Genomic DNA, 57671 nt, shown 5'->3' on the forward strand with positions numbered 1-57671 from the left:
TGGTGCTACCCCATATATAACAGCCTATATATCATGCAAAAAAGAGGATACTATGTCCTCTTCTAATTATATAAAATGAATACAACTTTCTATTAAGTTGATAATCTTACTGCACAAGGCTTCACAATATTAAAGTGTCTGTCCATTATCAATTGTAAATATCTGTCCTGTAATAGATTCCTGAGTCAATTGAAAAAGAATCGCCTCCGCAATATCATCTGGTGTTGAAATTCTTTGAAGTGGTAAGTTCCCCGCAAGTTGGTACATCTTATCCTCATTACCTAACCACCATCTCGTATGAACTGCACCAGGAGAAATACTATTTACTCTGATGTCAGGTGCCAATGCAATAGCGAGCGACTTTGTCATTGTATGAATTGCTGATTTTGTTGCTGCATACGGTATAGATGATCCTAATCCAGTTATCCCTGCAACACTCCCCATATTCACAATGGCGCCCAATTTTTTCTCCTTCATATAAGGAACAACAGCTTTTATACAATGAAACATTCCTTTCACGTTTACGCTAAAAAGCGAATTCCAAACTTCATCAGTTACAGACTCTAAGTCATCCATTTGTATTTGGGCTGTTATACTCGCATTGTTCACCAAACAATCTACTGTTCCAAAAAAGTTAACAGTTTGAGATACCATCGCCTCTACTTCTTCTTTTTGTGCTACATTAGCTTTAACAGCGATTGCCGTACCTCCTTGCTGCTGAATTTCATCAACTGTTTCTAACGCTTCTGTTTCTGAACAACTATAATTAATCACAACTTTTGCTCCTACACTAACTAACTTCAAAGCAGTAGCCCTTCCGATACCCGTACAGCCACCTGTTATAATAACTACTTTATCTTTTATGTCCATTTTAAAATCTCCCCACTGTATCTGATTCCATTTCATTTTATCTTCGTTCATTTGAGGAGTATAATACTGAATAATGAAGCCGATATCATTTTAAATGATACCTAGTGGAGGGATCTATTCTTGGAAAGCCATGACTTATGGATTTTTAAACATGTTGCAGAACTACAATCAATATCTAGAGCTGCTGAGAAATTAGGATATGTACAACCGAATATAAGCCAGCGCATTAAAAATTTAGAAGATGAATTAGGCGTTAAAATATTTAAGCGTAATAACAGGGGTGTCACATTAACTGAACAAGGAAAAGTTTTATTAGATTATACAAATCAAATTATGTTTTTAATGAATGAAGCGAAATCAAAAATAAATCCCAAAAAGTGGAGAGAATCTTTAACACTTGGAGCATCTCAAACCATTTCTGCGGTGAAAGTTCCTCAGCTATTCTCCTTTTTTTTGGCATGCTATAAAAATATGGATGTGAAAATAAAAACTACTAATAACGCAAAGTTACAAGAAATGCTTTTGTATGGAGAACTTGATGGAATTTTTTTAAATGGTGCATATAATGAATCACAACTGGATACTGTGTACAGTTATTTTGAAAATATGATTCTCATTTCACCAAAAGATACTCTGCTCGAAAATCAAACTTTACTTGTGAACAGTGATTCAAATTGTATCTATAGAAAGACATTATTAGATTATTGTCATATGAATAGTTTTGATCAAAAAACGATACTGGAATTTGATTCACTTGAGTCTATTATGCAAGCTGCTCATGCTGGACTTGGAATTACGATCATACCTGCTAATGTTGCGTATAGCCGGACAAGGGCAGAAACAATTCATTATGAAGAAATACCTGAAACGGTCAAAATTGATTTTGTAATTAAACGTAGAAAACAACAACCGCAAGGCTTAAAGAAATTTATTCGCTTTTTAAGAGAGTTATAAGTGTAAAACAAAGCCCCTTTCAATTTCGAAAGGGGCTTTTCGAATTCTGCACTCTTTATTTATAACAATGATTCAATTAATTTTAGCAGTTGCTTTTTTGTCTGACTTAAATAATTTCTTTTTTTAGAAGAAATACATAATCCTATCGGCATTTGAGGATCAAATCCTTTAACCTTAAACAATATATTTCCTTCTTTTAAATTAGTCCCCTTAGGAATAATACCTATCATCTCTCCAAAAATCGTTTGTGGAATGAGATGTAGTGCACTACAATTATAGACCTTTTTAAAGGATACGTTATTTTCCGATAAAAAAGCATTCACAGATTGATAATAATAGCAACTATTCTCTCCTATTAAAATAGGATAATCAATGATATCTGATATTTCCACTGACTCTTTTTGTAATAACGGATGATGAGGATTATTAACAATAAATTGTATTTGTTCCTTACAAAGTGGGGTGAAGTTCACATTAGAAATATTTTTATTGTTTCCGCAAACTGCAAAATCAATTTTATTTTGGTCTACCATTTGTGATAAAAGTGCTGTATTCCCTACAACAAAATCACAATGTATATATGGTTTCTCCGCATTTAAATATTTTAATAGTGGAGGAATCAATTTTTCTGCAATCGAGTCTAATAGACCAATTCTTACCGTTCCCTTCTCCTCATTGCTTATACGCTGCGCCTGAGATATTGAATACTCCCAATGCATTAGCAAATGATCCACTTCTTCTGCAAATAATGCTCCTTCATCCGTTAACCTGGCATCCCACCCTCGCTCGAACAAAAGAAAACCAAGTTCCTTCTCTAGCTTTTTTATATGTGTTGTTACAGTTGACTGAGCATAGTTTAACTTTTTGGCTGCAAGTGAGAAAGTCCCTTCCTGAGTAATCATTTTGAACGTTTTCAACTCTTTTATTTCCATTTTTACACCTGATCTCTATCGGCATTATTGATAATTATATGATAATTTTTCAATTATCAAAATTAAAATTGTAGGAGTAAAATAAATCCATACGAAAGGGAGTGAAGAAGAAATGCCGTTTGTTACTGTTTATTATCCAGAAAATCAATTGAATAAAGAAAAGTTTAAAAAAGTAAGTAATGGTATTCACCTTGCATTAATGGAACATTTTCAGATTCCAAAAGATGATTACTTTCACATGTTTTTACCCTATCCATCTCATCAATTTTTTTACAATCCATATTATCTCTTAGAGGAGGAGAAAAAAAGAACAGATACAATGATACATGTTTCTATTACATGTGGACCAGGAAGAACAATACAGCAAAAAAGAAATTTGTATCAATCAATCTCAGAAGCTTTTTATAACCATTTAAACATCTCTACAACTAATATTTTTATTACACTAAACGAGACATCTGCTGAAAACTGGTCATTTGGTCAAGGAATAGCTCAAATGGTTACAATGAAGGAGGCAAAAGAATCATGAATGACCGTATCGAACTCAATGTTTCACAGAAAATGAGAGATACTGCTCCCGATTTTGTTGATTATAGTGAAAACGTATTATTCGAAAAAGTATGGAGAGACCCTACTTTAACATCAAAAGAAAGAAGTTTCATTACACTTTCTGCTTTAATTAGTATTGGTAATACAGAACAGCTGCCATTTCATCTACAATTAGCCGAAAAAAACGGAATGACTCAGCAAGAAATTGTTGCTTTAATCACACATCTAGCCTTTTATGTTGGATGGCCGAAAGCAGCTGCAGCACTAAATGTAATACTCAACTAAAATCGAATACAAAACTCAAAAAATACTGTAAAATAATATGGTATATTTTTCAAAAGGTGGGGGATAACCAATGAATTACCATATTAGAGTAAGAGCTGGAGCAGTTATTATCGAAAATGATTCAATCCTCTTAATTGAATTTCATGACGAAAATGGCCTTCATTATAATTTACCAGCAGGTGGAGTTGGACCAAATGAAACAGTTATAGACGCTGTACAAAGGGAAGCAAAAGAAGAAGCATCAATTGATGTAGAAGTCGGTTCATTGGCATTTGCTTATGAATATGCGCCACATCTAAACGATAATAAATATGGCCCGACTCATTCTTTACATCTCATGTTTGAATGTAAAATAAAGAATGGTTCTACCCCAAAAATGCCTGCTAATCCCGATCCAAATCAAATGGATGTAAAATGGGTACCGCTATCTGATTTACATAATATTATTCTATATCCAAATATAAGAGATCATATTATTCATTATGCAAAACATAAAAGAAATATAGATATGATTGAAGAGCATGCCCTAGAAGAGTATCCTACAGCTATTAACTGAAGGGAATGACATACATGAAAATTAGAAATTCAGTTAAAGCCATACTTATACACGAAGATACATTATTAGTAACGACTTATGAAGATGAAGACGGCACATATCACCTGCTCCCTGGTGGTGGGCAAGAGATTGGTGAAACGCTAGATAAAACTTTGAAAAGAGAATGTCTTGAAGAAACGAGGATTGAAGTAAAAGAAGGTGACCTCTTATTTATAAGAGAATGTTTTATGGATCCTGAAGTACACAGAGTTGAATTTATGTATTCATGTACACCTGTCTCCTTTACAAATGTAAATTCCAAAACCCTACATATGGACAGCAAACAAACAGGTATTTCCTGGTTACCAATAGATGACTTGCTACGTTATCCTCTGTTTCCTATTGGCATCAGGAAGCTTATTCAAGACTTTCATGCTGGTAATCAGTCAAGTCCTGTTTATATTGGTGAGATCGAATAAATGCTTTCATCTAAAGAATTTCTAAAGATTATTTTTATCCTACACCAATGAAAGTAGCTGAAGGGATATTAGACTAGAAAAAGATTTCATGGCTCTTAGATGAAAAGAATTATGGATTAGATGAGATTATCCCTCACATTTTACCTAAAATTCTCGATAGCTCTAAAAATTTTATCAGCGCAAAATCAAATATATCAGCGATTTTTTGAATATATCAGCGTTTCGACAAAGGATATCGCCCCTCCGACAAGCAACGACAAAAAAACAGGAGCTACCAAGCTCCTGTTTCATTATTGCGCAATTAATTCCGTCTCATCTACTTTTTCCAAATAAGACAACACATGCTTTACAGCCGCCTCCCCTTGATCAATACAATCAGGAAGACCGGATCCAGCATAAGAGCTACCAGCTAAATAAACACCTGGCAATTCTTTATCCATAAATGTTGTTAACTTCTTCATTCGCTCTTTATGCCCCACTGTATATTGCGGCATTGCATCTTTCCAGCGGCTTACAACAGTAAAGTCTGGATCTGCCTTAATATCCATTGTTTTTTGCAAATCTTCTAATATAAATTGAACAATTTCTTCATCTGTTTGCTCTACGATTGCTTCATCACCAGGACGCCCAACGTAACAACGAAGAAGAACTTTTCCTTCTGGTGTTGTATGCGGCCACTTCTTATGTGTCCACGTACATGCTGTAATAGAAAAATCACTATTTCGAGATACAACGAAGCCCGTACCATTAATATCACGCTTGATTGCTTCTTTCGGAAAAGCGAGTGCAACATTCGCAACCGATGTTGATGGAATATTGCGGAAGAAGCGGAACTCTTTATACTGTGCAAACATAGATGGCAATACTTTATGAGACGCAGCAACAACGATGGAATCCGCCTCAATTTCTTTTCCATTACTTAATGTAATATGATAACCATCACCCATTTTTGCAACTTTTTCAATGCGAGTACCCTTCACAACAGTTCCATCTTCTAGCTGCTCTTCTATTTTTTCTACAATGGATTGTAAGCCTGTTTTTAATGTTAAAAAGATCCCTTTCGGCTTTACATCTTTTATTTTCTTCGGAGCCAACGTACGCATACCTAGTGAAATACTACGATATTTTTGCTCCACTTGATAAAATTGTGGGAACGTGGCCATTAAACTCATTTGATCAATATCCCCCGCATAAATTCCAGATAACAATGGTTCGATTAAGTTTTCAACCACTTCATTTCCTAGACGACGACGGAAAAATTGACCAAGTGATTGATCGGAAACAGGTTTTGAACGTGGCAATACAAAATCAAAACCTGCTCTTACTTTACCAATCGGAGAGAACAATCCTGAAAATAGAAACGGGGTAACTTGCGTTGGAATTCCCATCATAGATCCGCGCGGCATCTTATGTAATCGATTGTTCACGAGAACAAATGATTGACCAGTTGCATTGTTTACAAGCTCATCTCCAAGTTCGAGTTCTCTTGCTAGTCTAGCTGCACTCTCTTTTCTTTCTAAGAAAGAATCTGGACCACGCTCAATTGTAAATCCACCTTTTCGAACGGTTTGAATTTTCCCTCCAAGTTTACCCGATGCTTCTATTAACAATGTATCAATCGGCAATCCTTTTTCGCGAATTTCTTTTTGTAAGTAATACGCTGTTGTTAAACCTGTAATTCCACCACCGATGATAACAACTTTCTTCTTCAAAACGGCCCCTCCTTTCCCAAGGTATTACGAAACATCCATTTGTTTCTTTAACACTACATCTGCTAAACAAGAAATAAATGAATCTGATGCATTTGGCATTTCTGGACGATAATACTTTGCTCCAATTTCTTCTGTAACGATTTTGCATTCAATATCATTGTCATATAACACTTCTAAATGTTCAGCTACAAATCCAACCGGTGCATATACAAATGAAGTGTAGTTATACTTTTCATGTAGCTCTCTCGTTAAATCTTGTACATCTGGCCCAATCCATGGGTCCGGTGTATTTCCCGCACTTTGCCAGCCGACCGCATAATTCGGAACCTCTGCACCGCGTGCGATATAATCAGCTGTTTCGTTTAACTGTTCTGGATAAGGATCACCTAAAGCGATGATTTTTTCTGGCAAACTATGCGCAGATACAATTAAAACCGCCTTTTCACGTTCTTCTTCTGTCATACTGCTATATACTTTTTTCACTTCATCTACCCAGTACTGGATAAACTTCGGCTCTTTATACCAGCTATCGATACCATGAATTGTTAAGTTTCCAAGCTTATTTGCTTCTTCTTGCGCTCGGCCGACATATGATTTTACGCTGAACGTAGAATAGTGCGGAGCAAGAACAAGGGCAATTGCCTCTTCAATCCCATCGTTATGCATAGCTTGTACAGCATCCTCAATGAAAGGTTCAATATGTTTTAAACCAAGATACATGTGGAATTCTACGTTATCCTGCATTTCGTTTAAACGTTTTTCTAACTTTTTCGCTTGTTCTAATGTAATAGTAGCTAAAGGAGAAATACCACCAATTGCACAGTAACGTTCTGTTAGATCCTCTAACATTTCCGGACTTGGCTTTCTGCCTCTACGAATATGTGTATAGTAACGTTCAATATCTTCTTCTTTATACGGTGTTCCGTATGCCATTACAAGCAAACCAATTTTCTTTTTCATACACGTATTCTCCTTTACTTCGCTAACTGTGCTTTCGAATAATCATGAATAAACGTCGTCAAGCGTTTTAATGTATCTGGATTTACTTCTGGGAATACACCGTGACCTAAGTTAAATACATAACCAGGCTGCTTCATTCCTTGATCTAAAATTGTTTTTACATGCTCCTCGATAACGTCCCATGGTGCAAGTAAGAATGAAGGATCCATATTGCCTTGTACTGCTTTATGAATGCCGCGCCCGCGCGCTTCTTCAATTGACAGGCGCCAATCAAGTCCGACTACATCAAGAGATAAGTCATTCCATTCATTTGCTAAATGTCCTGCTCCAACGCCGTGCATAATCATCGGAACGCCCATCGTGCGAACTTCCGTGAAAATACGCTCCATTGCAGGTTTAATAAACAAACGATAATCTGCTACATTCACTGTTCCAACCCAAGAATCAAAGACTTGTACTGCTTTTGCCCCTGCTTTGATCTGTGCCTTCAAATATGTAACTACCATATCTGCAAGCTTATCCATTAAAGCAAACCAAGCTTTCGGTTCTGCATACATAAACGCCTTCGTTTTGTGGTAATTACGAGAAGGTCCGCCTTCGATCATATAACTTGCTAATGTAAATGGCGCCCCTGAAAAGCCAATTAGCGGAACATCTAACATCTCGTTTGTTAATAAACGAATTGTATCTAATATGTATGGAACATCCTCTTCCGGATGAATTTCACCAAGTTTTTCTACGTCCTGTAAAGAACGAATTGGGTTATCAATAACCGGTCCAATCCCAGATTTAATTTCAACATCAACGCCGATTGCTGGAAGTGGTGACATAATATCTTTATAAAGAATCGCTGCGTCTACATTATATTGATCAACTGGAAGCTTTGTAACATATGCACATAACTCCGGATTGTGTGTAATTTCAAATAAAGAATACTTCTCTTTTATCTTTCTATACTCAGGTTGTGAACGCCCTGCTTGTCGCATATACCATGCTGGTATATATTCTGTTTGTTCCCCCATACATGCTTTTAAAAATGTCTCATTTATATTTCTTACCAAGACCCTTGCTCCCTTCCTTACCTATACGAACCCTATCCTATTATTTATCTTTTTTTACTATACAGCTTGTAAAAACAAAATGCATAGCATTATGTACGTTGTTCATGAAATTGACACAAACGTTCGTAAAACCGCTTACTATTTTCACAACATTCTTATTATATCACAAGCAAAAATTACGGTTTAGCTACTTTTGTCTTTTCTCCTTCTCGATTTGTTTGTGGATTGTACGGAACTACATAAAAGCTTGGTTTAGAGAATATGTTAATAAACTTTTCCTCATACTCACCAATCCCTTTTACCGTTCCAACGTGAATATGCTTCCCTTGTTCTACTTTATAGATTCTATATACAACCCGTTTATCGGGAAGTGGAGTCCAGTGTAATTTTGCAGTAAACAAGCTAAATGGACTAAAAGATAACTGTGCTTCCACGTTCTCAATTTTACTTAGGCGGATTGGTTTTCCAATTGTTTCGACATCTTTTGGCCGCTTGAAATTTGAATTATCTTGTACATTTGCCTTCGTTAAAATCTTTTTAAATAATTCTGTTGCAGATAGCTTTCCATCATAAAGTTGGTGTTCTTTATCCGTACGATCATACCCAATCCATACCGCGCCTACTAAACTTGGAGTATATCCAACAAACCAAATATCCCTAGCGCCTTCACTTTGATTAGGAAGTGACGTTGTACCCGTTTTCCCAGCTAATGCACCGTTATATACTCCTGCTCTCGCTGTCCCCTCCTTTACAACCCCTTCTAACATTTTTGTCATATACCATGCTGTTTGTTTTGAAAAAACTTTCGTTTCGTTTTTAGGTGATTCTCCAATCACCTTTCCGTGTCGATCGAGTACCTGTTCAATAACATGCGGCTCAATAATTTTTCCATTCGCTAAGAACGCACGGTACATCTTTACAAGTTCAAATGGAGAGACCCCTTCTTTAAGTCCGCCAAGTGCCGTACTTAAACCAGATTCTGCAATATGAATATTTCCCTTCTCTAAATATTGCTTCCCTTGCTCTACACCCATTTCATGTAATAAAGATACAGCCGGTACATTCCCCGATTCTAAGAGTGCATCATACATCGTTACTTCTTTTGAATACCTATGATTATAATTTCGTGGTTCATACCCTTCAAAAGATGTTTGCTCATTTGTTAATAAAGAATACGGATTATATTTTTTCGTTTCCAGCGCTGGTGCATACACAATGAGCGGCTTTAAAACAGACCCTGGCTGTCTTTTCGCAAACACTCTATTAAATCCTCTTGGGACATACTCTCTTCCACCAATTGCGGCTTTAATTCCTCCAGTTGCATTATCCATTAATAAAAAAGCACCTTGTGCCCCGTTTTCTTTACCTGGAAAATTTCGTGCATCTTGAAATTGATCATAAGCTACTTTTTGAATTTTTTCATCCATAGATACAATAAATGTATATCCTCCGCGAAGCACTTCTTGATGTGACAAACCATATAAGCGTGCTGCTTCATCTACAACCATATCCACATACGGTATATAAGCAAGTTCTCGCTCATCTAAACTTTTATAAAGAGCAATTGTCTTTCCTTGGTAACGAACACTCTCCTCAGCTGATAAGTATCCTTGTTTATGCATAAGAGATAAAACTAAATCACGGCGCTCTTTGTTCTTTTCTGGATATAAAAAGGGAGAATATCCATTCGGTGCTTTCGGAAGACCTGCAAGCATCGCCCCTTCTTCAACTGTTAATTTTTCTACATCTTTATTAAAATACAATTTCGCCGCTGCTTGAATCCCGTAAGCACCATGACCAAAATAAATATGATTCATATACATTTCAAGAAGCTGTTGCTTCGTATATTTATGTTCCAATTGAAGAGCGATTGCCACTTCTTTTAATTTACGTGTAAATGTTTTTTCATGAGTTAAAAAAACATTTTTAACTAACTGCTGCGTAATTGTACTACCGCCTTCCACTTTCTCTCCTGCTAAAATGTCTTTATACAACGCGCGAAAAACAGAAGGATAATCGATTCCATAATGTTCATAAAATCTAGCATCTTCTACAGCTATAAACGCCTCTGCTACATGTTTAGGAATTCGCTCAATTGGTACAAGTTCTCTATTTTCTACATATAACTTCGTAATTTCTTTTCCTCGCTGATCAACGATACGTGATGAAGAGTGGAAAACAAGCCGTTTTTCATCCATTATATAACCACCAGCTAACACAATCAGTTTATAGAATACAATCGCAACTACAAACACTGCTACGCCGCCCATTAGGCTCCACTTTATTTTCTTCATACATCGTCCTTCTTTCCAAATGATGGTATGTTTATTATTTGAAAAACGACTATCTTTATGTATATAATCTTCGAAGTTTTTTGTAAGAGTTGCTATAATGAAATTAAACTCATAAAGGGGGCATTACAATGAAAGCAATTATTTCATACGCAACACCTCTAGAACAACCACATTTCACTGCAAAGAATGATGAGAAAGATATGTTTTATAAAGAAAATACCGAAGAAACTGTAGAAGGATCACTTCAATATGACGTGCTAGATGCTGTCGGGGAATTTAAAGGACAACCTGGCTATATTGTGTGTAACAACATTTCTGTTACGGATGAAGGCCGTCCTGTTTTTGAAAATCGTTTTAAAAACCGTGCAGGCCTTATTGAAAACGAACCTGGTTTCCAAGCAATCCGCGTTCTTCGCCCATTAAGTAACGATACATATGTCATTATGACAATGTGGGAAAATGAACAAAACTTTAAAGATTGGACAGAGTCACGTTCTTTCGAAAATGCACATAAAAAACGCCCTGCACAAACAAATGCAGAGCCGCAAAAGAGCATTTTTTCAAGACCTTCTTTTGTGACTACTTTTGATGTGTTAGCTTAAACAAAAAAGCTGTAACTCCGATTGAGGAGAAGCTACAGCTTTTTTCTCTGTCTTCCACGAACTCATCGCCCTTTTATCTTGAAATACTTTCCACTTCATTTCTACCACAGTAACTACATTGACCTCGTCTACGATAATAATAAGCGATAGAAGCAAGACCTAGCGCTATCCCCCAGAGAATCCATAAAAGCATTGGCCCTATTGAACCCCAAATGTGACTCAGCAACATATTATCTGTAGACACGAGGTGAAGTGTAACCGCGATAAAAGCGAAAGTAAAGGTGAAGCCAGCAGCGGTTACAGCAATCGCTACACACGATGCTGGAATCACCGCCAGCAGGATTGGCACCCTTTTACCGTTAACGAATGGGAACCATCGCGGGAAGGTTTCACCCCATTTCTGGATCAAACCCAGCGTAAGAATACTACCGGCGATACATATTGATCCGAAAGCCCATTCAGTAATATGATGCGCTGGGTTAACATTTGAAAATTCCTGCAAAAACTTCGCGTCAATTCCTAGCGGGATTTTCAATGCCCAAGCATAGCGCGTAATTGCGTATGGAATAGGAGCAAGAGCCGCAAGATAGGTAATCCATCGACTCCATCGCATGAGAAGAGATGTTTTCCCGTCCGCTTTCCTTCCGCAATATTCACATGCATGGCGTATTTTTCTTCGATAAGCTACAGCGAAAAACCCCCAAGATATTCCTCCTAGAACACATATAATTTGATTGAGCATCAGCCAGTCAAATTTAAATTTTAATAAAAAAGCATAAGCCATGGCCGCAATCAGACTGGCATCCGGTACAAAGAGGAGTAAAGCAGCCGCCCACCCCCAGGCATAAATGAGGATAAGCCGCTGTTGGAAAGTCTTTTCCACTGGCTTCCTCATTGAAAATCCAACCAATATACCTATCAGACAAAGAACAACAAATATGATACCTCCAACCTGGGACGGAAGATAAGTAACCTTTCCAGCAAACAAATCCATACCATCTTCATTCTTAAAAGGATACCCCTCTCCTCCAAGCAACCAGTAAAGATGCATCGATCCATAAAGAGCTGACCAAGCAATGGCTATATACCCAATCCAAGATGGCCATCGCTTTAGGCTCATTCCTTCTCTTTTCTTTGGTGAAGGCAATGCAGAATTTGTATCCATGTTAGATTTGTCAATGGAAGTCTTTGAATCCACTCAAAAAACACCCTTTCCTATTATTTTCTTGAGACTGATCTACCCCGTTTTTTTGTATACACATGCATCCAAATTTGACACTAACCTGCTCACAGCCCATTTCTTTTTTAACTCTCATAAAAAATCACCTCGATATCCATTGTATTGAGCGAATGGAAAATCGAGGTGACCTCAGGTTTAAATCTAGTTTAATTTTTGCCTTAAATAATGCCATGTACCTTGCGGAGAACTGGATACCTCCCAAAAAACATCCATTTCCCTGGTCATGAGCGAAACGATGGATAGCCCGATGCCCGCTCCTTTTGCTTCTGAGTGGTGCTCCATTCCCCGCCCTTTATCTCTGATGACCATAAATAAGTCGCCGTCACGATCAATTGTTTCTACACAAATATATCCGCCAGACCTGGCATGCCTAATGACATTTTGAAACAGGTTATCGAATATACTGCGCAGCCAGAGAGGATCCACCTGCCAAATCAATGAACAGTCAGCCAAATGGACATTCACTTCAAAACCTTCTTTCTCAAAAACCGGATACCACTCGGCGACAGCATTACGTAACTCTTCAATCACATCTATGTTTGTCTTCTCTAATGGATACTTTCCAGCTGAAAGTAATGTGTAAGTAAGAAGATTTTCAAGTAATTTTCCAACATCATTTAGTTTGTTGACGATAATTTGTACCGATGCGGTTGCTTTTAAGGATGAGGGGTTATTCTGAATAGAGTAGGCATGCTGTCTAATAACGGTTAAAGGCGTCCGTAAATCGTGAGAGATATTCGCAATCAATTGTTTTCGTAGATACTCTTCTTCCTTCTCGCGCTTCCGGCTGTCTTTTAACTGATCGATCATCCTGTTAAAGGCTTTTTCCAATTGTCCAATCTCATCACTGTTATTGACTGTAACCTTATCAGGTATTCCATCATTTACGGTATCTGACATTGCGCTTTGAAGTTGTACAAGTCTTTTGCGAATACCTAAAAAAAATAGCAAAGATACCACTACAATCGAAACACCTACGACAAAAATAATAAGGATTAAAAAGAGATCTCCATTTACTGGCTGAATCGCAAGCGTCGTAATAGATTTTTGGATATGAAATACCATAAATCCTTGTTCACCATCTTTACCAATCGTAGCTGTCACAGTGAATATATCTTGTTGCTTTTTCCTATCGAGATAGTTGATGAGGTTCAAAGGTGTCCATTGATCAGGAATCTCTACGATACGCTGATTGATCACATGGGTTTTCCCCGCCTTGTCGACCCAAAACAGCTCAGCTTTCGGATAATGTCCTTGTATCTTACCGAGCTTTTCATTGATTGTATTCTCATTAGCTTCATTTAGTTGTTCAGCTTCATGTTCCCACATTTTTTCTATTTCCAGTGGCTCATGTATCGTATCTTGTTTAAGCAAAATGTCAGGTAAATAATAGATTGCTGGCAAAATAGGCCACATGAATAAAGAGGCAAGGATCAATAATAAATATTTGGTAACGAGCGATCTTCGAATATTCATAACTTCAACCGATACCCGATGCCGCGAATCGTCTCGATAATCTGAGGATGACTGGGATCAATCTCTATTTTTTCACGCAAATGACGAATGTGGACCATAAGAGTCCGATCCCCTTTTATATAGGAATCTTCCCACACAGCTTCATATATTTGCTTTTGAGTCAAAATCTGATTTGGATGATTGAAGAGAAACATAAAGATATGAAACTGTTTACCAGTTAAGACAATCTCTTTATTCGTTTGTGAACTCAAAATACGGTTGGCTTTCCGATCAATACTTAAATGGTTCAACTGTATATGATCCAGAGAAACCACACCGAATCGCCTTAAGAGAACATGAATGCGGGCCTCAAGTTCATCAGGATGGTACGGCTTCGTCATATAATCATCTGCAAAAGCAAGCCCTTGCAGTTTATCTTCTATTGAAGCTCTCGCTGTGAGCATCATAATTGGTATTTCAGGGAACTTTTGCTTCATTCGCTGTCCAACCGTATAACCATCAAGCCCCGGAAGCATAATGTCCATAATAACAACGTCCGTTTGTTCCATGTATTCAAATGCATGATGGCCAGACTTCAACCAAATCACTTTATATCCCCGTTCAGTAAAAAACTCACTTACCCATAATCCAATTTCTTTATCATCTTCTATATGTAAAATTGTTAATCCCATCACATTTCTCTCCTCTACAATAAATCTTCACACATTTATTGAGGTTCCCTAACCACAACATATGCTTATAAGTGTCTATTTTTAACTAGATAACGTGAAACTTTAATCAGTGAGGGGCTTCTTTACGGGCAGTTAATGCAAGGGAAAAGAGGTGCTGTTTTCTATCATTTATATTCATCTAATTTGGTTGTCTCTAATTATAATCGCCTGCACTGAACTTCTAATTTCCACCTATCTCTTCCCCCTTTTACAATACTTGCGTCAAAAGCACTTCTATCTTAAAAATGACCATAAAATACATGCAATAACATACAAGAAACCCGAATAATAGAATTTTTGAATTATCCACTACCCGGGTTATATATCTAACTTTCTTTTTTATTTTTACTTATACCATTCATGAATACGGGCTACATCCTCTTCACGCACATGCTTTAATTCATAATGACGTCCCGCAGCACTGCAGGCTACTGCTACAATATACGTATACAACCTATCTTTCCGCTGAAAATACGATTGTTTTTTTGTCATTGCTTGTACATGTCTTCTTTTCACGAATCCTGTATACTTTGCAATGCCCCTGTACACAAGCGTTAACTGATCAGATTTTATCGCATATCCACCAGTTTTATACTTTCCATATCCAAGAATTATAAATGATAAAAATAATGGTACTAATACAAATAAAGCACTATATTGCTGAAAATATACACTCGCTCCTATGATTGGTACCAATGTAATCACAAAAGTAATCCAGCTCATAATCAAGTAGCGACGCAGCGCTGCTTTTGGCAAATGGACAAATTCCTCTTCCATTTCATATGGTAATTGTAAATATGTCAGCAATTGCTGCACATCCTTTTTCTTCATGAGCGGATGCAATATGACATTCATATTATCAGTTTCAATACTTTGAATAACTTCCACTTCAATGGAACAATACCCAAACGGTTGACGAAGGATTCCTTCTTTCATTGTCAATGCCTGAATCCGGTGCAGTTTTAACACAATCTCTTTCTTTTCCAGTAGCCCTTGTGAAATACGAATTTCATTTCCACTTCTCTGCACTGTAAAGTTCGCATGTTTTAAAGCATAGCCAATTGTAGAAATGACCCATGAGATTACAATTAAAATAGCGCCCATATATAACCAATCATATACTCCATTGTCTTTCACATACGTTTCTACTTTTTCTATGAACCATTTTGGAAGAACGTTATCAAACTGTGTATAAAGGACAAACAATCCTGAAAATAACAAGCCAAACTGACCAGATGTAATAGCTGCTAGCAAAATTTCTTTTGGCGTTAACTGATAGACTGTTGTATTTGTTTCTGGTAGCAAGCTTTCCTCTTCTTTTAAAGGTTTCTCGTCTTTTACTTTATTTAATAAGGCGATTAATTCTTTCGCTTGCTCTTCCTTAATGCCAGCTAACGTCACCTCCGGATCCTTTCCGCCACCAGCCGTTTCAATTTTGAGCTTCGTTAACCCAAATAACTGATAGATGATATTGGAAGCTGTACTAATTGTTTGCACACGCTCTTTATTTAAATAGCTTTCTTTTTTGACAAATACCCCGTGTTTTATATGTAAAATATTATTTTCAATCCAATGCACTTTAAAGTACCATTTCACAAACGAAAATATGGCCAAAATCAACAAGAAGCCTAAAATGAAAATGGGAAATAAGTACCAAGGCTCTACTTCATCTTTAGGACCAAATAAAACAATGATAATAAGGGGAAATAAACTAGAAATCCTTATATCAAATAATATAGTAATCGGATGTTGCCTCTTATACATCCTTATCACTCACTTTCGCAAGTTCCCCAATTTGTCGTTTCAACTGTTCTGCCTCTCTCTTTGTTAGTCCTGGAATACTATGAGAAGTCGCTGCCGTTGAAATTTGTAATTCTGCTAGTTCATATTTTCTCATAATCGGCCCTTGTTCAATCGTCACATGCTGAACGCGAATCATTGGAACTAACACACGCTTTACAACGAACATTCCTTTTTGAATTTCAATCTCTTCTTCATCTAATCGATAGCTATAATAACACTGACGTAGTTTCGGAAAGATAAAATAGTCTAGTGGCGTATATATAATCGTGGCAACGACCAATATACCGAACAACCAACCCCACCAATTAAACTTGATCATAAAAAAGAGATACGCAAGAACAATACTTACAAGTACTCCCGCACCAATCAAAGCATGGATCTTCCACACTTTGACCATATTAGGATGAATTTCATTTTCTAACGGCTGCATTTTATCACTCCAAATATACAATTCTATTAAATATATATACTTTGCAATATGCCATAATCATACAATACAAAACAAGGTAAAATAAACATTTTTTGTGAAAATAAAGCTTGTTATTTTCTGAATATGTAGAATACAACCAACAATAGATTTTACGTATTTTACTTTTCCAGTCATTGAAAATTCCCCTGGATTTGAGTCAATATATTTATGATAGGACTGAACCTTTTAACAACGTTAACTTTGAAAATTTAAGTTCTGTTTTTGGGATTATACAAGAAATAATTAGCGAAAATAATGAATAACAATTAAATTTATACCTAACATTCAAAACAACAAATGAGATATTTAATACAAGATAACTCATTTGTTGTTTACTAAAAAATGAAAGTAAACTTTTAAAAATAGATAAAAATAATTTGTTATCCATATCATCCGTAAACATAAAGTGAAACTTGAATCAGTGGGGGTTTTCTTCATCCCACACTGATTATTAGCCTTCACCAATCGGGCTTTTACGGGCAGTTTATCTCCCACCTAACTTCTTTGTTTTCACCGAATTTTGAGGTGGGAGTATTACTGCCCGCGAATAGCGGGATAAATAAAGAGATTAGAGCATCCGTGAACAAAAAAAGAGAAGAAAACAACGTTCCCTCTCTATAGCTTTCTTTATTAGTGTCAGTAATTTAATTGATTCTAATAAAATGCAGTTTACTACTCCTTAATATAAAAATCCTTTGTTTTTACAAATAATACTCAAACATTTTTGCAACCTTTTCTTTCATTTTTTCTTTTATAGATAATTGATTGACGTCAGAGGATGTTACTCGCTTTGAATTTTGTAAGTCTACATTAATGACTGGCTTTATTTTAGAAATATAGACAGGGTCATGGATATAACAGTTCATTTCTTCATTTAAATGAAACGAGCGCGAATCAAAATTCACGGTCCCAACCATCAATACGTTTTCATCAATCAAGAATGCTTTACCGTGTAACACTCCCTTTTTATAACCATATACTTCTATTCCCTGTTTTAATGCTTTTCGGATATATGGATACGCTGCTTCTTTAACTAACAGTGCATCCGAATGAGGTGAGAACAGAATTTTCACACGAACTCCCCTCTTTCTTGCATCTACTAATGCGTTCCAAATAGTTCTGTCTTTTGGTATAAAATAAGGTGTTACTATAATGATGGACTCTTTTGCTTGTTGAAACAGCATTGCATAATCTTGTCCAAGTTTTTCTCCGCTGTAATATGCAGTAAATCGATGCGAGGTTGTTCCCTTTTCCTTTGTCGCACTGTGTATCGGAATCGGTTTCTCTGAGTTTTTTTTCCAGTCTAACACAAATTGGTGTTCTAGATCTTGAACTCCTTCTCCTCGTATTTGAAGGTGATAATCTCTCCAGTGACCGAGTTTTGCTTTTTCTCCTAAATACTTCTTGCCAATATTAAATCCGCCAATGTACCCAATCCTTCCATCAATAACTGAAATACGGCGATGATTCCGATGATCCAAAGAAGCAGAAAGATAAGGAAAAGCGGGCTTATTGTAATACGTAAAATGCACTCCTTTTTTAACTAATAATTCTCTTTCCTTTTTCTTTAGTAAAATTCCTCCTAGCCTATCCACTGCATAATATACTTCTACACCTTCCTGACTTTTTTGCCTCAATAAATCTAGAAACTGATGACTTACTTTATCATCGGCAATAGAGAAGAAGCTAATATGCACGTAATGTTTTGCTTTCTTTATATCTGAGAATAATTGATTGTTTAACTGTTTCCCATCTGTATACATAGTAATATCACTTTGACGAATAGGGTATTGGCTAGGCTGCTGGTCAAATCTCCCACTTTTTTCAGCTGCTGTTCTGTCAATTTCATCCCAAACAAACAAAACAAAACATACGCCGATAAATACAAAGAGGAGCACTCGGAAAATTTTCCCTATCTTTTTCAGCATATCTAATCTCCTTTATATATTATCGTTTTTTTCTGTTAGTTTTTGTTATCAGGACAAAATTATTCCATAGCCATCCATGAAGCTAGTCTTTACCATAGAACATGTAAGTAAATTACGTTCTTACATGTTAGATTTTCTTATGAATTTTCTATTCACGTCAAGTTAACATACCCCCACTTATTGGTATTCAATTAAAACAAATACTACTCAACCGTCTATAATTCCCATATAATTGAAATACCCTATGTATAGAGGTGAAATTATGGATTCTTCTTCGTTTTACTCTATTGTGATCATAATTGCTGCGTTGGTCTTATGGCGTAGAATTAGGGCAATGCATCGTCCGATTAAAGGAAACGGAACCCGTCTCCTCTTGCCCATACTATTTTTGTTATTACCCTGCATTCCCATCATCTTAAATCCAAAAGCACATGCCACTGGCTGGGAATGGATTTGTGCAGTTATCTTTGGGTTCCTTTTGTCAATTCCACTTATTTGGACTACTAACTATGAACTCCGATCCGATCTGCATATTTATGCTGTAAGAAACAAGAGCTTTATCATTACCTTTCTCACCATACTTATTATCCGATTTTTACTTCGTGATTATTTAAAATGGCTAGGTCCAGAAACAGAAGCGGCACTATTTATGACTGTAGCGCTGGGATATATCTTACCTTGGAGAATTATCTCTTTCATCAAATTTCGTCAACTATACAAAAGTCGAATCCAAACTAGCGACAACATTGACTTCCGATAACACCACTTATCAGCAGTCAATGTATCTCGAAACCTATAAACCCATAAACCCATAAACCTATAAACCTATAAACCTATAAACCTATAAACCTATAAACCTATAAACCTATAAACCTATAAACCTATAAACCTATAAACCTATAAAGATTCTACTCTTACAAACACAATTAACACAGTTCAAACAAATTGAACTGCGCTACTAAAGTTGTTTAATATTGTTTAACCTAATCCCATTTTGAACAATCGAATTACAGCATTTTATATATTTCAATTAAGTTATCGTCAGGGTCACGAAAATGTGCAACACGCGCTCGCCATTCCTCACGATCATGCGGTTCATTAACAAATTCAATTCCTTTTTCTTTGAAACGGTTATAAGTCTGATCGACATCTTCAACTTCAAATTGAAGCAAGAATTTTGATTGAGACTCAGCTTCTAACGGCTTATTTCCTTCTTCGACCAATTCGGCCATCACGTTTCGAGATACAAGCTCAATTTTCGTTTCTCCATTATTGAAAAGCGCATATTCCATGTCTTCCTCATACCAACTCACTGGAAATTCCAATAGATCTCTGTAAAACACGGCACTTTTCTTAAAATTTTTGACCAAAAGTCTTATTTGCAACAACTTCAAATCAATCATCTCCTGAAAAATATTATCGAAAAGCTAACACCATCGTCATCCATTGAACATTTCGTTACTGATTCGAATATTCCTTCCTGTTTCATGTAACTATCCTGCTGTGTTATCTGTATAACAAATGAAACAACATTATTATCATTCAACACTTTCTATCGTGATACAGAAAGAATATTCTCTATATGGTTAAGTTTTGAGATTAAAGCTTTAGAAAATAAAATAAGGAAGCATTCTTCATCAATTAAAGTTGCTTCCTCCCCTCCAATGTACCATCAAATGCAGTTGCCTAGAAGTACAGTATATATTAGTTATGATTGTACTTCTTAAGTGCAGCCCCAATAGCCGCTACTATCGTGAAAATTGAATCACTATATATTCTATGTTTAGCTAGTTTTATTGATATATAATATCGAATATTTATTTTGGTTTTGCAACGCCCTCTACGTGAATACATGTACTTTTTCATACAGATATTACTCACCTTTATAGGTTCATCATATCCGTATGTCTAAGCAAGTGTATTAAAGTTTTTGTACCAAAAGATACAGTTTAACGTTTGATGACTTTTAAAATGTCCTGGTATTTCCATGATTTTGAGCTACCTGACTGGATTTTATTTGCTAATTCATTAGTGTAATTTGTTGTTGCTGCCGCAAATTTATTACGATCCCACTGATGATCTCTAGCGATTTGTTCATCAGACAAATTATAGTATGAATACATTACTCGTCCTTGCACATCTGGAATTGGATCATCAAAAGTTGTATCAAGATGGTACCATTTCCCTTCAATTTTCACTTGATTCCAAGCATGTGGTTGTCCATTTCCAGTTCCTGTTACAATATGATTTTCTATTCCAGCCTCTTTTAACAATTGGTACGTTAATAATGCATATCCTTGACAAACAGCAGAACGGTTTGCTAAAGCTTCATACGCTGTATAAGCTTGGAAAGAAGTATCATAAGAGACATGTTTTACAACATAATCATGAATTGCTTTTACTTTTTCGTGTTCATCCATACCAGCTTGAACAATGGAATTGATAATTGATTTCGCTTGTGTCTTTACATAGTTCGTTTGTTCTTTGGATTCACGGTATGTAATCTTTAATGTAAACGTGTAATTTCCTGGAATACCACGGATAGAGTATTGTGTATTTGCGATATTATAACTTAAGTATTCGTTAGATTCGACTGCCTTGTCGTATTCTTTAACAAGTGTATCCATAACTTCATTAATATTAGAGTTTTTGGATGTGTATGTCATTGTTATATTTTCTTCTTGATTATTAATATGCTTTTTTATTTCATTTTGAAATGCGTCTAATAGTTGCCCGTCAGGTCGTGAAACGTTATTTGCATTTGCAGCGTTTGGATTCCAAACACCATTACTTTCAAAGTAATACTTTTTCCCATTATCTTGGATCCAGCCTGTTTGCATTACTCCACTTCCACCAAAGTAGTACCATGCTCCGTTAATTGACTGCCAACCTGTTTGCATCGCTCCGCTTCCACCAAAGTAGTACCATGCTCCATTAATTGACTGCCAACCTGTTTGCATTGTTCCACTTCCGTTGAAATAGTACCATGCTCCATTAATTGACTGCCAATTTGTTTGCATTGCTCCACTTCCGTTGAAGTAGTACCATGCTCCATTAATTGACTGCCAATTTGTTTGCATTGCTCCACTTCCGTTGAAGTAGTACCATGCTCCATTAATTGACTGCCAATCTGTTTGCATTGCTCCACTTCCGTTGAAGTAGTACCATGCTCCATTAATTGACTGCCAACCTGTTTGCATTGTTCCACTTCCGTTGAAATAGTACCATGCTCCATTAATTGACTGCCAACCTGTTTGCTTCATGCCGTTTACATTGTAGTAATTCCATAACGATCCAGTTTGTTTCCATCCTGTATCAGCACTTGCATAAGTAGCTACTGTTGACCCCATAACTGTTAGACCAACTGCCATAGCTAACATTTTGATGTTTTGTTTCATAAATTCATATTCCCCTTCTGTTGACCTATTTATCTATCAAGCATTAACAGTGAGGGCGTTGCAAAACTAAAATAAATATTCAATATTATAAGTTTTTCATTTTCATAGACAATATTAGCGACTAAACAACAAGATTTGAAGTGTACAATTATAATATTATAACAAAAATTCCAATCATTTTTCATGCGATATTGCATAAAAACGATTGGAAAGAAGATAGAGATTGCCATTCATTGAATATTTCATTACTGATTCCAATATTCCTTCATGTTTCATGTAACTATCCTGCTGTGTTATTCGCATAACAAATGAAACAACATGATTATCATTCAACACTTTCTATCCTAATACAGAAAGAATAGTATTTTTTCGTTTTTTGGGTAATGATTTGCCTTAACTTGATGAGCCCCTTTTTTACATATAATTCGCTGCTATGAAAAACAATATGAACTTGCACTCGTTTTCTCTCTCTGGTTTCACTTGGCATGGAGAAAAAAAGAGCTGACCGCTTCTATCCATGATCGAATCCTCTCTCCTACCCAAAAAGAATGGTTTTCTATCAGTTTTTCATTTTATATAATTTTGATTTCCAACATACAAATTACGGCTATGAAAACAAAAGCAGATCTCCACTCATTTTCTCCTTTTGTTTTCACTTGGCATGGGGCTAAAAAAGGATCTGACCGCTTCTACGCATGGCCAGATCCTCTATTCCCCCTCTAAAAAGAAAAGGTTTGTCTTTTTTCTATTTAGGTTTCTACTTATTCTTATACCAATCTAACATACACTCTGCATCTTCTAAACGCGTATGCTCTAATTTATAATTTGTGGATGCACTAGAGAAAGTCTGCGAACATAAATGCGCTCCACGCTGAAAATAAGATTGCGTTTTCTCGATTGATTGTACATGTCTTCTTCTTACTAAACCTGTGTATTTAGCAATGTTACGATACACCATCGTTAATTGCTCGCCTTCTACTCTATAGCCACCTGCACGAAATGTCGCATATCCAAGTGACATAAGTAATCCAAACAGAGGTAACAGCGCCCAAATTACAAAATATTTTTCAAAGTATATGCTTACACCTGTAATCGGAACTGCTAATATACAAAAGAAAATAAAACTCCCTAACAAATAGCGGCGCAGTGCCGTTTTTGGCAAAGCTGTAATATTAGAGTTTAGTTCATATGGCAACTGTAAATGAGCGAGCAATTCTGCAACGCGGTCTTTCCGAATGACCGGATGGAGTGTAACATTCTCCTCACCTTTTTCATGATTTTGAATGACTTCTACATGCACAGAGCAGTAACCAAATGGTTGACGGAATATCCCTTCTTTTATCGTAATTCCTTGAATACGATGTAGCTTTAACACAAGTTCTTTTCTCTCAAGAAGCCCTTGTGAAATACGAATTTCATCATTTTCCCGATGCACTGTAAAATTCGCATGCTTTAAGGCGTAACCAAATGTGGATACAATCCAAGAAACAACAAGTAAGACCGCAACCATATAAATCCAACCGTACACATCATGATTCATCACATATGTTTCTACTCTTTCTTTCATCCATTTCGGGATATATTCATCTACTTGGGAGTAAATAAAGAATAATAAAGAGAACAACAAACCAAATTGACCAGATGTAACGGATGCTAATAAAATCTCTTTCCACGTCAACTTATATTCCGTCCGATTTTCTTCTGTCAAACTAGCATTTACCGTATCCTCTTCTATTTCTGTATGTTTCTCTGTCGATTCAGTTAACATTGTAATTAATGTTTTTGCTTCGTCAGCTGTAATACCAGCTAAGCTAACCTCAGGCTCACCACCACCGCCAGCTGTTTCAATTTTGAGCTTCGTTAAACCTAATATTTGATATAACATACTTGAACTTGTATTAATCGTCTGTACGCGCTCTTTATTCAAGTAACTTTCTTTTTTCACAAATAGTCCTTGTTTAATGTGTAGTACATTATTTTCTATCCAGTATACTTTATAGTACCATTCAACAATAATCGAGACGACTGAAATCACTAAGAAGCCGATCGGTACTAAATACCAAAATGGAAATTTTCCTTTTAAACTAAACAGAAAAACAATGAATGGTATAAAGTCTGTTATTTTTAATTCCAATAACATCGTGATTGGATGCTGCCTCTTATACATCCTCATCACTCACTTTCGCAAGTTCTCCAATTTGGCGCTTCAGCTGTTCCGCTTCTCTCATCTTTAACCCTGGAATACTATGAGAAGTAGCGGCAGTTGAAATTTGTAATTCTGCTAAATCATATTTTCTCATAATTGGACCTTGCTCAATTGTAACGTGTTGCACACGAATCATCGGAACTAATACACGCTTAACCGTAAACATTCCGTGCTGAATTTCTAATTCTTCTTCATTTAACCGATAGCTGTAATAACGCTGACGTAATTTCGGAAATAGAAAGTAGTCAAACGGTGTATACACAACCGTCAACCCAATAAGTACATAAAACAGCCAAGCCCACCAATTAAATTTAATCATGAAAAAGAGATAAGCAAGGATGACTAACACACTTATGCCTAGTTCAATTAAAACACGAGCTTTCCAAACTCTGACCATATCAGGATGAATTTCATTTTCCAATGGCTGCATCTAATCACTCCAAATTTAGTAATCTAATATATGAATTCTCTCATTTTACTATTTTACAGAAAATTACATGGAAATAGAAATGTTTTTATTATAATTCTTTCTTTTCATCATCTTTCTTCTCCGGAATGAAATACCCGAACCAAATGAACCAAATGAGCCCAATCAATGCTGTCCAATCCTTGTCACCTTGAAACGCATCAATTACATTCGGCAATTTATAAACACCAATAAACCCAAGGAGGCCTAGCCACCAGTCTTTTCGAAACTTCATACTCTCTGCTCCTCTCTACCGATTAACCGATTCTATCTATTTTCGATTCCAAATATCCACATCTTGGCTATGAAAACAAAAGAAGACCTGCACTCATTTTCTCTTTTTATTTTCACTTGTTGTAAAGTAAAATATAGTCCCATTTTTATTTGATTGTAACGTATATTTTATATCGAGCATTCTAGATATATCCTGAATGATTTTTAATCCTAGCCCCGCACTTTTACGATTCATATCGAAACCAATTCCATTATCCTTAATAGAAACAACATGATTTTCAATGGTTATCTCAAGTTTTTTAGCTTTTGAATGTTTTAACGTGTTCTGGAAAATGTTATCAAATAACCTTTGAATCCACAAATCGTTACTCGTCCATATTAAATCTTTATTTATTGGATTATATATTAATTGAATATCATGAATACTATACAAATAGTCCCACTTTTTAACCATATCTTCCAATAAATCGTGTATATTCACCTCATGATTTAAAACATAAGAGCTTTCTAATGTATCAGTGGATTGTAAGTTAAATTCATTGGTTAATTCAGCAATATATTGTATTTGTTGATATAACGATTCTAATATTGGTGCTTGATCATTATATTGACCTTCTAAATAGAATAATTGTAACCTAACAGCTGTTAAAGGAGTATTAATATCATGTCTTAATTTATTTAAAAGTTCCTTTTTTATTTCCTCTTGCTGTTTAAGTTCTAATTCTCGATATGTAGTTCTTTCAATTAATAAATTTACCGACCTAATGAGTTCCCCTATTTCATCGTCGTTTTTAACATCTAATTTATTCGGGATCTTTTCATCACTAGCTAAATTTCGAATAGTTTTATTTAATATATTTATTTTATTTAATAGTGAATTAATGGATTTCGAAAATAAAAAGGCTAACAATAATAACGATAAAAAAAAGACGCCTAGCATAGTAGGATATGCAAAAGATTCATGAAATGGAATATTATTATTTTTCGTTTTAAAGGCAATATTATAAATGACTGACATAGAGATACTAATCAATAGTAATAAAAATGGTACGCTTATAACAGCAGAAAACAACAATAACTGGTATTTTTTCTTTAATTTCATTTCTTTATATAGGTATTTAATCTATACCCTTCTCCATATATATTTTGAATAATTTCACCCGTGTTATCATTGATTTTTGTTCTTACTTTTTTTATGTGCACATTCACGATATTTTGATTTCTATCTTCGAGTTGCCATAAATAATCAAAGAAATGTTCTTTCGTTAAAATACGATTCCTATTTTCATATAAATAGAAGAATATTTTACGCTCAATCGCAGTAAACTCAATTTCATTATGTAAGTTATGATTGAAAACTTTTTTATGCTCAGCATCAATATATAAATGTTTGATTTGTGTAAAAGTACCATATCGATTATCTAGCATTTTCTGCATTCTTAGTAATAGTTCTCTAGGATCAAAAGGCTTTATCATATAATCCTCTCCGATTGTTAAACCTTGGAGTTTGCTGTCCATATCACTTCGAGCAGATAGAAAAATAATTGGAATATTTAATCCTAGATTTTTTATTTTCTTTGTAATTTGATAGCCATCTTCACCTGGCAACATAATATCCATTATGACTAAATCTATCTCGTGGATGATATCAATAACTTCTTTTCCTTCTTTCTTCCAACATACATAATACCCTTCGCGTTGCAAAATCTTTTGTAATAAATCTCCAATCATTAAATCGTCTTCAACAATTAAAATTTTATATCCCTTCATCACATAGACCTTCCATTTTCAAAATAAGAATCTCTTACTATTTTTCTACTTTTTTATTGATAAAATTCATGGCAAGATTATATATCTCATCAGGCTCATATAAATAAATGCTGTGCGTACCTTGAATTTTTATTACATCTGCTATCAATAGTTGCTCTGCAAACTCCTCATAATCTTTGTTTTTTTGTTTTGTATATTTCGAATTTTTATTTTGTTTAGCGATCGCATCTAAAAATAAAATAGGTGTTTCTTTTGGTATCGGTAGGTTAACTGATTTTTTACCATTATTGTAACTCTGTAAAAGCTCTTGCTCCATATCATTATTAAAAAATTGTTTATATGATAGTGCTTTATACATTTCTTTTTCATGTTCAGTTAAAAAAGATTGCCGGATCACCTCGGGATTATACGTAACAGAAGGAAAAAGACGATGTACACCCATTTTCGTTAACAGATTGAATCCTCTTACTTTTAATGAATCCACTAGGTTCATTTTATGAGTTACGTATTGCTTCGGTAAACCAATATCTAAAGCAATAATTCCCTTCACTTCATTTGGATACTTTTGTGCCCAGTAAATTGCTTCGATACCTGAGATAGAGTGTGGTACTAATACATACGGCGGTTTATTTCCACTTTGTATGAGCGCTTCTCTACTTTGTTCTAACATCGTATCAATATCTCTATCATCGTGAAAAGCCTCACTGTATCCATAACCAGCTCTTTCAATAACCGCAATCTTGTTTTCTTTTGAAAACTTGCTATATAGTCCTTTCAGTTCATAAACAGGAGCAGCTATCCCAGATCCAGACATAAATACATATGTATCCTCACCGCTCCCTTCCTTGTATACATTGATTTTTTTATTATTAAAATTAACTAATGTTCCCTCACTTTTGATTAATGACGATTCTTTACTTAATTGATAATTATGGTATATAAAAACAGATAGTAACACCAGTAAGATAACCGCAATCGACACAATACATATATTCTTTAATACTTTAAATAATTTTCTCATAGAATTCTCCTTTCAAATTATATTGAAAGGATACAATATAAAAATAAATTTCTAATAAATTTTCCTCTGTGTTTCTAGATAGAAGTCATTTGTTCAGCTCGAATGGTTGAAATTATATTTGTTTAAACTAGAGTTTTATCCACTTTTCAACTTCAGATGTTCTTCTTTTAGACATAAAAACCCCCTTTGGTAAGCATAACCAAAGGGGGGATACTTCTGGATTTCATTTCAAAGCCACATATTAAATTGATATTCCCTTCCGCTGAAGCAACCGCAAACGATAACAATTCATCGTCACTTCTCCAAGCCGTTGCAATAATTGATAATTTGCATACGCTCCGACCGGGGCACCAATAACCGGAACAAGCTGCAGCATCTTCGCTAAATCGATATAATCGCGATATTCTTGCTGAAATTTCTCCCAGTCAATATGATTTTCTTTTTGTGTGTCCCACGTTTCAATTACTTTCCATATTTCCTTGCGATGATCATCACTTGAAAAAGCTAATTGAAACACATGGAGAATAAAGAAACGCTCTTCTTCTTTGCTCGTATCAAATCCATACATAGTCGCTGCATCAAATAAAAATTTCATTTTAATGCTGAGTAAAAGCGGGAAATCTGCCAGGCCTAAGAGAAAACCACCCGCTCCCGTTCCTGCACCTTCTGCGGCCGCAACCTTTTTATACTCATCCATTTTCTTTAAAACCTCTGCATCTCTTCTTTCGAGCGACCAGTCTGTTTCTCTTAGCTTCGGTTTTATAAAATTCGATCCGACGCTAATACCTTGCACCATCTTTTTAATTGTTTCCGTTAATACATTCTGCACTTTTTCCGGAATAAGCTGTTGCACTTTCGTTTGTACCTTTTTCGAAAACCGGGTCATCATAGAAGAATTTTTCATGATTGTATGTTTCCACTGCTGCAACTCTTTTATGACCTTCCCTTCATATTCAGTCATAAGTTCATTCCTTTCAGTTTAAACGCTCAATGCGCTTTGCACCGTATTGATAGACAAAACCAATACTAAAAGCTATGCTAGCGGCGAATAAAATACAGGTCATGATGATATCTTTTGTTGCCAAAGCAAATATGATTGTAAATACGATACTGCCTATACATAAAATTGCATTTAACAGACAAAGAAAATCCTTTTTCTTTTCTTCTACGGTCACTGGATATAAATCAAGCCAAAGTTTTAAACGATGATGTTTCCAAAGGCTTAATAGTTGATAACCAATTAAGTATAGAAATACGATACTCACAATGAAACGCCCATATAAAAACGGTATAAAGTAAAGAATTACACCACCAATAGCAAGTAAGCGCATATATAAACCAAAGTAGTTGCCTGATCTTAAAAATGTACGTGTATACAAATATAAATATGTACGTTTTTCACCAATCATGGAAAGTACAAAATCAAGCCATTTCCGGCGTGACACTCGTTCTTTTAATGCTGGTACATCGACAAACATGTTGGCAATGCGGTACAGGCGCATCATTTTCTTTCCTTCTTCTGCAATTAAGTATTCCCAGTTTAACGGTTTTCCTTTTACTTTTTGATGCATGAAGGCAAGATATATAACCATTACAAAGAGAATCGCTCCTATATAAATTACTGAGATACGCTCGACAAGGAAATACACAAATAATCCGTTACATATAAAGCGAACGAACCAATCTGCACGCTGCATGCCTTGATCTGTTAAAAATGATTTTTCCCACGCTACAAATAAATTCCAAGCTTTGACTAAAACAAGCGCTACTACAACCCATATGTAAACCGCTCCTGTTTGCTTCATTTGTTGGAAATATAACGGAGCAAGCGCGGCCGCTACAATTGCTATCACATATAGCTGAATCATAAACGTAAAGAGAAATGCTTTTGTAAAGTATGGTTTTAATTTTTCTTCAACTGGAAGTAAATACACAAGATCCGCTTCTTTTAATAACGTTTGAATAGATCCTGCTGTTAATACAAACCCAAGTAAAACCGCCATAACAAGCGCGGCCGGAAATGAAGGGGTCAATGTTTGTAGCCATTGCTGATAATAATAGGCACCAGCACCGATGATAAATACGAAAATAAATTTTAAATGATCGTTAAAAACATATTTACTATATGTACGAACTTCTTTTAAAAAATGCCTGAATCGCTCTTTCCACAATGCTCTGCTATTCATAATCTTCTTCCTTTGTTAATGCAATATAAATATCATCTAGCGTCGCACCCGGCATGTTAAATTGTGATTGCAACTCAGATAACGTTCCTTTCGCACGAATTTCACCTTGATGTAAAATAATAAAGGAATCGCAGTAACGTTCTGCTGTCGCTAAAATATGGGTACTCATTAAAATACCAGCACCGCTCTTTTTCATCTTGTCCATTATTTGGAGTAATGATTGAATCGCTAATGGATCGAGTCCAACGAAAGGTTCATCGACAATATAAAGTGACGGTTCAACAAGAAAAGCACTCATAATCATCACTTTCTGCTTCATACCTTTTGAAAAATGAGCTGGGAACCATTTTAAACGATTCGTCATTCGAAATTCTTTTAATAATTGTTGTGCGCGTTCTTCATATTGCTTCTCATCTATACCATATGCCATCGCTGTTAACTTTAAATGTTCTTCCAATGTTAACTCGTCATATAATACAGGTGTTTCAGGAATAAAAGAAAAACTAGATCGATACGCTGTCATATCTTCTCGAATTGTTTTTCCGTTAATTGTTACCGTACCTTTTTTCGGTTCCATTAAACCGATAATATGTTTAATCGTTGTACTTTTACCAGCACCATTTAAACCGATTAAACCAACAAGCTCACCTTTATTAACAGAAAATGAAACGTTTTGCAGCACCGGCCGCTTCGTATATCCTCCTGTGACATTTTCCACACGTAATAACTGTCCCATATGACACCACTTTCTTATTCATTCACTTGTGCAAGCGTATTTTTTATAGAATGTATATATCCATCTTACCAAAAAACAAAAGATACTACATAGTACCGAATTTCTTCAAAAGAAATTTAATTTCTTTGCATACCTTTTCCGAAACGGGACATCATAATTAGTGAAGAAGGAACACATTGAAAAAGCAGCCACCAAGTTGATGAACATAGCTTAGCGAAATCATCATGAAATGGGGTGTCCATAATGGACAAAGAAAATTTACACGAAACCAGATAATTTGTTTCATTTTAGAAACGGGGTGTCTCGAGGAGAGTATATACTGTTTTATAAAATAAACAAGTTCATTTCATAAAGGATTATCATTTCATTGTAAATGGGGTGTCTAAGGCAGAATACGAGCCGAATTGTCACATATTTCCTAAATAAATGAGGTGTCTGCGAACGGTAGATTAAATTAAAATGCTTTTTCAATCCCTCTTCAGAAAACAGGAAGCTGAGTCAGCTTCCTGTTTTTCGTGTTTGTTCTCCTATGTAAATATGGTAAAATACGGCTAAGACTACTTGAAAGGATGAGAATAATGAATCATACAGCGGATAATTGTATTTTTTGTAAAATTATTGAAGGACAAATCCCTTGCTCAAAAGTATATGAAGATGAACATGTGCTTGCATTTTTAGATATTAGCCAAGTGACAAAAGGGCATACACTTGTCATTCCAAAGGTACATAAACAAGACATTTTTGCTTTAACGCCAGAAATTGCATCACATATTTTTTCTGTCGTTCCTAAAATCTCAAATGCGATTAAATCTGAATTTAACTCAGTCGGCTTTAACCTTTTGAATAACAACGGTGAAAAAGCTGGACAAACTGTATTCCACTTCCACCTTCACTTAATTCCACGCTACGGTGAAAACGATGGTTTTGGCGCCGTTTGGAAATCACACCAAAATGAATATACGACGGAAACTTTACAAAACATCGCAAGTACCATTGCAAATAGTGTAAAATAAGGGTAAGAATTCTCTCTATTTTGTACGAATTGTAAACCGTACTACAGAAACATATAAAATACGATTGTACATAACAAGCCTATTCCTCCAAAAGAAATGTACTGCATGGCTTGTTTCTTAACCCAAAATGCTGGAGGATACGATCTTTTTTGCTTTATAAATAACAATAAATGCATAGCACGTACAAGAAAGAAAAGACTTACGATAAAACAAATTGTTGTTACAAGTTTCACTTTTCTCCCCCCTTGTCTTAAGCATATGCATTGTTTTATACATCATGAATATGAACAAAAAATAAGGAGGTTTCCTTTTATGTCAAAAGCTAAATCCTTTGTAACAGGTATCATTTGTGGCGGAGCTGTCGCTGGACTAGCCGTTCTTTTTTCTACTCCTTCTTCTGGTAAAGATATGCGCAATAAACTAAAAGAAAAAGGAAATGGTATTAAAAAAACGCTGGCTGATATTACTGCTGATACAAAATTATTAAAACGTCAAATTGTTGAAACAGCTTCAGAAGGTAAAGAAGTTTTTCAAGAATTGAAAGACGATATGCAGGATACGTTTTCCACATGGAAACAAGATATTTCCCAAAACAAGCTTCATATTGAACAAGAGATTTTAGACATTCAAAAATCAATTGAAAAACTGCAACAAGCAGTTCCAGAAAAAGCGTAAACGATGTTTCATTCTTAGTTTTTGCATATAACAAATATTTTTTATAACTATTTCTCTTCCCGCGACATATCACATAGATATGTCGTGTTTTTATGCATTTACAATATATGTTATCCTCTATTACGTGAAGATAACACATATAGTTATGACACCTAAAACGCTTCCACAGTTATGCATGATTCGTACAAGAATATAATTTTTCCTAAAAATTTTCACAATTCTCACAAAAAGACTTTATTAATTTTTATTTTACTGGCATAATAGATACTAATGAATAAGAATGTAAAAGTGGGTGAGTAAATGAAAAGTGGAGAAAAAGATTATTCGGTAAAAGAAGCCATGATTTTCAGTCAACGCATTGCTCAATTATCGAAGGCATTATGGAAATGCGTAGAAAAAGATTGGCAACAGTGGATTAAACCATATGATTTAAACATTAACGAACATCATATTTTATCCATTGCTTATCATTTAAAAGGGGCCTCTATTTCTGAGATTGCAAAGTTTGGCGTTATGCATGTATCAACTGCATTTAACTTTTCCAAAAAACTTGAAGAGCGCGGCTATCTTGTATTTTCAAAAAAAGAAGATGATAAGCGAAATACGTATATTGAAATTACAGAAAAAGGGGAAACATTGCTGCTGCAATTAATGGAGGAGTATGACCCTGAAAATAATTCGGTCTTTAATGGCGCTCTTGCACTTCGCAATTTTTATGGTAAGTTCCCAGAAAATATCGAGTTAATCGCGATTTTAAGAAATATTTATGGACAAGATTTTATCGATATTTTTGAGAAATCACTAGAAAATATTGAGGAAAATTTTACGGAACACGATCAAAAATTAATTAAAAAATAATATTGATTATTTTTTCGCTGTCATGCGTAAAAATTCTTGCATAATTGGCTGAAATAAGCCCTGTCTATGTAGCGCTTCTGCAGTCTCGTTTACTTCGAGCTGATGTGGAAGCGCTTTTTCAAACTGCTCCAAAAGAGCATCAAACAAAAGTAAGCCTTCTTGTTTCTCTACTATGTATTGTTCGTTCAATTGTTCACAAAGATTCAGTATACGTTCAATATCTTTTTTACGAGCTTTATTCTTTATAATTAAAGAATAAAATGGACACTTATCTTCATCGATCATTTGGAAAAGAAGTTCTACATAATATTCAGCTTGCTCTAGTCGTTTTACAACGTCCATTTTCCCCCTCACTTTCTAACACAAGGTCTTCTATTTCTGAATTTTATAACACGAACAAAATATCGTATGATACAATATATAAAAGTATATGTATTTTGGCCAAAAGGAGGTATCTCCTCGTGACTCTTATAGAAATTGTTTTTGTCACATTTGCACTTATTGTTCTATTCTACACGAATTTCCTGACACATACACTGTGTGTACGGAAACAACTATCCGAGAGCCGACAAACGAGCGCTTTTCGGGTTATTAATATATGTATTACCATTCTATTAATTTCTAGTTATATAGAAATTATATTTCATGCAAAGTGAGGAAGGAAAGCCCCTTCCTCATTTTTTCCTCTATAAGCAAATTATACCTATAATGACTAATAAAATAAACAGTACAACCAATAAAATAAGTGATGAATTCATTCACCCATCCCCTCTCCTCTTTCCTATATATGCTACACGCGCCCAATATGGTACTCATTCCCAATCTGACAATCTTTATAAACAAATGGGTAATTTTTCTTTATCAATAGGAAAAGACGTCGAAATATGGTATATTAAATTTTGTACATATTGCTTATACTATAGAATAAAATTACCTTCAGCTAGATTTTATCCTCAGCCTCGGTAAGCCCTGTTAAGCAGGCTTTTAACTTTATAAGAAAGCGAAACCAGTGAGACTTAATCGGGCTCTTTTGGACAAGCATCATCTGAAATGAGGACGCTTGCCATTTGTGCGGGATAAATTAAAAATACATAATAGTAGGAGTGTTTATTGAATGAAGAAAGCTATGCTTGCCTTAGCAGCAACAAGTTTGATTGCCTTATCAGCATGTGGATCATCTGACAAAATCGTTACATCTAAAGCGGGTGACATTTCAAAAGAAGACCTTTACAACAAAATGAAAGACAGAGCTGGTAAACAAATTTTACGTGGTATGGTACTTGAGAAAGTACTTGTTAAAAACCATAAAGTCGACGATAAAGAAGTTGACAAAAAAGTTGATGAATACAAAAAGCAACTTGGCGATCAATTTGACGCAGCTTTAAAACAACAAGGCTTTACAAAAGACTCATTTAAAGAAAGCGTTCGCGCTGAATTAGCGATGGACAAAGCTATTGAAAGCAGTATCACTGACAAAGAATTAAAAGAGAATTATAAACCTGAAATTAAAGCAAGTCACATCCTTGTAAAAGATGAAGCAACTGCGAAAAAAGTAAAAGAAGAACTTGGACAAGGTAAATCTTTTGAAGAACTTGCAAAACAATACTCAGAAGATAAAGGTTCTGCTGAAAAAGGCGGCGACTTAGGCTACTTCGGACCTGGTAAAATGGTAAAAGAATTTACAGATGCTGCATATAAATTGAAAAAAGATGAAGTAAGTGAACCTGTAAAATCACAATTCGGTTACCATATCATCAAAGTAACTGATATTAAAGAACAAAAACCATTTGAAGAAGAAAAAGCAAACATTAAAAAAGACCTAGTTGAGAAGAAAAAACAAGATCCTCAATTCATGGCTGAGCTTCAAGACAAAGAACTTAAAAAAGCTGATGTGAAGGTTGAAGATAAAGATTTAAAAGATACCTTTGAGACTCCAAAAGCTGAAAAAGAGAAGAAATAATTTAATTACAATAAGCTGTCAGGCGTCCCTGACAGCTTATTTTGCATTCATTGTGCTCCCATCCTGTCTAGGAAACGAGCTAAAAAAGCATCTAGCAAAAAGCTAGATGCAGATAAAAACACAAGGGAAGATAAAAATCTTCCCTTAACCCGTATGCTATTATAACCAAAAATCATGAAAAAGCATAAAAAGTATTGTTTTTATTTCAACTAACATTGCAATTAGGAAAGTAAGGTTTATTTTTCAAACCTCACCAATGTTTTTTCAGGAATAGTAATCTTGTCTATATCAAAGCTATTAAGTTTAAGAGTGATCTCACCTTCTTCCCCAATCCAACAACTATACAGTTCAAAATAATCCACTTATTCCAGATATTCATTCATTATTGCACATAGTCTGTTTAGCTTCTCCTTTGATTCCGTGCAAATCCTTTGGTACGTATATTTCGAAATCTCAATTCCCCAACCAGTTGACACCTCATAAAGTGAAACTTTATGAGGTGGGAGTGTTACTGTCCGTTAATGCGAGATAACTTGCTAAACTCATTCTTCTCCCTCCTTACTATCTTCTCTTCCTACTTTCTCCGAATAAGTAATATTTCCATTCTTTCATGCGAAATTAAAGCTCATTCGCGTTGAAAGTGATTTATCACAGGATAAAATGGCTGAAATTATTGGTTTATCAAAGAAAACATTAGTGGAAATCGAAAAAGGTAGACGCACGCTCACATGGTCAGGTGCAGTTTGTGTTGTAACGCTTTTTGAACATAGTGAGACGATCCAAATGACATTTGGTGATGATGTGAACGAAATTATTAAAATGATTGCTTTTTCACATTACGATATGAGTTTCCCGAAGACTTTAGGAGGAAAAGTATGGTGGCGACAAATAAAGGAGTTAAACGGTTATAAAATACAACAAAATATTCTTTCACAGCATTATAGAATTTTAGACGCTGAAGACTGTAGAGTATGTAGTTCATTTGAGTTAGATGAAATTGAAAAAAGATTTACAGAAGTGACAAAACTGTCGCAGTAAAAAAGATGAAATTGATATGAAACAATGAAAGGAATTGAATGATATGAAAAAAATTATGATTGCAACATTATCCATTGGTATCGTAATGGGGTTATCAACGATTGCATTTGCAAATACAGGTACAAAAACTGAAATCTATAAAGAAGAGCTAGCACATTTCAAAACAATCAATCCCGATATTACAATACTAGAAGTTGATTTAGTGATGAAACAAAGAAAACAATTAGATGAATTATATGAACAACTAGAGAAATTAGAACTGAATTATGGAATTCGTGTTGATAACACAAAAGATCCAAATAAGGAACCAAAACACCTAGATGATTTAACAACAACGCAGCGTGAAAATTGCCTTCAGCTAAATATCAAAATTTGGGATGAAGAGCTTCAGTTTTTAGATGTTCAATATAAAGCTGGTCTCATAAAAGAAGATATGTATAGAACTGAAAAGAAAAACTTTACATATTTTAAAGACGAAAACGTAAAAGAAAAAAATCAATTACACACTAATTAACGCTATAACAGAAACTACTTACATATAAAATAAATCAAATGTTGGAGAGGTATTCAATTGAAAAAAGCAAACACGATTACTATTATAAATACTTTAATGATTAGCATGCTCGTACTAAATTTATTTATTTTCACATCACGAGTTGCAGCTTTACCATGGTTCATTGAGGATGGCTGGGGATATTCAGGATTAGTACTTACCTCTGTTGTTTTCTTATTCATCTTTTTTAAATCTTACCAGCTTCACAAAAATGGAAAAGTAACTACTTTACAGAAGTTCATTCCACTTGTTGCTGCACTATTTTCACTCTTCGTTATGTTAAGTTACTCAACGGATTTTATGACTATATTTGCTCTTATCGTCAATACGAGTATATTAATCATTTATATTTGGAAAATGTAAATAATGCGAGAGAAAAAGAGGTGTTCCATCGAACAACTCTTTTTCTTTCTATTCTACGTATAATAAACACTTACGCAAGAGCTGCCGCTTGCTCTTGCTGATCTACAGGCACGACAGCGTCTCTTAATGCTTTCTCTAATTCAGCTGTATATTTCATTTGTTCTTCTTTACTCCAGCCTAATTTCGCTGCCATATATGCAACGACTGCTTCTTTCCACTCATATACCCAGTGAATGTTAAAGAATACAGCTCCTCTGCGGCGTACGAAGAAGTCGACTGGTTTTGCTGTCATTTCATAGTCCATTGCGTATACAAGCGGTACAAGCACGTCTAACGGCATGTTATATTCTTTTGCTTCTGCTTTATGTTGTTTTGCTAAGTTAAAGAGAATATCTACGTTAGATCCATAGAATTTCGCAAACTCTTCTGCTTGCTTTGCTGTTAAACCATATTTTGTTCCCTCTTGTACTTTTTTCGCAACGAATGTTGGGAATTGTTTTGATCCACTTACATGTCCACCAGAGATTGGCATATGCTTCGTTTCACTTTTCGGATACGCACTATGTCCTTCTTTTTGTAATAATGACGTTACATAATCTACTACCATTTCAGCCATTTTACGATACCCTGTTAATTTTCCGCCCGCAATTGTGATTAAACCAGATTCAGAAGTCCAAATTTCATCTTTACGAGAAATTTCAGATGCGCTCTTACCTTCTTCATAAATTAATGGGCGAACACCAGCCCAGCTTGATTCAATATCTTTTTCTGTAATTTTTACGCTCGGGAACATATAGTTAATCGCATTAATGATATATGTGCGATCTTCTGTTGTCATTTGTGGTACTGCTGCGTCTTTATCATAGAACGTATCAGTTGTACCTACATATGTTTTCCCGCCACGTGGAATTGCGAAGACCATACGCTTGTCTGGTGTATCAAAGTAGATCGCTTGCCCTAGTGGGAAACGTTTTTGATCGATTACTAAGTGAACACCTTTAGATAATTGCAATACTTTTCCTCTTTTTGAATTATCTTTTTCACGTAATGTATCTACCCAAGGTCCAGCTGCGTTTACAATTTTCTTACCGTATACTTCATACACTTCTCCATCTAATAAATCGACGACACGTACACCACATACTTTTCCATCTTTATATAAGAAACCGTCTACTTTTGCATAGTTGACTGCTTTTGCACCATGTTCAATTGCTTCTTTCATAACTTCGATTGTTAAACGAGCATCATCTGTACGATACTCTACGTAATAACCGCCGCCTTTTAGTCCTTCTTGTTTCACAAGCGGTTCTTTTTTCATTGTTTCTTCGCGGCTAAACATCTTCCTACGCTCGCTTCGTTTTACACCTGCTAGGAAGTCGTATACACGAAGACCGATTGATGTACTGAATGAACCGAATGTACCGCCTTTATGGAACGGAAGTAACATCCACTCTGGTGTTGTTACATGGGGACCATTCTCATATACGATCGCACGCTCTTTCCCAACTTCTGCTACCATTTTCACTTCAAGTTGTTTCAAATAACGTAAACCACCGTGTACAAGCTTCGTTGAACGACTTGATGTACCTGCTGCAAAGTCTTGCATTTCAAACACAATTGTTGATAAACCGCGTGTTGCTCCATCTAATGCAATACCAGAACCAGTAATACCTCCACCAATTACGATCACATCTAACTCTTGTTTATTTACTCCGTTTAATACGTCTTTACGTTGTTCACTTGAAAATTTCATGGTAATTCCTCCCTTTGATAACGAAAAAAGAGACCACAAACTCCGCTATAGAATTCGCTTCTATAGCGTGTTGTGGTCTCTCCAAATCTCCTACCGAATTATTAACTTATCATCATTATAACACTGTTTATAATTATTTAAAAGCTTTTGTTGCTTCAATTGCCTTTTTCCAACCAGCATATAGCTCTTCACTTGTTTCCGCTTCCATTGCTGGTGCAAAGCGCTTGTCCATATTCCACTGCGCCTTAATTTCGTCTTGGTTTTCCCAATATCCAACTGCAAGACCTGCTAAATATGCTGCACCTAAAGCCGTTGTTTCATTCACTTCTGGACGCTCTACTGGAACATCTAACATATCACTTTGGAATTGCATTAAGAAGTTATTCTTAACCGCTCCTCCATCAACGCGTAATGTTTTCAGTTCAATACCTGAATCTGCTTCCATTGCACACAATACATCTTTTGTTTGGTATGCTAATGATTCTAGCGTTGCACGGATAAAGTGTTCTTTCGTTGTTCCGCGCGTTACGCCAAATACTGCTCCTCGTACTTCACTATCCCAGTACGGTGTTCCTAGTCCTACGAATGCTGGAACAACATATACACCGTCAGTAGATTCAACGCGAGATGCGTATTCTTCGCTATCACTTGCATCTTTAAACATACGCATGCCATCACGTAACCATTGAATTGCAGAACCTGCTACGAAAATACTTCCTTCTAATGCATATTCAACTTTACCATTTAAACCCCATGCAATCGTTGTTAATAGGCCATGCTCAGACGCAACTGCTTTTTCACCTGTATTCATTAACATGAAGCAACCAGTTCCGTATGTATTCTTCGCCATACCTTCACCGAAGCAAGCTTGTCCAAATAACGCTGCTTGTTGGTCACCTGCGATACCTGCGATTGGTATATTTTGGTTAAAGAAATGATAATCAACTGTATGGGCATATACTTCAGAAGATTGACGTACTTCTGGAAGCATGCTTTTCGGCACTTCTAACATGTCTAGAAGCTCATCATCCCACTGCAGGTCGTGAATATTAAACATTAATGTACGTGATGCGTTTGAATAGTCTGTTACGTGCGCTTTACCACCAGACAATTTCCATACAAGCCATGTATCAATTGTACCGAATAATAATTCGCCGCGTTCTGCTTTTTCTCTTGCACCTTCAACGTTATCTAAAATCCATTTTACTTTCGTACCAGAGAAGTACGCATCAATTAAAAGACCTGTTTTTTCACGAACCATTTCGCTATAACCTTTTTCTTTTAACTCTTCACAAATTTCAGCTGTTTGACGAGATTGCCATACGATTGCGTTATAGATTGGTTTACCAGTTTCTTTATCCCAAACAACCGCTGTTTCACGTTGGTTTGTAATCCCGATACCAGCAATTTGCTCTGGCTTTACGTCCACTTCACTTAAACAAGTTGCAATAACCGCTAAAATTGATCCCCAAATTTCTTGTGCATTATGCTCTACCCAACCTGGCTTTGGAAAATGTTGTGTAAATTCTTTTTGAGCTGAATGAACAATTTTACCTTCTTTATTAAAAAGGATTGCACGTGAGCTTGTTGTTCCTTGGTCTAATGAAAGAATGTATTTTTTCATAATCGGTTCCCCCTTATGCTACTTTTCTACTATTTGTATTATTTTGGCTCTTTTTACTTGTCATATAAGAGATTGCTAGTACAATCACAGTTGCAATTATCACATAAATAAGTGCTGCATTTTGTTTTCCTTCAAATACAACTTGATGGAATAAACCTGCAAGTGATCCACCTAAAATCGGTCCTACTACCGGAATCCATGCATATTTCCAGTTTGATCCACCTTTACCCGGAATCGGTAAGAAGAAGTGTGCAATACGAGGTCCTAAATCACGAGCTGGGTTAATCGCATAACCTGTTGTTCCACCTAATGATAAACCAATACTTACAATTAAGAAACCTACGATGAATGGATTTAAACCATCCGCAAATTTATTTGCACCAATTGCTAATATACCAAATACTAAAACGAATGTTCCAATCATTTCACTTAAAAGGTTTGCAAATGTATTCGGAATTGCTGGTCCTGTTGCAAAAACGCCTAATTTTGTACCTGGGTCTTCTGTTTCTTTCCAATGAGGTAAGTAATGTAAATATACGATAATTGCACCGATGATTGCCCCAATCATTTGCGCTGCGATATAACCTGGTACATCATTCCATGGAAGCGCTCCTTTAAAAGCAAGTCCAAGTGTTACTGCCGGATTTAAATGCGCCCCGCTAATTGATCCTACTGCATATGCTGCGATGGCAACCGCTAAGCCCCAGCCCATCGTAATAACAATCCAACCAGAATCCTTAGCAAACGACTTCTTTAAACTTACGCCTGCACAAACGCCGCCACCAAGAACGATTAACAACGCTGTCCCTATTAACTCCCCTAAAAATGCTGACATAAAATCCCTCCACAATCAATTTAAATGATTCCAATGTGATAGAGGTAAAATGAATGGCCATTCGTTTTTTTTCAAAAGAAAAAGATCCACACCTGGCATGCTTCTATATAAAAAATATAGAAACAATGAAATGTGGATCTCTTCTTTTCTCCGTCACGTTTATTAACTTATCTATAATGTTAACCTCAAATGAAAGCGGTGTCAATACATTTTTTTCACATTTTCGACACTTTTTATTTTTCTCAACATACAAGCCACTGTTACGAGAAAAAGCGGTCTTTCACTCACTTTCTCCCTTTGTTTGTACAAAGCATAAGGCGAAATTAGGTACTGACCGCTTCTATGCTCAAACGGATCCTCTCTCCCGCCTAAAAGAAAGCTTTTTCTATTTTTGGTAATGTTTCCAGAGTTCTTTTTTCGACGTTGTAATCGCCGTCGCACCAGCGGATAACGCTCTTTCTACATCATCAACCGTACGAATAAATCCGCCTGCTAAAATCGGTACGCCCGTCCGTTCTTTCACCTCAGCAATCACACCTGTTAAAGCTCCGGGAAGCACCTCAATATAATCTGGTTTTGTTTTTTCTAACAGGTTACAACTCTTTTCCATCGCACTCGAATCAATTAAAAAGATACGTTGAATCGAGACAACACCCTTTTGCTTCGCCTTCATAATTACACTTGCCTTTGTCGACAATAGTCCATATGGCTTATACTCTTGGCATAAAAACTCTGTCGCATGGCCATCGCTTTGCAAACCGTGAATTAAATCGACATGTAAAAATACCTTTTTACAATGCTGCTTCGCCAGTTTCACAACACTTTTCAATTGACCGATATGAATGTCTAAAATAACAATATACTCATAAGAACTATATAGTAACTTTTCTAAGTCTTTTATTTGCCGAACAGCTGGCAAAATATTTTGTTCATGAAATTCCATTCAAAAATTCCCCTTCTTTACGTCATCCTACCTTTTATAGTACACAATTTAAGCGAAAAGAAAAGATGGTAGGAGAAACTTTTAGGTCTCTTGCTGCCAGATTTTGTCGAACGGTCGATATCCTATGTCGAAGCGCCGATATATGAAGAGAAACGATCGATATATTTTAAAAATCGCCAATATAATGATGGCGCAAAAAAAGAGTGAATAACCGATTAGTTACTCACTCTTTACTAGGATTAAAGCAATACAGAATCCTTATCACTCTCTTGATTACGTCGCTCTCGTTCTTCCTCTAAGCGCTTCATATATACTTCGCCTTCTTTTTCAATAAACTCATTATCCATCTCTTGCTCTTTTTTTGAAGTATATAAAACCATGTAGCCACTTACGACAATCCCGATAATAACAAGATAGATCCACCATGGTAAAGTTTCCACTTGATTTCCTTCCCTTCCTAAGACAAGCCTTGTTAGTTTCACTGTATGAGGGTAGGACAAGAGTTATGACAATTTCTTTTTCAAACAAGTAAAGCAGTACTCCCATCTACAATCACCGTAGATAGAAGTACTGTCTTTAAAATTCTATCGATGAATCCAAACTGCACCTGCAGACTTGTCTTCTGCTTGGCCTACTACTTCAAACTTTAATCCTAGTTTCGGCAACTTACGTCCTGCATCTGGAATCATGCTGTTGATATACTGCTTAGAATCATCGAATTTCGCAACGCCTGGTAATCCTTTATAATCAAAGATACCGCGAGCTGGTGAATCTACTTTCCATGCTGGCGTTTGATCAAATGAGAATGCAGCATCTGCAATTTGATAACGCGTACTGCTTTTCACAGTCGGTTGTCCGTTTAATGTACCTACGATTGCCTCTGGATGAGAATCTACTACGCCTAAGAATCCTTCACCTGGATGAACGCCTACCCAGTTATCTGTAAAGCTTTGATCCGCATACCATACAACCATTCCTGTATTAAATACTGGGCCACGCGCATGTTGTAACGCCATGTCAGAACCAGCGTAATTTCTCCACTCTACATAATAGTTATGTTTTTTCTGTTCAAATCCGTTAGACACAGTAAATCCTTTTAACGTCATTGCTGGTTGTCCTTCTGCATCATCAGAAAAAGCAACTTTACCATCGACAGTTAAGCTTGCATTGTCTAAAGCAAATCCTTTATAAGCTACTGCAATATCTGTTAAATATTCAAACTGTAATTTTACTTTTTTCCCTTTGAATTGGCTTAAATCGTATGATTTATCAACCCACTTACCATCAGTTGTATCCATACCGCCTTTTACATCTTTTTCACCCATTCTATCAATGCGTGTCTTCGTTCCATCTTCTGCAATAGCGTACACGTCAAGGAAATCATACTTCGCTTCAAGCTCATAGAATGCCTTATAATCAAACTTAGCATTCGTTGCATTTGTTAAATCAAATACTGGTGTCTCAAGTGTTGTATAAATGTCATTTCCTTTTGTACTGTAATAAAACTTCTTGCCAAATGCCGATTCGATATTTTTTATATCTTTGTCCGGCAAATTAACGCGAACGATTCCTGGTCGGTTTGATTTCGTAACACTTTGGTCTAAATATGTTGCAGCACCGATTCCCGTGCGAAGTTTATCATAATCTACCTCAACGATATTCGCCCAGTTACCCTTCATATTCTTTTGGAAAAACTCTTTATTTTGTGGTGAAAAACTTGTTGGCTCTGTTCCTGCAATCTTTCCAGCCCAGCTGCCGCCGCTCATAATAGACCAAGATTCAACTGGTTCACCTTGTCCAGTGTACTTTGTATCGTACTCATCCGGTAAACCTAAATCATGACCGTACTCATGGGCAAACACACCAACCGCTCCATCTTCAGGCTCGATTGTATAATCGTATGCAGCCATCTTTCCGCCCCAATTCGGAACAGAAGCTTTTGTTCCATCAATTGCATATGGTTTTGATCCAAGTTTTGAACGGTGAGACCAAATCGCATCGTCTTTCAATTTACCGCCACCAGCTTCTTGTCCTACTCCCGCATGAACAACCATTAAATGATCAATAATGCCGTCTGACTCATTTTTATTTCCGTCACCATCTTGATCGTACTGATCAAACTGGTCAAAATCAGCTAAATTTATCCCTTTTTCTACTGCTGCTTTTAATGCTTCCTTCACAAAATCACGCGGCCCTAAAGGCCCTTTATTATCATGACCAGTTCCAGCATCTGCACCATAATCAGAAGCTTTTCCTGGAACAGTAAGCCACTCCGTTACAGTTCCATCAACTGTGTAGCTACCACCTGATTGCTCTTCATAATATTGCTTGAATGTATTAATTTTTGACCCATCAAATAGCGTAAATGGCTCATCACCAAATAACATTTTTTGATAATGCTCACGATTAAAGTCCTTAGCATACATATATCCTGGCGCTTGATCAATATTATTATGTTTAAAATCGCTAAATTCTACGAGTAAAACAAGCACTTTATCTTTTCGAACAGTTCCATTGTACTCTTCTTGCTTCGCTGGTGTAGTAGGTACTTTTCCATTTAATTTCCTAGGATTCAATCCTGCATCTTGTCCAGCTACTGGTCCTGCTGTTGGCTGCTGCGCCTGTTCATTTTCCTTCATTTTTGCATCTTTTACTTTTTTCATAAAATCAGAAGCTTCTTGCGTAAGACTATCCCCTGCAATTACTTCTTTCCCAGGGTTTTCCCCTTTCTTTTTCTCAACATACTTTTCAACAGCCTTTGATGTCTCAGCTTGTGATGCAGATTGATCAATTACTCCCCGTTGTTTTAGCGCTTCTGCCAAACGCTCCTCCGGTATTAAATGCTCATCTATTGGTAGAGATGATGTTGGTGTCTCAGCATACGCTGCATGACTTCCAAAAGCAAAAGTACTACTTAGCACTGCCGCTGTTGCTAATACTGACAAGGGTTTTAACTTCTTATTCTTTTTCAATGCATTTCCTCCCCGATGTTTGCGAATTATCGTTTTTTTTGTCGATAACAATATAATATTCGTATTATGATGAATATTCAATATTTTTCAATAAATAAAATGTTGAGAAATATTTTTTTATGCAGGGTGAAATACATAAGATAGCAAAATAAAAAAGTTCTGCCCTAAATAGCAGAACTTTCGTTCGAATCATCTTCTTAATTATGAAAGAAGGAACGGGTTTATAATTATAAAATTCTATTCATTGATAGATACAGCATGCTCTTCAAAAAAAGCTTGGACATATTTCATAAACTCTTCCGGCTCTTGACGGAACGGAGCATGATAACCTTTTTCAATAATATGGAATGTACTATTTTTAAATAGTTGATGATACGTTTCACCATTTTTCCACGGAACGCTTTTATCATTTCTACCCCAAATAATTAACGTCGGCACCTTAATCTCATCTGCATCCATCGCAATGCGGCGCTCCCTCATTTTCGTCAGTTCACTATAATGTTCTTTATCATCCCGTCTATTTTTCACTTCATTTTTATCATAATCCGTAATGGTAGATACCGTATTTACATCAACTGATAACTTTGGCTTTTGGAAACCTTCTTTTTGCTGGAAAGATTCTATCCCTGTCGAGTCCGCTAAAATAAGGTGCGTAATCGCCTCAGGATATAAGTACGTTAAATTAAGAGAAATCTCTCCCCCATGGAATGACCGAGCAGCGCAAACTTATCATAGCCTAGTTTTTTCATTAACTTATAATATAAATTTGCTTGTGCAGGAAATGAATACTGGAAATCCATCGGCTTAGAAGAACGTCCAAACCCTAAAATATCCACTGCAATAATCGTATGATCTTTCGCTAATTCTGGATAAATATCACCAAATCCATCAGAAGAACCCCCAAACCCATGAAGCATGAGCAGCGGTGGTTTCCCTTCACCAATTTGTTTAAAATATATCGTTTGTCCATCTATTTCTGCCATTTTTTCTTTTGTGTTTAATTTTGTTGCAACAGTATTTTTTACTTCTTCTACTTTCGCTGTCGGTTTCTCAACGATATTACAAACCATTAATAATACAAGTGAAAGACCACTAATTATATAGAACTTTAATTGTTTCAAGTTAATTGTCTCCTTTCTGTTACTGTAACTATGAACAAATACACTTACAATAAGCTTTCACTTTTTGTCATTATTTTATAGCCGACACAGTTGTAACCATTTTAGTTACAACTGTGTTAAAAAAATATACTTTCCCTCTAAGTAAGCATTGGGATATTTCTTGTATTTGATTATTTTCGTACTGTTCAACCCTCTTGTAATCATTATAGTTACAAATAAAAAGTAGGTCAATCATTTTTCAAAATTTTTATATACTTATAGAAATGAAGAATAAAGAAAAAAATAAAAGAAGAACGTCCTGTTAGTTAGTTCAGGAAAACGTTCTTCTGTTTTTGCTGTAAATTTACTTAAATTTCTTTTGGTGCTGAAAAATCTGCGTGGCTATTAGAAGGTGCTCCTCCCGTGTCCCCTTTGTTTAAAGCCACATTGTTAAAATCACTAAATCCAGCTGTAATAGATAACGTAAATGCAAAACCTACTGCTGTTAAGATAATTTTTTTCATCATTTTAACGCTCCTTTTTTTATTTGTTTTTTTCTTGCTTCTTTACTCATGTGATAATATTTGCTTGCTTTTTCATGATTGTTTTCATTGTAGAATTTATCAGCTAAACGCTCTGCATACTCTTCAATACAATCAAATAATTCTTCTTTTTCAAAGTACATAATTCCTTTTAAAACAGCCTTTTCGAATGCATTTATATTAGTATTCATTTCTTTTAAAATCATAAAACGATATTGATACTCCTGATTTTTAAATTGATTACAAATATGCAATCCTTTTTCTATTAATGATTCAGCAATATCTGAACGATTTAATTTCAAATTTTCATCAGCTTCTAAATACAATGCTCGGAAATGATTTGGAGATTTCTTTGTTACTTCTGATAAGTGACGAATTGCGGATTCGGATACATTTTGATTTGCATACAGTAAACCTAAGTTATTGCGTACCATGAGGATATATTTTTCATGATTTGTTTTTTGGAATACATCTAATGTAGCGTTCAATGTTTCTTCAGCTAACTCAAATTGTTTTAAATCAATACAACATAGTCCGTATATATTTTCACATAATGCAAGATTGATTTCATATCCTGATTGCTTAGAAAATTCCTCTTTTGCTTTTTGAATGAAATCAATTGCTTTTACTTGTTGGTATGAGTGATAATAAAATTCTCCTAACCTATAGTTAAATTCAGCCTTTTCGAATGGATTTGTAATGTATTGTAATAGTTTTTCAGCTTGATCAAACTGCTCTTTTGCTTCTGTATAGTTTGTGATAAGTCTCAAATGAAAGCCTTTAAAAAAATGATAATAATATGCTAGAAGCCCTTCTGTCGGAATTTCAAAAGATTCTACTCTATCAAAACTATCTTCTTTAACCGCAACCCAGTCAGTCAGGACATTGTATCTGAAATTTAATAATGCATAATACAATAATACATCCTGATTTGCTTCTACCTGATTCAGGTTATTATCAATTTCTTCTTTACATCGTGTCGCTTTTTCCACTTGTTGTTGCAACATTACTTGATACCAAGTGTCTAGTGAATGTTTCATTTGTTCTTTCGTTACTACATGTGTGCTCACAACAATTCATCCCCTTCATTTTCATCTACAATAAACTGAATGTTAACACAATTCCACAAATTGTATACAGAATCCCTTTTTTAAGTTGATTGAGAAATAATTGTTAGAATATTCAACTCGAAAGACACAATTAAAACCTACCTCATAAATAAAAAGCATTATACCGATTGGTGTAATGCTTTTTATTGGGGTGAAAAATTTACTTTAGGAAGAATATGCTTTTGTAAACTGTTGCTACTAAATGCACTTACTGTTTGTGTGTTTGGATCAAATTGCAATCCTAATGCTTTAAATATAACCTCTGTTTGTACAGGGGATACACTAAATGATACTGTGTCATTATCTAGGTAAATATTTAATTCAATGCTCTCAATCATTATCTTTCATCTCCAATTTTTTGATTCATTCTTGGCTATTTTTTGTTTTGGAATAGCTTTTTGTTTTTCTCTTAAAACCTCAATGGAATTTAAAGGTTTATCTTCTTCGTAATAACTTAATAATATTTGTCGTTTTGTATCGTTCCCTTTCATCATAATGTTAAGATTTACGATATAAACGCCATTTTGCTTTTTCTTGATGAAGTTGTTTGCTTGTAGCTTTCTCATTAACTTTGCAATAGTAGGCTCAAAAACCCCGACATCACTAAAAAACAAATTAATTAAAAAGTTAAGCATCTAAAATCCCCAAAACCATTGATATAACTGGGTTTTCCCTACTTTTTTGTTTAATTTACTCTCTTCTATAACCAAAGAGGCTTTTCATAAAATACCTTTTACTCTATATGTTTATGACACTAGAAGGGGCTAGCCCCCCGCTTCGATTCACTTCAGCCACTGCGCTCACATCCAAAAACAAAGGGTAATACTTTTATGTTTGATATCCGCCTTATTAAAAATATTTTCCGTATAGGAAGTGAATAAGCTTCCTATACGGAAAATATTACATATTAATACTTTAGGAAATTTTAAAAGTAAAGAGGTGGTTTTTAAATGTATAATGGGTCAATATATTTTCCTTATATAAATTATAATCAATACTTCGATCGTCAATTCCCTGTTCCTCAGATTCCAAGTATACCGGGAATGCCAAGTTTTCCGAGTGCACCAGGTTTTCCGGGAATGCCAAGTTTTCCGGGTGCACCAGGTTCCCCAGGGACACCAGGTTTTCCGGGTGCACCAGGACAGCAAAGTTCACAAGCTCCAACATCTCCTCCTCCATCATTTATTCCTCAACAATCAACTGCTTCACCATTTGCTGTTGATCCAGGAGCAATTTCATTCTGTTTATTTCGAAATACCTATATATGGCTTAGTAATGGTGAACAGTTTTGGTATTATCCGATTTTTGTAGGACCGAGGTCTGTTGCTGGTTTTAGATGGAACGGTAGGTTTTGGGTTATTTTTGGAATTGATACGAGAAGGATTATTTCATTTACATGTTTTTAAAAATTATAGAGTAACGATAAAAGTTTAACTATATAAACAAAAGAGGTATTAGAATGAAAAACTTTCAATCATTTGATGGTACAATCACTATGATTAACGATTTTGTAACAGGATCAAATGAAGAAATAGGATGTAATAAATTAATATCCGTAGATAATGGTTATGGGACTCTAGTAAATTTTGTAGTGAAACCAAATACTTATTTTATTGACTACGCAGCGGTAGTAGTAGGAGATAAAGTAACTGGATTTTACGATGCTAACGTCCCTGTTCCTCTCATTTTCCCACCACAATTTCAAGCAATTGTTATAGCGAAATATATACCCTCTCAAAATGTAAAAGTAGATAATTTTAATGAACAGTTAGAGAGTAGTGATGGAAAATTAAAATTAAATATTTCTCCTTCTACTCAAATTTTATTAACAAATGGCCAATTTTTTACAGGGAATCTTGCGAATCGAAATTTAATAGTTATTTATGGTCTTACAACAATGAGTATACCAGCTCAAACTACACCATATAAAATCATTGTTTTGTGTCAAAAGTGATTTTTATTTTAAAGGGTCTCTCGGTTTATTTGAGAGGCTTTTTTTGTTGCATGTTCAGCTAGTTTTTTCGGTTCATAACATTGCATATTTATTTTAGTTTTGCAACACCCTCGATATAGTTTGTATATACAGTATGCTTGCACTTTTTCGATTCTATCAGGTTATAAAAAATACGAAAAAGTGTTGTTTTTTAAGGAATATTTAAGGTTATATATGTATAATAAAAATAGATATGAAGATTGAGAGTATAATGTTTTTACTGATGCGAGGTGAAACAAAGAAACGAAAAGAGGGAATAAATTGCATTTGGATTTTGTAGCTCAGAAACAAAGAAGAAATGAATTGCGTTTTAATTTTTCTGTTCAGCAAGCAAGAAGGAACCCATTACTTTCTTTCATTATTAGCGGAATGTGGACCATTTTTTTAGAAATGTTGTTTTTTATCACGCTAGGCTATTTCGAATTAGAGAAGACTAAGCTATTTTTTAATGAGGGAATCACATTAAGTATAGTTACTATAATTTTATGGAGTATACTATTTTTTATTGTTTATTTGAATAAAGGGATAACCAATAGACTTAGACCATCTATAAGAATTCATATTTTATTGTTTTTAATAGCTCATTTAATAGCTTGGCTTTATATATTCATACAAGAAAATATGAATTATTCACTTGTGAATAATTGGATTTATTTGCAGTATGCACAGTACCTATTCAGCTTGGTATTCATTTATATGGTGTATATTTTAGTTTATAATTTATTTGGTAAAATTTTACCAAGTGTAATATTAACTAGTTGTTCTTTAATTATTTTAGCGATTGTTAATTATTTCAAAATTATGTTCAGAGGAGAGCCGCTTTATCCGTCTGACTTTACACAAATCGGGCATATGCAGTCCGTTATACCGATGGTTATGGATTATTTTAGTTTGAAAAATATATTGATAGTAATCATTAGTATAGCTTTATTTATATTTGTAGTTTTTTATATTCGAAAACACATTAACTCTATAAAAATCCATATTAGTATGAGGATTGTTTTAATATGTGCATCCGTGTTTATGGTATATTCGTTTAGTAATTACCCTAATACATTTGTGAATAAGTTATTTGCAAATGGGGGGATATACTTCCCTTTGTGGAATCAAAATATGAACTATGGTCAAAATGGTTTGGTTTTGGGGTTTTTAAGTAACTTAGATACAACGGTCATCCAGGAACCAGAAGAATATTCAAAAGAAAATATGCTTCAAATTGCAGAGAATATAAAGAAACAATATGGCGATAATGTGGGAGAACAAAAAAAAGCAGAGAAACCGAATATTATATTTCTTATGAGCGAGGCTTTTTGGGATCCTACAAAACTAACGAACCTTTCATTTAGTGAAGATCCGGTGGCGAATTTACATCATTATATTGAGAGTTTTCCAGGTGGACAAACAATAGCTCCTACATTTGGGGGAAATACAGCGAATACAGAATTTGAAGCGTTAACGAGTTATTCAATGAGTTTGTTAATGCCTGGTTCTATACCATATCAACAAGCTGTTACAGGTCAGAAAGAAATTCCATCCATCGCAAGTGAATTGAAAAAGCAAGGGTACTATGCGAGTGCAATTCATGCTTTTAATCGAGCGTTTTATAAACGGGACGATGTATATAATACATTTGGATTTGATAACTTTAATGCAGAAGATACGATGAAAAATAAAGAATTAGCTGGAGACAATATTAGTGATTTATCTATGAGTAAAGAAATAATAGATGAATTGAATAAGAGAAAACAGCCTACATTTATTCATGCGGTGACGATGCAAAATCATTTTCCATATAATCCAGAGCGGTTTGAAGAAAATAAAATAGAAGTTAGTGGATTAACAAATGAAGAATCAAAAGCAGAATTAGAAATCTATACGGAAGGTGTAAGGCGTTCCGATGAAGCTCTACAATATTTAATAGAACAGCTTAATGGGTTAGAAAGACCTACTTTATTAGTCTTCTTTGGGGACCACTTGCCAGTGTTAGGAACGAATAAGGCTATTTATAAAGAGGCTGGATATATAGAAAATGAAGAAACTTTAAGTGAAAAATTAACTATGTCAGAAACGCCATTACTAATGTATGCAAACTTTGATTTGCCAAATGATAACTTAGGCTTAGTAAGTCCGATTTATTTTTCAAATCTTGTTCTTGATTATGCTGGATTAAATAAATCACCATTCTATCAGTTTTTATCGGAACTACACAAAGAAATACCAGTGCTTAAAGATGATTTAAAGGTCGATAAAAATGGAGAAGAAATAAAAGATTTAACGCATAAACAAAAAGAAATGTTAGAGCAATATAAACTTATTCAATATGACTTACTTGCTGGAAAGCAATATAGTAAGGACATATTATTCAAATAAGCGAAAAAAAGAACTTGTATACGATACAAGTTCTTTTTTTATAGTATTTAACGGGGTAACCAGACAAGCTGGGTTAATTAGGGAGTATTACCTGTACATTTAGTATAAATTAAAATGTAATCGTTTTATTGAAATGAATCTTTAAGCTCAGGTGAATCAGAATAGAATTTCGCTTTTGATGGTTGAACACTGCAAATAAATAGTGTAATAGATACCAAAAACATTATAAATGCTCCTGAAACTACAACAAATCGTATAGATATAAGCTCGGAAGAAATACCAAAGATTGCAGTAACGGTAATAATTAAAAAAGCCTCAATAAACCCGTAAATACTTACAACTCTCCCCATCACATCAACAGGTATATTGTTTTGATAAAATGTGTAAAAACCAGTATTAGAAAAGGCAGTAGCAAATGACAAAACAAAAGCTCCTATAGATGCTATAAAAAAGGTATTAGAGGATGTAAAAACCACATAACCTACTGCAGTTATTAAGGAACCCATACCAATAAGCCATGAGGTAGGTATTTTTTCAATAATTATTGCATTGGATAAAGAACCTGCTAATACTCCTGCTCCAGCAATGCTGACTAAGACTCCATATTCACCTTCAGATAAGGAAAGTATCCTAGTTGCAAAAGCAGCTTCCAGCGAATCTGTAGCTGTCATCATGACTATCATCGCACTAAACAAAAGATAAATCATCATGATATATAGATACTTACGACTAAATCCAATAACAAGCTTCCAATCATCTATTAATAGCTTAAGAGATAATTTTGTTGTATCTGATGTTTTTTCTAATTGTGCAGCGGATTCTACATTAGGCATTCCTACTGTAATTAATGCAGATAAAAATAAAGCTACAGCATTGATATAAATAGCCATATTAGGTGTACCAATTGTAAACATCATTCCTGCTATTGCTGGTCCAGTCAAAAAAGCTCCGGAATCAAGTAGGCTACGCAAAGAATTGAAACGTTTTCTTTGCCCTGTTGGTATTAACTTCGTGATATAAGTTACCGATGTTGAGTGGTACATAGAACTCGCTATTGTAATTAGAAAGACCATAGTATATATAAGCCCTAAAGAAGAGAAGAAAGGTAATAATGCAATTAGAACAGTCTGAAAGACATCTAGTGCTATCATGAGATATTTTTTATTTAAACGATCTACAAGACTTCCTGACCAAATATTAGTAAACAACGTTGATAAAGCCCTAATAATATATAAACCAGAGACAGCAATAGCCGACTCTGTTATGTTAAGGACGATAAGGTTTAGAGCGATAAAGTAAACCCAACTTCCAACACTTGAAACACCAATGCTAAACAATAAGATAGATGGATACCGCCAAGTTTCCAATGTTTTTTTAAAACTCAATTGAATTCCTCCTAAAATATAATCAGATAGAATGCAACACTTAAAACAAAATAAAAAAATCCCACCCCCAAGACTTAAGTGTCTTGAGGACGAGATTTTAGATCGCGGTACCACCCCAGTTTATTAATATGTCACCATATTAACCTTATCAGGTACAACAAAAATACTTATACCCTAGCTCTATAACGGGAGCGCCCGTCACACTATCCCCCTATAGCGGGTTCCAATGTGCTGCTCTGAGCCTTGCTTCAATAAAGAAATTCTAACCCTTTTTCAGCTACCAGGGTTCTCTGTATAGAATTCACTTTATTTACTCTTCTCTTCATTGCATTTAATTTCATATACAATAACATTATTGGATATATATTGTAAATGTTTTTTTATATCTCATATACAAACTTAGTTAACATAACCCTACTTATTGGTAGTAGCCGAAACGATAAAAATGAACTTCATTGCTATAACAGATACCAAATTTTCGTTTAGGGGGTACTTCAAAATCTTAGCTTGATGGCGATGCCACTTTTAAAAATAAAAAGGGCAAGCAACCCCAGCTATACGCTAAAATCACTTGCCTCATAAGTATTATTTAGTTATGAAAAGTAGGCTTATAAAACGAACGATTATCAAGCGCAAAGACACGTTCTGTGTATTCACCTGGTTTCGTGCGTCCAAGCGCACGGTCCATCATGTTCATCTTCGCATCTAAATTATCGATGTAATGCAGAATTTCCGCTTCTTTTACTAATGGCGGTTTTGGGCTACCCCATTCAGCTTTGCCGTGATGAGATAAAACGATGTGCTGAAGAATTAATACTTCTTCTCCTTCAATTTTCAGTTCATCGGCTGCTTTTCCAATTTCGTTTACCATGATGGAGATGTGACCTAGTAGGTTTCCTTCCAATGTATACGTTGTTGAAATTGGACCAGACAATTCAATTACTTTACCAAGGTCATGTAAAATAACACCTGCATACAGTAAATCTTTATCTAAAGATGGATATAGCGTAGCAATGGCTTTCGCTAAATCAAGCATCGATACAACATGATAGGCAAGCCCTGATACAAACTCATGGTGATTTTTCGTTGCTGCTGGATAGTCTAAAAATTCACTTTGATGCTTATTTAATAAGTGTCTTGTGAGACGCTGAATGTTTGAGTTTCTCATTTCAAATATGTACTGTGTAATCTTTTCTACCATATCTTCTTTTTTCACTGGTGCTTTTTCAACAAAGTCTGATATATCTGTTACTTCATTCGCATTTGCAACGCGAATTTGCTTCACACGAAGTTGAATGCGCCCTTTATAGTTTTGAATATCTCCAGCTACCTTAACAATCGTTTCTGCTACATATTGTTTCTCAACTTCTGGTGATACATCCCATAGCTTCGCTTCAATATCTCCAGTTTGGTCTTGTAAGATTACTGTTAAAAATGGCTTTCCATTACTCGCGATACCTTTTGTCGCTGTCTTAATTAACAAGAAGATATCGACTTGTTCACCAACTTCATATTCTGCAATTTTCTTTTTCATTCTGATTCCTCCACCAACTTAAGTACTTTTAGTATAGCACATTACACCTTATTTTCTTTACGCTCATGTGTTAATTTTATAATCTGTTTTTCCGCAAAGAATGATAATAGATGGGCATGACATGTAAAGAAAATCACTTGTCTATCCTTCGCAATTTCTTTTATTAACTGGGTTGTTCGTTTTGTTCGTAGTGCATCAAAATGCACAAAGCTGTCATCAATAATAAATGGATAATCATGCTCAAACGTCCGCGCTAACGCAAAGCGCAATGATAAATAGAGCTGTTCCGCTGTCGCTTGACTGAGTTCATGACTATAAAAACGAATACCATCACTCCGTTCTACAATAAACGGCTCTGTTTCTGATGGTGAAAAAATCTTACTATACTGACCACCTGTTAAATATACAAAATACTCCTCGGCCTTTTGTAAAATGCGCGGCAGCTGCACTTCATGATAGTATTGCTTCGTTTTTGTTAATACTGTTTTTGCCGCTGCATACGCCGCCCACTTCTTCACTTGCTCACGTACTTGAGACTTTTTCATTTCCCATTCATGGAGTAAATCACCGTACGTACTACCTTCTTCTAAGTTCGCAATTTCCACACGGTGCTCCGCAATGCGCTCGGTCAGTTCCTTCTCTTGCGAAAGGAATTTTTGTATATGAAGCGCTTCTTGCTTCAGTTTTCCTTCATACCCTTCCACTTGATAGTGTTCCGCTAATGATAAGCTCTTTAAACGTTTTTCTAACATGTCAATCTGAGGTGATAGCCGCTCTACTTGCTTCTCTGCATCTTCACGCTTTTCTGCTCGCTTGCCCGCTTCTAAAAACGTTTCTTCATCAGTAGCTGCTGCCACGTTCCATAGCGCATCTCTTTCTAATGTAAGTTGCTCTACTTGATGCTGTAATAGTGCTTGTTCTTCTTTCCAATCAGCTAGCTTCCCTAAAAGCTGCTCCCTCTTTTGTTTCTTTTCTTTTTCCTTTTGAATACGATTACTGATCATATGAAGATGATCAAAATCTGTATTTTCCATAACGTTTTCTAGTCTATGTTCAAACTGCGAAATCATTTCATATAATATTCCTTTTCGCTCCGCCAGCTTTCCTACCTCACGATATAACTGCTGCATCTTTTCAATGCGTTCAAATGCCGGCAATACATGTGCATATGTATAAAAAGTCGGGAAAGAATAACGCGCATTATATGTATCCACTTGCTCTCCCACATGAAACGTATCTCGCTCCCATTCTTCATATGCAGAAACACCTTTATCATAGGTTCTTTCAATTTGTTGTAATTTATAAGACTCTCGCTCAAATAATTTACGGATTTCTTCATCTTTTTCTAATTGATAACGAATGGATAGCGCCTCTTCATTTTGCCTTCCGCCTGCACTTTGCTGCAGCGAGAGCAGTTCTTCTTGTAAACCATCGGAAGAAGTATCTTTATACAAAACAAGTGCAAGTACAATTAGGACAAAGACGATAACACTCGTAAATAACAGCGCACGGTTATCTAAAAATACACTTGTCAGCAAAATCACTGTATTAATAGCTAACAAAAGGAAACAAACTTTCTGCCAACGCTTTTTCTTTTCCTGCGCATTTTTCATTCTTTCTTCATACTTACTGCTAGTACCTATAAAACCTGCACCGTGAAACGATTTTTCCTTTTCTACAAGTTTTTGTCGCTCTTCATCCGCTAACATCTGCTTTCGAATGTGCCCTACATTCTCTTCCTGTTCTTCTAATTGCTCCTGGGCCACTTTAAAGCGCTCATCAAGCTGCTCTTTCCGATTATCTAATTCTCTTGCCTTTTGCACAGTTTGCGTTATCATTTCTTTCGCTGCAAGGCTTGTATCAAATGAAAGCACACTTTCTTTCTCAAAAGTAGCACCAATTTGCTGCTCAAGCTCTTCTATCTCTTCTTTCATATTTCCAATACTTACTGTAATATCGCGCATTTCTTGACGTGCATTTTCATATGACATATGCTGCATACGAAGTTCTTCTACATAGCTATCCTTTTGCAAGAGCTCTTCTTGTACTTCTACCCCATCCACTTCCGTTTGCACCATTTCCATCCTTTTTTGGATGGAATCCAATTGCACCCCGAGCGGCTCGAGTTTTACTTTTATCATTTCATAACGTTCTACTCCTCGAACAGGAAACGGA

At 35.3% G+C, this 57671-nt stretch carries 59 protein-coding genes, 1 pseudogene and 1 other annotated feature (1 of these 61 running past the window's edge); of the genes and pseudogenes, 20 read left to right on the forward strand and 40 right to left on the reverse strand.

Annotated features, from left to right (window positions below):
- Positions 1-129: 129 nt before the first annotated feature.
- The gene (locus ACM6HU_RS06235; RefSeq protein WP_414848078.1) at positions 130-870 is read right to left on the reverse strand and encodes an SDR family NAD(P)-dependent oxidoreductase; all 741 of its coding nucleotides are present in this window, start codon (positions 868-870) and stop codon (positions 130-132) included.
- Between the two features lie 120 nt (positions 871-990).
- Here ACM6HU_RS06235 and ACM6HU_RS06240 point away from each other — a divergent pair, with 120 nt between their 5' ends.
- On the forward strand, positions 991-1824 hold the full coding sequence (locus ACM6HU_RS06240; protein WP_016113696.1) for a LysR family transcriptional regulator: 834 nt from the start codon (positions 991-993) through the stop codon (positions 1822-1824).
- 59 nt (positions 1825-1883) lie between these two features.
- Here the strand turns inward: ACM6HU_RS06240 and ACM6HU_RS06245 are convergent, their stop codons facing one another.
- Entirely contained in the window at positions 1884-2756 is an 873-nt protein-coding gene (locus ACM6HU_RS06245) for a LysR family transcriptional regulator (protein WP_016113695.1), read from the reverse strand.
- Positions 2757-2868: 112 nt separating this feature from the next.
- Here ACM6HU_RS06245 and ACM6HU_RS06250 point away from each other — a divergent pair, with 112 nt between their 5' ends.
- From ACM6HU_RS06250 to ACM6HU_RS06265, 4 genes are all read left to right on the forward strand, one after another.
- Complete coding sequence (locus ACM6HU_RS06250; protein ID WP_016113694.1) at positions 2869-3285, forward strand: tautomerase family protein; 417 nt, start codon at positions 2869-2871, stop codon at positions 3283-3285.
- Positions 3282-3590: a carboxymuconolactone decarboxylase family protein gene (locus tag ACM6HU_RS06255; RefSeq protein ID WP_016113693.1), complete on the forward strand. Its 309-nt coding sequence runs from the start codon at positions 3282-3284 to the stop codon at positions 3588-3590. The genes ACM6HU_RS06250 and ACM6HU_RS06255 overlap by 4 nt, the downstream gene beginning before the upstream one ends.
- A gap of 70 nt (positions 3591-3660) precedes the next feature.
- On the forward strand, positions 3661-4146 hold the full coding sequence (locus ACM6HU_RS06260) for an NUDIX domain-containing protein (RefSeq protein WP_016113692.1): 486 nt from the start codon (positions 3661-3663) through the stop codon (positions 4144-4146).
- A gap of 14 nt (positions 4147-4160) precedes the next feature.
- Positions 4161-4604, forward strand: a complete 444-nt coding sequence (locus tag ACM6HU_RS06265) for an NUDIX domain-containing protein (RefSeq protein ID WP_016113691.1) — start codon at positions 4161-4163, stop codon at positions 4602-4604.
- A 290-nt stretch (positions 4605-4894) separates the two neighbouring features.
- Here ACM6HU_RS06265 and hemY read toward each other — a convergent pair whose 3' ends face one another.
- The 4 genes from hemY to ACM6HU_RS06285 all read right to left on the reverse strand — a co-directional run bounded on the left by hemY (position 4895) and on the right by ACM6HU_RS06285 (position 10631).
- Complete coding sequence (gene hemY / locus ACM6HU_RS06270) at positions 4895-6316, reverse strand: protoporphyrinogen oxidase (RefSeq protein WP_016131221.1); 1422 nt, start codon at positions 6314-6316, stop codon at positions 4895-4897.
- Positions 6317-6340: 24 nt separating this feature from the next.
- On the reverse strand, positions 6341-7276 hold the full coding sequence (gene hemH / locus ACM6HU_RS06275; protein ID WP_016113689.1) for a ferrochelatase: 936 nt from the start codon (positions 7274-7276) through the stop codon (positions 6341-6343).
- Between the two features lie 14 nt (positions 7277-7290).
- On the reverse strand, positions 7291-8337 hold the full coding sequence (gene hemE, locus ACM6HU_RS06280; RefSeq protein WP_016113688.1) for a uroporphyrinogen decarboxylase: 1047 nt from the start codon (positions 8335-8337) through the stop codon (positions 7291-7293).
- A 176-nt stretch (positions 8338-8513) separates the two neighbouring features.
- Complete coding sequence (locus tag ACM6HU_RS06285) at positions 8514-10631, reverse strand: transglycosylase domain-containing protein (RefSeq protein ID WP_016113687.1); 2118 nt, start codon at positions 10629-10631, stop codon at positions 8514-8516.
- Positions 10632-10759: 128 nt separating this feature from the next.
- Between ACM6HU_RS06285 and ACM6HU_RS06290 the strand changes: the two genes are divergently transcribed.
- A complete protein-coding gene (locus ACM6HU_RS06290; protein WP_016113686.1) occupies positions 10760-11233 on the forward strand; it encodes an antibiotic biosynthesis monooxygenase family protein in 474 nt (157 codons plus the stop codon).
- Between the two features lie 73 nt (positions 11234-11306).
- Here the strand turns inward: ACM6HU_RS06290 and ACM6HU_RS06295 are convergent, their stop codons facing one another.
- From ACM6HU_RS06295 to ACM6HU_RS06320, 6 genes are all read right to left on the reverse strand, one after another.
- Positions 11307-12431, reverse strand: coding sequence for a DUF3995 domain-containing protein (locus ACM6HU_RS06295; protein ID WP_016131219.1), 1125 nt, complete (start codon positions 12429-12431; stop codon positions 11307-11309).
- A 183-nt stretch (positions 12432-12614) separates the two neighbouring features.
- On the reverse strand, positions 12615-13877 hold the full coding sequence (locus tag ACM6HU_RS06300; RefSeq protein WP_229161479.1) for a sensor histidine kinase: 1263 nt from the start codon (positions 13875-13877) through the stop codon (positions 12615-12617).
- A gap of 68 nt (positions 13878-13945) precedes the next feature.
- Positions 13946-14620, reverse strand: coding sequence for a response regulator transcription factor (locus ACM6HU_RS06305; protein ID WP_016113682.1), 675 nt, complete (start codon positions 14618-14620; stop codon positions 13946-13948).
- Between the two features lie 384 nt (positions 14621-15004).
- Positions 15005-16423, reverse strand: coding sequence for a PH domain-containing protein (locus ACM6HU_RS06310; RefSeq protein ID WP_016113681.1), 1419 nt, complete (start codon positions 16421-16423; stop codon positions 15005-15007).
- The gene (locus ACM6HU_RS06315; protein WP_016113680.1) at positions 16416-16892 is read right to left on the reverse strand and encodes a PH domain-containing protein; all 477 of its coding nucleotides are present in this window, start codon (positions 16890-16892) and stop codon (positions 16416-16418) included. Before ACM6HU_RS06315 ends, ACM6HU_RS06310 begins: the two co-directional genes overlap by 8 nt.
- Before the next feature lie 740 nt (positions 16893-17632).
- Positions 17633-18859, reverse strand: coding sequence for a phospholipase D-like domain-containing protein (locus tag ACM6HU_RS06320; protein ID WP_016113679.1), 1227 nt, complete (start codon positions 18857-18859; stop codon positions 17633-17635).
- A 262-nt stretch (positions 18860-19121) separates the two neighbouring features.
- Here ACM6HU_RS06320 and ACM6HU_RS06325 point away from each other — a divergent pair, with 262 nt between their 5' ends.
- Entirely contained in the window at positions 19122-19619 is a 498-nt protein-coding gene (locus tag ACM6HU_RS06325) for a CcdC protein domain-containing protein (protein WP_016113678.1), read from the forward strand.
- 247 nt (positions 19620-19866) lie between these two features.
- On the opposite strand, the gene ACM6HU_RS06330 is transcribed toward ACM6HU_RS06325, so the two are convergent.
- Together ACM6HU_RS06330 and ACM6HU_RS06335 are read right to left on the reverse strand one after the other, a co-directional pair.
- Entirely contained in the window at positions 19867-20253 is a 387-nt protein-coding gene (locus ACM6HU_RS06330; RefSeq protein ID WP_033671011.1) for a VOC family protein, read from the reverse strand.
- Positions 20254-20808: 555 nt separating this feature from the next.
- A complete protein-coding gene (locus tag ACM6HU_RS06335) occupies positions 20809-22257 on the reverse strand; it encodes a transglutaminase domain-containing protein (RefSeq protein WP_414848079.1) in 1449 nt (482 codons plus the stop codon).
- Between the two features lie 480 nt (positions 22258-22737).
- Between ACM6HU_RS06335 and ACM6HU_RS06340 the strand changes: the two genes are divergently transcribed.
- Positions 22738-22980 carry a hypothetical protein gene (locus ACM6HU_RS06340; RefSeq protein WP_077295604.1) on the forward strand — a complete coding sequence of 81 codons (243 nt, stop codon included), beginning with the start codon at positions 22738-22740 and terminating at the stop codon, positions 22978-22980.
- 34 nt (positions 22981-23014) lie between these two features.
- Here the strand turns inward: ACM6HU_RS06340 and ACM6HU_RS06345 are convergent, their stop codons facing one another.
- The 9 genes from ACM6HU_RS06345 to ACM6HU_RS06385 all read right to left on the reverse strand — a co-directional run bounded on the left by ACM6HU_RS06345 (position 23015) and on the right by ACM6HU_RS06385 (position 30876).
- Complete coding sequence (locus ACM6HU_RS06345; protein ID WP_016113674.1) at positions 23015-24424, reverse strand: PH domain-containing protein; 1410 nt, start codon at positions 24422-24424, stop codon at positions 23015-23017.
- Positions 24417-24893 (reverse strand): PH domain-containing protein, encoded by a 477-nt coding sequence (locus ACM6HU_RS06350; RefSeq protein WP_016113673.1) that lies wholly within the window; start codon positions 24891-24893, stop codon positions 24417-24419. Before ACM6HU_RS06350 ends, ACM6HU_RS06345 begins: the two co-directional genes overlap by 8 nt.
- A gap of 88 nt (positions 24894-24981) precedes the next feature.
- Positions 24982-25164, reverse strand: a complete 183-nt coding sequence (locus ACM6HU_RS06355) for a hypothetical protein (protein ID WP_016113672.1) — start codon at positions 25162-25164, stop codon at positions 24982-24984.
- Positions 25165-25257: 93 nt separating this feature from the next.
- Positions 25258-26265, reverse strand: a complete 1008-nt coding sequence (locus ACM6HU_RS06360) for an ATP-binding protein (RefSeq protein ID WP_016113671.1) — start codon at positions 26263-26265, stop codon at positions 25258-25260.
- A complete protein-coding gene (locus ACM6HU_RS06365) occupies positions 26262-26933 on the reverse strand; it encodes a response regulator transcription factor (protein ID WP_016113670.1) in 672 nt (223 codons plus the stop codon). Before ACM6HU_RS06365 ends, ACM6HU_RS06360 begins: the two co-directional genes overlap by 4 nt.
- Before the next feature lie 37 nt (positions 26934-26970).
- Complete coding sequence (locus ACM6HU_RS06370; protein WP_016131215.1) at positions 26971-27954, reverse strand: alpha/beta fold hydrolase; 984 nt, start codon at positions 27952-27954, stop codon at positions 26971-26973.
- A 241-nt stretch (positions 27955-28195) separates the two neighbouring features.
- The gene (locus ACM6HU_RS06375; protein WP_016113668.1) at positions 28196-28915 is read right to left on the reverse strand and encodes an EcsC family protein; all 720 of its coding nucleotides are present in this window, start codon (positions 28913-28915) and stop codon (positions 28196-28198) included.
- Positions 28916-28928: 13 nt separating this feature from the next.
- On the reverse strand, positions 28929-30140 hold the full coding sequence (locus ACM6HU_RS06380) for an ABC transporter permease (protein WP_016113667.1): 1212 nt from the start codon (positions 30138-30140) through the stop codon (positions 28929-28931).
- The gene (locus tag ACM6HU_RS06385) at positions 30133-30876 is read right to left on the reverse strand and encodes an ABC transporter ATP-binding protein (protein ID WP_016131214.1); all 744 of its coding nucleotides are present in this window, start codon (positions 30874-30876) and stop codon (positions 30133-30135) included. Before ACM6HU_RS06385 ends, ACM6HU_RS06380 begins: the two co-directional genes overlap by 8 nt.
- Before the next feature lie 578 nt (positions 30877-31454).
- Here ACM6HU_RS06385 and ACM6HU_RS06390 point away from each other — a divergent pair.
- Positions 31455-31889 (forward strand): HIT family protein, encoded by a 435-nt coding sequence (locus ACM6HU_RS06390; RefSeq protein ID WP_016131213.1) that lies wholly within the window; start codon positions 31455-31457, stop codon positions 31887-31889.
- A 41-nt stretch (positions 31890-31930) separates the two neighbouring features.
- Here the strand turns inward: ACM6HU_RS06390 and ACM6HU_RS06395 are convergent, their stop codons facing one another.
- The gene (locus ACM6HU_RS06395) at positions 31931-32122 is read right to left on the reverse strand and encodes a hypothetical protein (RefSeq protein ID WP_016113664.1); all 192 of its coding nucleotides are present in this window, start codon (positions 32120-32122) and stop codon (positions 31931-31933) included.
- Positions 32123-32201: 79 nt separating this feature from the next.
- On the opposite strand from ACM6HU_RS06395, the gene ACM6HU_RS06400 reads away from it, so the two are divergent.
- Positions 32202-32564: a YtxH domain-containing protein gene (locus ACM6HU_RS06400; protein WP_016113663.1), complete on the forward strand. Its 363-nt coding sequence runs from the start codon at positions 32202-32204 to the stop codon at positions 32562-32564.
- Positions 32565-32864: 300 nt separating this feature from the next.
- Positions 32865-33422 carry an HTH-type transcriptional regulator Hpr gene (locus ACM6HU_RS06405; RefSeq protein WP_016113662.1) on the forward strand — a complete coding sequence of 186 codons (558 nt, stop codon included), beginning with the start codon at positions 32865-32867 and terminating at the stop codon, positions 33420-33422.
- A gap of 6 nt (positions 33423-33428) precedes the next feature.
- On the opposite strand, the gene ACM6HU_RS06410 is transcribed toward ACM6HU_RS06405, so the two are convergent.
- Entirely contained in the window at positions 33429-33764 is a 336-nt protein-coding gene (locus ACM6HU_RS06410) for a DUF1878 family protein (protein ID WP_016113661.1), read from the reverse strand.
- A gap of 119 nt (positions 33765-33883) precedes the next feature.
- On the opposite strand from ACM6HU_RS06410, the gene ACM6HU_RS06415 reads away from it, so the two are divergent.
- Complete coding sequence (locus ACM6HU_RS06415; RefSeq protein ID WP_016113660.1) at positions 33884-34078, forward strand: hypothetical protein; 195 nt, start codon at positions 33884-33886, stop codon at positions 34076-34078.
- A gap of 30 nt (positions 34079-34108) precedes the next feature.
- On the opposite strand, the gene ACM6HU_RS06420 is transcribed toward ACM6HU_RS06415, so the two are convergent.
- Entirely contained in the window at positions 34109-34180 is a 72-nt protein-coding gene (locus ACM6HU_RS06420; protein WP_224796251.1) for a YjcZ family sporulation protein, read from the reverse strand.
- A 356-nt stretch (positions 34181-34536) separates the two neighbouring features.
- Between ACM6HU_RS06420 and prsA the strand changes: the two genes are divergently transcribed.
- The 4 genes from prsA (at position 34537) to ACM6HU_RS06440 (ending at position 37336) form a co-directional block, all read left to right on the forward strand.
- A complete protein-coding gene (gene prsA / locus ACM6HU_RS06425; protein ID WP_016113659.1) occupies positions 34537-35382 on the forward strand; it encodes a peptidylprolyl isomerase PrsA in 846 nt (281 codons plus the stop codon).
- Positions 35383-35976: 594 nt separating this feature from the next.
- Positions 35977-36420, forward strand: a complete 444-nt coding sequence (locus ACM6HU_RS06430) for a helix-turn-helix transcriptional regulator (RefSeq protein ID WP_414848083.1) — start codon at positions 35977-35979, stop codon at positions 36418-36420.
- 43 nt (positions 36421-36463) lie between these two features.
- The gene (locus ACM6HU_RS06435) at positions 36464-36934 is read left to right on the forward strand and encodes a hypothetical protein (RefSeq protein ID WP_016132562.1); all 471 of its coding nucleotides are present in this window, start codon (positions 36464-36466) and stop codon (positions 36932-36934) included.
- Between the two features lie 57 nt (positions 36935-36991).
- Entirely contained in the window at positions 36992-37336 is a 345-nt protein-coding gene (locus ACM6HU_RS06440; protein ID WP_088094098.1) for a hypothetical protein, read from the forward strand.
- Between the two features lie 70 nt (positions 37337-37406).
- Here the strand turns inward: ACM6HU_RS06440 and glpD are convergent, their stop codons facing one another.
- From glpD to glpF, 3 genes are all read right to left on the reverse strand, one after another.
- On the reverse strand, positions 37407-39089 hold the full coding sequence (gene glpD / locus ACM6HU_RS06445) for an aerobic glycerol-3-phosphate dehydrogenase (RefSeq protein ID WP_088094097.1): 1683 nt from the start codon (positions 39087-39089) through the stop codon (positions 37407-37409).
- 133 nt (positions 39090-39222) lie between these two features.
- Positions 39223-40713: a glycerol kinase GlpK gene (gene glpK / locus ACM6HU_RS06450; protein WP_016113654.1), complete on the reverse strand. Its 1491-nt coding sequence runs from the start codon at positions 40711-40713 to the stop codon at positions 39223-39225.
- Between the two features lie 13 nt (positions 40714-40726).
- The gene (gene glpF, locus ACM6HU_RS06455) at positions 40727-41548 is read right to left on the reverse strand and encodes a glycerol uptake facilitator protein GlpF (protein WP_016113653.1); all 822 of its coding nucleotides are present in this window, start codon (positions 41546-41548) and stop codon (positions 40727-40729) included.
- Between the two features lie 53 nt (positions 41549-41601).
- Between glpF and ACM6HU_RS06460 the strand changes: the two genes are divergently transcribed.
- Positions 41602-41946: a hypothetical protein gene (locus tag ACM6HU_RS06460; RefSeq protein WP_016132559.1), complete on the forward strand. Its 345-nt coding sequence runs from the start codon at positions 41602-41604 to the stop codon at positions 41944-41946.
- Here ACM6HU_RS06460 and ACM6HU_RS06465 read toward each other — a convergent pair.
- The 8 genes and pseudogenes from ACM6HU_RS06465 to ACM6HU_RS06500 all read right to left on the reverse strand — a co-directional run bounded on the left by ACM6HU_RS06465 (position 41934) and on the right by ACM6HU_RS06500 (position 48849).
- Positions 41934-42491 (reverse strand): glycerol-3-phosphate responsive antiterminator, encoded by a 558-nt coding sequence (locus tag ACM6HU_RS06465; RefSeq protein ID WP_016132558.1) that lies wholly within the window; start codon positions 42489-42491, stop codon positions 41934-41936. The genes ACM6HU_RS06460 and ACM6HU_RS06465 overlap by 13 nt on opposite strands.
- Positions 42492-42730: 239 nt before the next feature.
- The gene (locus tag ACM6HU_RS06470; protein WP_016113651.1) at positions 42731-42931 is read right to left on the reverse strand and encodes a sporulation YhaL family protein; all 201 of its coding nucleotides are present in this window, start codon (positions 42929-42931) and stop codon (positions 42731-42733) included.
- A gap of 144 nt (positions 42932-43075) precedes the next feature.
- On the reverse strand, positions 43076-45463 hold the full coding sequence (locus ACM6HU_RS06475; protein ID WP_242227129.1) for an immune inhibitor A domain-containing protein: 2388 nt from the start codon (positions 45461-45463) through the stop codon (positions 43076-43078).
- A gap of 237 nt (positions 45464-45700) precedes the next feature.
- Positions 45701-46584: pseudogene (locus ACM6HU_RS06480) on the reverse strand (alpha/beta fold hydrolase).
- A gap of 347 nt (positions 46585-46931) precedes the next feature.
- Positions 46932-47087: a hypothetical protein gene (locus ACM6HU_RS06485; RefSeq protein WP_176505851.1), complete on the reverse strand. Its 156-nt coding sequence runs from the start codon at positions 47085-47087 to the stop codon at positions 46932-46934.
- Positions 47087-48175 carry a hypothetical protein gene (locus tag ACM6HU_RS06490; RefSeq protein ID WP_414848080.1) on the reverse strand — a complete coding sequence of 363 codons (1089 nt, stop codon included), beginning with the start codon at positions 48173-48175 and terminating at the stop codon, positions 47087-47089. The genes ACM6HU_RS06485 and ACM6HU_RS06490 overlap by 1 nt, the downstream gene beginning before the upstream one ends.
- 182 nt (positions 48176-48357) lie before the next feature.
- Positions 48358-48552, reverse strand: a complete 195-nt coding sequence (locus ACM6HU_RS06495) for a hypothetical protein (protein ID WP_016132552.1) — start codon at positions 48550-48552, stop codon at positions 48358-48360.
- 6 nt (positions 48553-48558) lie between these two features.
- Complete coding sequence (locus ACM6HU_RS06500) at positions 48559-48849, reverse strand: replication/maintenance protein RepL (protein ID WP_016113626.1); 291 nt, start codon at positions 48847-48849, stop codon at positions 48559-48561.
- A gap of 315 nt (positions 48850-49164) precedes the next feature.
- On the opposite strand from ACM6HU_RS06500, the gene ACM6HU_RS06505 reads away from it, so the two are divergent.
- The 3 genes from ACM6HU_RS06505 (at position 49165) to ACM6HU_RS06515 (ending at position 52577) form a co-directional block, all read left to right on the forward strand.
- The gene (locus tag ACM6HU_RS06505; RefSeq protein WP_016113625.1) at positions 49165-49620 is read left to right on the forward strand and encodes a collagen-like protein; all 456 of its coding nucleotides are present in this window, start codon (positions 49165-49167) and stop codon (positions 49618-49620) included.
- Between the two features lie 53 nt (positions 49621-49673).
- A complete protein-coding gene (locus ACM6HU_RS06510; protein WP_016113624.1) occupies positions 49674-50168 on the forward strand; it encodes a hypothetical protein in 495 nt (164 codons plus the stop codon).
- Positions 50169-50468: 300 nt separating this feature from the next.
- Positions 50469-52577, forward strand: a complete 2109-nt coding sequence (locus ACM6HU_RS06515) for an LTA synthase family protein (RefSeq protein ID WP_414848081.1) — start codon at positions 50469-50471, stop codon at positions 52575-52577.
- Positions 52578-52702: 125 nt separating this feature from the next.
- Here ACM6HU_RS06515 and ACM6HU_RS06520 read toward each other — a convergent pair whose 3' ends face one another.
- From ACM6HU_RS06520 to ACM6HU_RS06530, 3 genes are all read right to left on the reverse strand, one after another.
- Positions 52703-53962 carry an MFS transporter gene (locus ACM6HU_RS06520; RefSeq protein WP_016113622.1) on the reverse strand — a complete coding sequence of 420 codons (1260 nt, stop codon included), beginning with the start codon at positions 53960-53962 and terminating at the stop codon, positions 52703-52705.
- 82 nt (positions 53963-54044) lie between these two features.
- Positions 54045-54297, reverse strand: a binding site (T-box leader).
- Positions 54298-54551: 254 nt separating this feature from the next.
- On the reverse strand, positions 54552-55496 hold the full coding sequence (yhaM, locus tag ACM6HU_RS06525; RefSeq protein WP_003195696.1) for a 3'-5' exoribonuclease YhaM: 945 nt from the start codon (positions 55494-55496) through the stop codon (positions 54552-54554).
- Positions 55497-55537: 41 nt separating this feature from the next.
- On the reverse strand, positions 55538-57671 hold the 3' portion of the coding sequence (locus tag ACM6HU_RS06530) for an ATP-binding protein (RefSeq protein WP_016113621.1). The gene runs 779 nt beyond the window's last position; the window shows 2134 of its 2913 coding nt (coding positions 780-2913); its start codon lies beyond the right edge, outside the window; the stop codon is at positions 55538-55540.

The sequence above is a fragment of the Bacillus sp. IT-79MI2 genome (assembly GCF_949768135.1).
Classification (GTDB): domain Bacteria; phylum Bacillota; class Bacilli; order Bacillales; family Bacillaceae_G; genus Bacillus_A; species Bacillus_A pseudomycoides.

Coding starts and splice junctions, on each gene's coding strand:
- ACM6HU_RS06235 (WP_414848078.1), bottom strand. CDS start 870: ATGGACATAAAAGATAAAGTAGTTATTATAACAGGTGGCTGTACGGGT.
- ACM6HU_RS06245 (WP_016113695.1), bottom strand. CDS start 2,756: ATGGAAATAAAAGAGTTGAAAACGTTCAAAATGATTACTCAGGAAGGG.
- ACM6HU_RS06250 (WP_016113694.1), top strand. CDS start 2,869: ATGCCGTTTGTTACTGTTTATTATCCAGAAAATCAATTGAATAAAGAA.
- ACM6HU_RS06255 (WP_016113693.1), top strand. CDS start 3,282: ATGAATGACCGTATCGAACTCAATGTTTCACAGAAAATGAGAGATACT.
- ACM6HU_RS06260 (WP_016113692.1), top strand. CDS start 3,661: ATGAATTACCATATTAGAGTAAGAGCTGGAGCAGTTATTATCGAAAAT.
- ACM6HU_RS06265 (WP_016113691.1), top strand. CDS start 4,161: ATGAAAATTAGAAATTCAGTTAAAGCCATACTTATACACGAAGATACA.
- hemH (WP_016113689.1), bottom strand. CDS start 7,276: ATGAAAAAGAAAATTGGTTTGCTTGTAATGGCATACGGAACACCGTAT.
- ACM6HU_RS06285 (WP_016113687.1), bottom strand. CDS start 10,631: ATGAAGAAAATAAAGTGGAGCCTAATGGGCGGCGTAGCAGTGTTTGTA.
- ACM6HU_RS06290 (WP_016113686.1), top strand. CDS start 10,760: ATGAAAGCAATTATTTCATACGCAACACCTCTAGAACAACCACATTTC.
- ACM6HU_RS06305 (WP_016113682.1), bottom strand. CDS start 14,620: ATGGGATTAACAATTTTACATATAGAAGATGATAAAGAAATTGGATTA.
- ACM6HU_RS06310 (WP_016113681.1), bottom strand. CDS start 16,423: ATGTATAAGAGGCAACATCCGATTACTATATTATTTGATATAAGGATT.
- ACM6HU_RS06315 (WP_016113680.1), bottom strand. CDS start 16,892: ATGCAGCCGTTAGAAAATGAAATTCATCCTAATATGGTCAAAGTGTGG.
- ACM6HU_RS06320 (WP_016113679.1), bottom strand. CDS start 18,859: ATGCTGAAAAAGATAGGGAAAATTTTCCGAGTGCTCCTCTTTGTATTT.
- ACM6HU_RS06325 (WP_016113678.1), top strand. CDS start 19,122: ATGGATTCTTCTTCGTTTTACTCTATTGTGATCATAATTGCTGCGTTG.
- ACM6HU_RS06335 (WP_414848079.1), bottom strand. CDS start 22,257: ATGAAACAAAACATCAAAATGTTAGCTATGGCAGTTGGTCTAACAGTT.
- ACM6HU_RS06345 (WP_016113674.1), bottom strand. CDS start 24,424: ATGTATAAGAGGCAGCATCCAATCACGATGTTATTGGAATTAAAAATA.
- ACM6HU_RS06350 (WP_016113673.1), bottom strand. CDS start 24,893: ATGCAGCCATTGGAAAATGAAATTCATCCTGATATGGTCAGAGTTTGG.
- ACM6HU_RS06355 (WP_016113672.1), bottom strand. CDS start 25,164: ATGAAGTTTCGAAAAGACTGGTGGCTAGGCCTCCTTGGGTTTATTGGT.
- ACM6HU_RS06360 (WP_016113671.1), bottom strand. CDS start 26,265: ATGAAATTAAAGAAAAAATACCAGTTATTGTTGTTTTCTGCTGTTATA.
- ACM6HU_RS06365 (WP_016113670.1), bottom strand. CDS start 26,933: ATGAAGGGATATAAAATTTTAATTGTTGAAGACGATTTAATGATTGGA.
- ACM6HU_RS06370 (WP_016131215.1), bottom strand. CDS start 27,954: ATGAGAAAATTATTTAAAGTATTAAAGAATATATGTATTGTGTCGATT.
- ACM6HU_RS06375 (WP_016113668.1), bottom strand. CDS start 28,915: ATGACTGAATATGAAGGGAAGGTCATAAAAGAGTTGCAGCAGTGGAAA.
- ACM6HU_RS06380 (WP_016113667.1), bottom strand. CDS start 30,140: ATGAATAGCAGAGCATTGTGGAAAGAGCGATTCAGGCATTTTTTAAAA.
- ACM6HU_RS06385 (WP_016131214.1), bottom strand. CDS start 30,876: ATGGGACAGTTATTACGTGTGGAAAATGTCACAGGAGGATATACGAAG.
- ACM6HU_RS06390 (WP_016131213.1), top strand. CDS start 31,455: ATGAATCATACAGCGGATAATTGTATTTTTTGTAAAATTATTGAAGGA.
- ACM6HU_RS06400 (WP_016113663.1), top strand. CDS start 32,202: ATGTCAAAAGCTAAATCCTTTGTAACAGGTATCATTTGTGGCGGAGCT.
- ACM6HU_RS06405 (WP_016113662.1), top strand. CDS start 32,865: ATGAAAAGTGGAGAAAAAGATTATTCGGTAAAAGAAGCCATGATTTTC.
- ACM6HU_RS06410 (WP_016113661.1), bottom strand. CDS start 33,764: ATGGACGTTGTAAAACGACTAGAGCAAGCTGAATATTATGTAGAACTT.
- prsA (WP_016113659.1), top strand. CDS start 34,537: ATGAAGAAAGCTATGCTTGCCTTAGCAGCAACAAGTTTGATTGCCTTA.
- ACM6HU_RS06435 (WP_016132562.1), top strand. CDS start 36,464: ATGAAAAAAATTATGATTGCAACATTATCCATTGGTATCGTAATGGGG.
- glpD (WP_088094097.1), bottom strand. CDS start 39,089: ATGAAATTTTCAAGTGAACAACGTAAAGACGTATTAAACGGAGTAAAT.
- glpK (WP_016113654.1), bottom strand. CDS start 40,713: ATGAAAAAATACATTCTTTCATTAGACCAAGGAACAACAAGCTCACGT.
- glpF (WP_016113653.1), bottom strand. CDS start 41,548: ATGTCAGCATTTTTAGGGGAGTTAATAGGGACAGCGTTGTTAATCGTT.
- ACM6HU_RS06460 (WP_016132559.1), top strand. CDS start 41,602: ATGGCCATTCGTTTTTTTTCAAAAGAAAAAGATCCACACCTGGCATGC.
- ACM6HU_RS06465 (WP_016132558.1), bottom strand. CDS start 42,491: ATGGAATTTCATGAACAAAATATTTTGCCAGCTGTTCGGCAAATAAAA.
- ACM6HU_RS06485 (WP_176505851.1), bottom strand. CDS start 47,087: ATGAAAAAAATTATCTTAACAGCAGTAGGTTTTGCATTTACGTTATCT.
- ACM6HU_RS06495 (WP_016132552.1), bottom strand. CDS start 48,552: ATGATTGAGAGCATTGAATTAAATATTTACCTAGATAATGACACAGTA.
- ACM6HU_RS06500 (WP_016113626.1), bottom strand. CDS start 48,849: ATGCTTAACTTTTTAATTAATTTGTTTTTTAGTGATGTCGGGGTTTTT.
- ACM6HU_RS06505 (WP_016113625.1), top strand. CDS start 49,165: ATGTATAATGGGTCAATATATTTTCCTTATATAAATTATAATCAATAC.
- ACM6HU_RS06510 (WP_016113624.1), top strand. CDS start 49,674: ATGAAAAACTTTCAATCATTTGATGGTACAATCACTATGATTAACGAT.
- yhaM (WP_003195696.1), bottom strand. CDS start 55,496: ATGAAAAAGAAAATTGCAGAATATGAAGTTGGTGAACAAGTCGATATC.